At 71.6% G+C, this 48,063-nt stretch carries 42 protein-coding genes and 2 tRNA genes; 13 read left to right on the top strand and 31 right to left on the bottom strand.

The window, feature by feature from the left end; translation table 11 throughout:
• From ACFY15_RS21370 to ACFY15_RS21310, 13 genes are all read right to left on the bottom strand, one after another.
• Positions 1-610: hypothetical protein (locus ACFY15_RS21370; protein ID WP_390825935.1), on the bottom strand; the 610-nt coding region annotated here is incomplete at its 3' end.
• Positions 611-843: 233 nt separating this feature from the next.
• Positions 844-1,623 (bottom strand): TIGR03936 family radical SAM-associated protein, encoded by a 780-nt coding sequence (locus ACFY15_RS21365; RefSeq protein ID WP_390691086.1) that lies wholly within the window; start codon positions 1,621-1,623, stop codon positions 844-846.
• Positions 1,624-1,732: 109 nt separating this feature from the next.
• Positions 1,733-2,674, bottom strand: coding sequence for a hypothetical protein (locus tag ACFY15_RS21360; protein WP_390691084.1), 942 nt, complete (start codon positions 2,672-2,674; stop codon positions 1,733-1,735).
• Positions 2,675-2,790: 116 nt separating this feature from the next.
• Positions 2,791-4,716, bottom strand: a complete 1,926-nt coding sequence (locus ACFY15_RS21355) for a TIGR03960 family B12-binding radical SAM protein (RefSeq protein WP_390691083.1) — start codon at positions 4,714-4,716, stop codon at positions 2,791-2,793.
• Between the two features lie 72 nt (positions 4,717-4,788).
• Entirely contained in the window at positions 4,789-6,354 is a 1,566-nt protein-coding gene (locus ACFY15_RS21350) for a CHAD domain-containing protein (RefSeq protein ID WP_390691082.1), read from the bottom strand.
• A 72-nt stretch (positions 6,355-6,426) separates the two neighbouring features.
• A complete protein-coding gene (gene rodA, locus ACFY15_RS21345; RefSeq protein WP_390691081.1) occupies positions 6,427-7,626 on the bottom strand; it encodes a rod shape-determining protein RodA in 1,200 nt (399 codons plus the stop codon).
• A gap of 6 nt (positions 7,627-7,632) precedes the next feature.
• Positions 7,633-9,807 (bottom strand): penicillin-binding protein 2, encoded by a 2,175-nt coding sequence (mrdA, locus tag ACFY15_RS21340; protein ID WP_390691080.1) that lies wholly within the window; start codon positions 9,805-9,807, stop codon positions 7,633-7,635.
• Positions 9,808-9,820: 13 nt separating this feature from the next.
• Complete coding sequence (gene mreD / locus ACFY15_RS21335; RefSeq protein WP_390691079.1) at positions 9,821-10,516, bottom strand: rod shape-determining protein MreD; 696 nt, start codon at positions 10,514-10,516, stop codon at positions 9,821-9,823.
• 12 nt (positions 10,517-10,528) lie between these two features.
• Entirely contained in the window at positions 10,529-11,476 is a 948-nt protein-coding gene (gene mreC, locus ACFY15_RS21330) for a rod shape-determining protein MreC (protein ID WP_390691078.1), read from the bottom strand.
• A gap of 165 nt (positions 11,477-11,641) precedes the next feature.
• On the bottom strand, positions 11,642-12,661 hold the full coding sequence (locus ACFY15_RS21325) for a rod shape-determining protein (protein ID WP_008738981.1): 1,020 nt from the start codon (positions 12,659-12,661) through the stop codon (positions 11,642-11,644).
• 304 nt (positions 12,662-12,965) lie between these two features.
• On the bottom strand, positions 12,966-13,376 hold the full coding sequence (gene ndk / locus ACFY15_RS21320) for a nucleoside-diphosphate kinase (protein ID WP_361136923.1): 411 nt from the start codon (positions 13,374-13,376) through the stop codon (positions 12,966-12,968).
• 64 nt (positions 13,377-13,440) lie between these two features.
• Entirely contained in the window at positions 13,441-13,791 is a 351-nt protein-coding gene (locus ACFY15_RS21315; protein ID WP_366453020.1) for a DUF4233 domain-containing protein, read from the bottom strand.
• 7 nt (positions 13,792-13,798) lie between these two features.
• Positions 13,799-15,325: a bifunctional folylpolyglutamate synthase/dihydrofolate synthase gene (locus tag ACFY15_RS21310; protein ID WP_390691077.1), complete on the bottom strand. Its 1,527-nt coding sequence runs from the start codon at positions 15,323-15,325 to the stop codon at positions 13,799-13,801.
• 117 nt (positions 15,326-15,442) lie between these two features.
• On the opposite strand from ACFY15_RS21310, the gene ACFY15_RS21305 reads away from it, so the two are divergent.
• Positions 15,443-16,492, top strand: coding sequence for a rod shape-determining protein (locus ACFY15_RS21305; protein WP_390825934.1), 1,050 nt, complete (start codon positions 15,443-15,445; stop codon positions 16,490-16,492).
• A gap of 145 nt (positions 16,493-16,637) precedes the next feature.
• Here the strand turns inward: ACFY15_RS21305 and ACFY15_RS21300 are convergent, their stop codons facing one another.
• On the bottom strand, positions 16,638-17,786 hold the full coding sequence (locus ACFY15_RS21300; protein WP_390691075.1) for a sensor histidine kinase: 1,149 nt from the start codon (positions 17,784-17,786) through the stop codon (positions 16,638-16,640).
• Positions 17,787-17,944: 158 nt separating this feature from the next.
• On the bottom strand, positions 17,945-20,566 hold the full coding sequence (locus ACFY15_RS21295) for a valine--tRNA ligase (protein WP_390691074.1): 2,622 nt from the start codon (positions 20,564-20,566) through the stop codon (positions 17,945-17,947).
• 98 nt (positions 20,567-20,664) lie between these two features.
• On the opposite strand from ACFY15_RS21295, the gene ACFY15_RS21290 reads away from it, so the two are divergent.
• From ACFY15_RS21290 to ACFY15_RS21280, 3 genes are all read left to right on the top strand, one after another.
• On the top strand, positions 20,665-21,294 hold the full coding sequence (locus ACFY15_RS21290) for a hypothetical protein (protein ID WP_390691073.1): 630 nt from the start codon (positions 20,665-20,667) through the stop codon (positions 21,292-21,294).
• A gap of 92 nt (positions 21,295-21,386) precedes the next feature.
• On the top strand, positions 21,387-21,557 hold the full coding sequence (locus ACFY15_RS21285; RefSeq protein WP_390825933.1) for a hypothetical protein: 171 nt from the start codon (positions 21,387-21,389) through the stop codon (positions 21,555-21,557).
• 69 nt (positions 21,558-21,626) lie between these two features.
• A complete protein-coding gene (locus ACFY15_RS21280; RefSeq protein ID WP_390825932.1) occupies positions 21,627-22,322 on the top strand; it encodes a hypothetical protein in 696 nt (231 codons plus the stop codon).
• A 55-nt stretch (positions 22,323-22,377) separates the two neighbouring features.
• Here ACFY15_RS21280 and ACFY15_RS21275 read toward each other — a convergent pair whose 3' ends face one another.
• The 6 genes from ACFY15_RS21275 to ACFY15_RS21250 form a co-directional block, all read right to left on the bottom strand.
• Positions 22,378-22,650 (bottom strand): hypothetical protein, encoded by a 273-nt coding sequence (locus ACFY15_RS21275; protein ID WP_390691071.1) that lies wholly within the window; start codon positions 22,648-22,650, stop codon positions 22,378-22,380.
• Between the two features lie 169 nt (positions 22,651-22,819).
• Positions 22,820-24,106, bottom strand: a complete 1,287-nt coding sequence (clpX, locus tag ACFY15_RS21270) for an ATP-dependent Clp protease ATP-binding subunit ClpX (protein WP_030297265.1) — start codon at positions 24,104-24,106, stop codon at positions 22,820-22,822.
• A gap of 153 nt (positions 24,107-24,259) precedes the next feature.
• Complete coding sequence (locus ACFY15_RS21265) at positions 24,260-24,928, bottom strand: ATP-dependent Clp protease proteolytic subunit (protein WP_390691070.1); 669 nt, start codon at positions 24,926-24,928, stop codon at positions 24,260-24,262.
• A gap of 77 nt (positions 24,929-25,005) precedes the next feature.
• Entirely contained in the window at positions 25,006-25,623 is a 618-nt protein-coding gene (locus ACFY15_RS21260) for an ATP-dependent Clp protease proteolytic subunit (protein WP_390691069.1), read from the bottom strand.
• Positions 25,624-25,899: 276 nt separating this feature from the next.
• The gene (tig, locus tag ACFY15_RS21255; RefSeq protein WP_390691068.1) at positions 25,900-27,294 is read right to left on the bottom strand and encodes a trigger factor; all 1,395 of its coding nucleotides are present in this window, start codon (positions 27,292-27,294) and stop codon (positions 25,900-25,902) included.
• A gap of 165 nt (positions 27,295-27,459) precedes the next feature.
• Positions 27,460-27,536 (bottom strand) — tRNA-Pro (locus ACFY15_RS21250).
• A gap of 178 nt (positions 27,537-27,714) precedes the next feature.
• Between ACFY15_RS21250 and ACFY15_RS21245 the strand changes: the two genes are divergently transcribed.
• Positions 27,715-27,785: transfer RNA gene (locus tag ACFY15_RS21245), tRNA-Gly, on the top strand.
• Positions 27,786-27,889: 104 nt separating this feature from the next.
• Here the strand turns inward: ACFY15_RS21245 and ACFY15_RS21240 are convergent.
• The 4 genes from ACFY15_RS21240 to ACFY15_RS21225 form a co-directional block, all read right to left on the bottom strand.
• Complete coding sequence (locus ACFY15_RS21240; RefSeq protein ID WP_390691067.1) at positions 27,890-28,084, bottom strand: hypothetical protein; 195 nt, start codon at positions 28,082-28,084, stop codon at positions 27,890-27,892.
• A 164-nt stretch (positions 28,085-28,248) separates the two neighbouring features.
• On the bottom strand, positions 28,249-28,710 hold the full coding sequence (locus ACFY15_RS21235; protein ID WP_390691066.1) for an HD domain-containing protein: 462 nt from the start codon (positions 28,708-28,710) through the stop codon (positions 28,249-28,251).
• Positions 28,707-30,095 (bottom strand): pyridoxal phosphate-dependent decarboxylase family protein, encoded by a 1,389-nt coding sequence (locus ACFY15_RS21230; protein WP_390691065.1) that lies wholly within the window; start codon positions 30,093-30,095, stop codon positions 28,707-28,709. The genes ACFY15_RS21235 and ACFY15_RS21230 overlap by 4 nt, the downstream gene beginning before the upstream one ends.
• A gap of 562 nt (positions 30,096-30,657) precedes the next feature.
• A complete protein-coding gene (locus ACFY15_RS21225; RefSeq protein ID WP_390691064.1) occupies positions 30,658-31,803 on the bottom strand; it encodes a PP2C family protein-serine/threonine phosphatase in 1,146 nt (381 codons plus the stop codon).
• Between the two features lie 117 nt (positions 31,804-31,920).
• Between ACFY15_RS21225 and ACFY15_RS21220 the strand changes: the two genes are divergently transcribed.
• On the top strand, positions 31,921-33,153 hold the full coding sequence (locus ACFY15_RS21220) for a GNAT family N-acetyltransferase (RefSeq protein WP_390691063.1): 1,233 nt from the start codon (positions 31,921-31,923) through the stop codon (positions 33,151-33,153).
• Positions 33,154-33,365: 212 nt separating this feature from the next.
• Here the strand turns inward: ACFY15_RS21220 and ACFY15_RS21215 are convergent, their stop codons facing one another.
• Together ACFY15_RS21215 and ACFY15_RS21210 are read right to left on the bottom strand one after the other, a co-directional pair.
• Positions 33,366-34,172 (bottom strand): Fpg/Nei family DNA glycosylase, encoded by an 807-nt coding sequence (locus ACFY15_RS21215; RefSeq protein WP_390691062.1) that lies wholly within the window; start codon positions 34,170-34,172, stop codon positions 33,366-33,368.
• 82 nt (positions 34,173-34,254) lie between these two features.
• Positions 34,255-34,743 (bottom strand): ribose-5-phosphate isomerase, encoded by a 489-nt coding sequence (locus ACFY15_RS21210; RefSeq protein ID WP_390691061.1) that lies wholly within the window; start codon positions 34,741-34,743, stop codon positions 34,255-34,257.
• 219 nt (positions 34,744-34,962) lie between these two features.
• On the opposite strand from ACFY15_RS21210, the gene ACFY15_RS21205 reads away from it, so the two are divergent.
• Positions 34,963-36,423 carry an amino acid permease gene (locus ACFY15_RS21205; RefSeq protein ID WP_390691060.1) on the top strand — a complete coding sequence of 487 codons (1,461 nt, stop codon included), beginning with the start codon at positions 34,963-34,965 and terminating at the stop codon, positions 36,421-36,423.
• A gap of 87 nt (positions 36,424-36,510) precedes the next feature.
• Here ACFY15_RS21205 and ACFY15_RS21200 read toward each other — a convergent pair whose 3' ends face one another.
• Positions 36,511-37,095, bottom strand: a complete 585-nt coding sequence (locus ACFY15_RS21200; protein ID WP_390825931.1) for a biotin transporter BioY — start codon at positions 37,093-37,095, stop codon at positions 36,511-36,513.
• Between the two features lie 284 nt (positions 37,096-37,379).
• Between ACFY15_RS21200 and ACFY15_RS21195 the strand changes: the two genes are divergently transcribed.
• The 3 genes from ACFY15_RS21195 to ACFY15_RS21185 all read left to right on the top strand — a co-directional run bounded on the left by ACFY15_RS21195 (position 37,380) and on the right by ACFY15_RS21185 (position 41,162).
• Positions 37,380-38,777, top strand: coding sequence for an amino acid permease (locus tag ACFY15_RS21195; RefSeq protein WP_390691058.1), 1,398 nt, complete (start codon positions 37,380-37,382; stop codon positions 38,775-38,777).
• 155 nt (positions 38,778-38,932) lie between these two features.
• On the top strand, positions 38,933-40,333 hold the full coding sequence (locus ACFY15_RS21190; RefSeq protein WP_390691057.1) for an amino acid permease: 1,401 nt from the start codon (positions 38,933-38,935) through the stop codon (positions 40,331-40,333).
• Positions 40,334-40,505: 172 nt separating this feature from the next.
• Complete coding sequence (locus ACFY15_RS21185; protein WP_042815220.1) at positions 40,506-41,162, top strand: superoxide dismutase; 657 nt, start codon at positions 40,506-40,508, stop codon at positions 41,160-41,162.
• A gap of 161 nt (positions 41,163-41,323) precedes the next feature.
• Here the strand turns inward: ACFY15_RS21185 and ACFY15_RS21180 are convergent, their stop codons facing one another.
• A complete protein-coding gene (locus ACFY15_RS21180; protein ID WP_390691056.1) occupies positions 41,324-41,971 on the bottom strand; it encodes a DsbA family protein in 648 nt (215 codons plus the stop codon).
• Between the two features lie 125 nt (positions 41,972-42,096).
• On the opposite strand from ACFY15_RS21180, the gene pepN reads away from it, so the two are divergent.
• Both pepN and ACFY15_RS21170 read left to right on the top strand, forming a co-directional pair.
• The gene (gene pepN, locus ACFY15_RS21175) at positions 42,097-44,643 is read left to right on the top strand and encodes an aminopeptidase N (protein ID WP_390691055.1); all 2,547 of its coding nucleotides are present in this window, start codon (positions 42,097-42,099) and stop codon (positions 44,641-44,643) included.
• A gap of 165 nt (positions 44,644-44,808) precedes the next feature.
• Entirely contained in the window at positions 44,809-45,771 is a 963-nt protein-coding gene (locus ACFY15_RS21170; protein WP_390691054.1) for a hypothetical protein, read from the top strand.
• On the opposite strand, the gene ACFY15_RS21165 is transcribed toward ACFY15_RS21170, so the two are convergent.
• Entirely contained in the window at positions 45,747-46,679 is a 933-nt protein-coding gene (locus ACFY15_RS21165) for a pyridoxamine 5'-phosphate oxidase family protein (protein WP_390691053.1), read from the bottom strand. The genes ACFY15_RS21170 and ACFY15_RS21165 overlap by 25 nt on opposite strands.
• Before the next feature lie 23 nt (positions 46,680-46,702).
• Positions 46,703-47,161 (bottom strand): VOC family protein, encoded by a 459-nt coding sequence (locus tag ACFY15_RS21160; RefSeq protein ID WP_390691052.1) that lies wholly within the window; start codon positions 47,159-47,161, stop codon positions 46,703-46,705.
• Positions 47,162-47,283: 122 nt separating this feature from the next.
• Between ACFY15_RS21160 and ACFY15_RS21155 the strand changes: the two genes are divergently transcribed.
• Positions 47,284-47,853, top strand: coding sequence for a CGNR zinc finger domain-containing protein (locus tag ACFY15_RS21155; protein WP_390691051.1), 570 nt, complete (start codon positions 47,284-47,286; stop codon positions 47,851-47,853).
• Positions 47,854-48,063 lie beyond the last annotated feature (210 nt).

The raw sequence follows: 48,063 nt of genomic DNA, 5'->3' as shown, positions 1-48,063 counted from the left end.
CAGCGGCGGCCGGAGCGGCCACGGCACGGGTGGCACGGCGGCGGGCACGCGGAGCCGGAGCGGCCGGAGCCTCCTCCTCGGCCACGGCGGGCGCGGGGGCGGCCTCCACGACGGCCTCGGCCGGCTCGGCGGCAGCGGCGGCCGGAGCGGCCACGGCACGGGTGGCACGGCGGCGGGCACGCGGAGCCGGAGCGGCCGGAGCCTCCTCCTCGGCCACGGCGGGCGCGGCGGCGGCCTCGGCGGCGGGCGCCTCGGGGGCAGCGACGGCACGGGTGGCACGGCGGCGGGCACGCGGGGCGGGAGCGGCCGGAGCCTCCTCCGTCACGGCGGGCGCCGGCTCGGCCACGGCCTCGGCCGGCTCGGCGGCAACGGCGGCCGGAGCGGCCACGGCACGGGTCGCACGGCGACGGGCACGCGGAGCCGGAGCGGCCGGAGCCTCCTCCTCGGCCACGGCGGGCGCGGCGGCGGCCTCGGCGGCGGGCGCCTCGGCGGCGGCACCGCCGGGCGGGCCCGCCGGCCGGGAAGCCGCGCGACGACGCCTGCGCGGGGGCAGGTTGTCGCTGGGGCTGCCGTTGTCGGCGGGGGTGTTCTCGTTCTCGTTCTCGAGCATGCGGGCGGTTCTCCCGTCACGCTCCCGGGCGCCGCGGCTGACATCCGGTCCGGCACGGCTCCGCACGAGATGCGCGGAGCCGGCCTCCGGGGCGCGTTCGCCACACGGGAGCTGTAGTCCATGGCCGCCGGTTCCGTACGTCTTGTCGTACGGCCTGGCGGAAGTCTTCAGGTCTGTGCGCTGCCCGACCCAGGTGGCTCCCGAGTGCCAGGGCGGCGCGACGACGACGATCCCTACGCGGCGGGACCTTCCGGCGCCTTCGCGTCGGCGTTCACGGCGGCCGTGGGTGGGGCGGCCGTGACAGCCTCGCGGTCGGGCGCGAGCGGGTCGGTCACCGTGCCGGACTCCTCGTCGAAGAGCCCCTGCGCCAGCCTGGTCACCGCAGCGGGGACCGGCGGCGCCAGGTCGGCCACAGCGTGAAGACCGGACAGGACGTCGTCGGGTCGCACGGCAGGTGTCAAATGCCGAACAACCAGCCGCAGTATCGCACAGGCATTGTCCAGCGGCCTATCAACCTGGGCAGGAAGCGCCTCCAGGCTGACGACCGCGCCGCGGGTGTCGAAGGTCCGCATCCCGTTCTTGGTGCGGCGCTGCACCTCCACCGTCTCGGCGGCGAGGAACACCTCCACCGCACGCTGGGCCTCGGCGGGTTCCACGCCCTCCAGGCGCAGCTCCCAGACGGAGGCCGTCAGCCGGTCCGCGAGCCCGGAGGTACGGGCCTCGACGGCGTCGACGATGTCCAGGCCGAGCGGCATCGACTCGTCGAGCAGCTTGCGCAGCGTCTCGGGGTCGCGCGGCGCGGCGAGGGCGATCTCCAGGTACTCGGCCTCGCTGCCGGTGCCGGTCGGCGCGGCGTTCGCGTACGAGACCCGGGGGTGCGGGGTGAAGCCGGCCGAGTACGCCATGGGCACCTCGGCGCGGCGCAGGGCGCGCTCGAAGGCGCGCTGGAAGTCTCGGTGGCTGGTGAACCGGAGGCGGCCGCGCTTGGTGTAGCGCAGTCGGATGCGCTGCACCACCGGTGCGGGGGGCGGGCCTTCGGGCTGTCGCTTGCCCAGTGGTTCTTCTCCTTGTGCGGGGCGTCGCGGCTCGCGCGCCGCCCTGAGGTCTGTCGACCCGTCCGGCTCACCTCCGCCGGTGGGGCAGGGAGATCTCGGCAGCGGGTGCCGCGTCGGCGGCTGTCGTACTACCCAGAGTACGCGCCCGTGACCTCGCCGGTTCCCGGGCGGGCCCGCCGAAGAGCGCCCGCCGCACCTCGGCCCGCGCCTCCCGCACCGCGGCGCGGGAGGTGCGCCACACCTGGCGCAGGGCGTGTCCGACCGGGGTGGCCACCTGCCGGTGGACCCAGGCGGCGGGCCGGGCGACGCAGCCGCGCCACAGCCAACGCAGTCCGCGCCCGAGGGCGGCGGTGATCCGTCCGGCGAGGTGCCAGGCGGGCACGAGGACGTGCCGCCCGAGGAAGACGGCCGGCGGGACGACCACGTGGACCAGCACCCAGCCGGCCCCGCGCCCGAGCGGCACGGCGCCGTACCGCCACAGCCCCACCCAGGGCCAGACGAACACCAGCAGGCAGACGCCCCGGACCAGCCACCGCACCCCGTGCCCGAGCGGGGTCAGCACCCGCCGGTACGTCCAGGCCAGCGGCGGCGCGAGGAGGTCCCGCAGCACCCACCCGAGCCCGGTCCCCACCGGGGCGAGCACGTACCGCCCGAACCCGAGCACCAGCCAGGCGGCCCCCAGCCCGAGGGGCCGCAGCACGTACCGGTACAGCGCACCCCCGGCCGGGGCGACGGCGTACCGCCACAGCCCGACCCAGGGCCAGTAGAAGACGGCCGCCCCCAGCGGCCGCAGCACGTACCGCCACAGCCGTACGAACAGCCACCCGAGGCCGTTCCCCAACGGCGCGAGCACGTGCCGGCCCAGCCCCCGCGCACAGGCCGCGACCAGGTCCCACACCACCCGCACGGGCAGCACCACCAGCACGGCCACGACCTTCACGGGAACCCTGACGACCCCCGCCAGACACCCGTCCCCACCCAGCGGGGCCTGCGGCTTCTCGATTTCCATGCCGCTAAGGACACCAGAACCCGGCGGGCCGTTGCGCCGCTCCCCGGCGAATGCGGTGCTCACGCACGTGTGCCCCTCACCGAAACCGGTGAGGGGCACACGGGGCGGACGTCAGATCACTTCACGACCGACAGCGGCAGCAGCTTCTTGCCCGTGGGTCCGATCTGGATACTGGTCTGCATCTGAGGACACACACCGCAGTCGAAGCACGGGGTCCAGCGGCAGTCCTCGACCTCGGTCTCGTCGAGGGCGTCCTGCCAGTCCTCCCACAGCCAGTCCTTGTCCAGGCCGGAGTCCAGGTGGTCCCAGGGGAGGACCTCCTCGTACGTGCGCTCGCGGGTGGTGTACCAGGCCACGTCCACGCCGTACGCCGGCAGGGTCTTCTCCGCCGCCTGCATCCAGCGGTCGTACGAGAAGTGCTCGCGCCAGCCGTCGAAGCGGCCGCCGTCCTCGTAGACGGCGCGGATGACGTCGCCGATGCGGCGGTCGCCGCGCGAGAGCAGGCCCTCGACGATGCCCGGCTTGCCGTCGTGGTAGCGGAAGCCGATGGAGCGGCCGTACTTCTTGTCGCCGCGGATCTTGTCGCGCAGCTTCGCCAGGCGGGCGTCCGTCTCCTCGGCGGAGAGCTGGGGGGCCCACTGGAACGGGGTGTGCGGCTTCGGGACGAAACCGCCGATCGACACCGTGCAGCGGATGTCGTTCTGGCCCGAGACCTCGCGGCCCTTGGCGATGACGTTGATCGCCATGTCGGCGATCTGGAGGACGTCCTCGTCGGTCTCCGTCGGCAGGCCGCACATGAAGTACAGCTTCACCTGGCGCCAGCCGTTGCCGTAGGCGGTGGCGACGGTGCGGATCAGGTCCTCCTCCGACACCATCTTGTTGATGACCTTGCGCATGCGCTCGGAGCCGCCCTCGGGGGCGAAGGTGAGGCCGGAGCGGCGACCGTTGCGGGTCAGCTCGTTGGCCAGGTCCACGTTGAAGGCGTCGACGCGGGTGGAGGGCAGCGAGAGGCCGATCTTGTCGTCCGTGTAGCGGTCCGCGAGGCCCTTGGCGATGTCCGCGATCTCGGTGTGGTCCGCGGAGGAGAGGGAGAGCAGGCCGACCTCTTCGAAGCCGGTGGCCTTCAGGCCCTTCTCGACCATCTCGCCGATGCCGGTGATGCTTCGCTCCCGCACGGGGCGCGTGATCATGCCGGCCTGGCAGAAACGGCAGCCGCGGGTGCAGCCGCGGAAGATCTCGACGGACATCCGCTCGTGGACGGTCTCGGCGAGCGGGACCAGCGGCTGCTTGGGGTAGGGCCACTCGTCGAGGTCCATGACGGTGTGCTTGGAGACCCGCCACGGCACGCCGGAGCGGTTCGGGACGATACGGCCGATACGGCCGTCCTCCAGGTACTCCACGTCGTAGAAGCCCGGGACGTAGATGTTTCCGGTCTTCGCGAGGCGGAGCAGGACCTCCTCGCGGCCGCCCGGACGGCCTTCGGCCTTCCAGGTGCGGATGATCTCGGTCATGTCGAGGACGGCCTGCTCGCCGTCGCCGATGACGGCCGCGTCGATGAACTCCGCGATCGGCTCGGGGTTGAAGGCCGCGTGGCCGCCCGCGAGGACGATGGGGTGGTCGACGGTGCGGTTCCTGGCCTCCAGCGGGATACCCGCGAGGTCGAGGGCCGTGAGCATGTTGGTGTAGCCCAGCTCCGTGGAGAAGGACAGGCCGAACACGTCGAAGGCGGAGACCGGGCGGTGGCTGTCGACCGTGAACTGCGGCACCTTGTGCTCGCGCATCAGGGCTTCCAGGTCCGGCCACACCGAGTAGGTGCGCTCGGCCAGGACGCCCTCGCGCTCGTTCAGTACCTCGTACAGGATCATGACGCCCTGGTTGGGCAGACCCACCTCGTACGCGTCGGGGTACATGAGCGCCCATCGGACGTCACACGCGTCCCAGTCCTTGACGGTGGAGTTCAGTTCACCGCCGACGTACTGGATGGGCTTCTGCACATGCGGGAGCAGAGCTTCGAGCTGTGGGAAGACCGACTCGGACATCACGCGACTTTCGTGAAGCGGGCAGGGGGCGACTCTCAAGCGTACCTTGAGGCCCGGCTCCCCTTCTCCACATGATCACTTCGCGGCCGCCCGCGACCTGCGGGACGCGGCCTTGGCCCAGACGGCCGGGAGACGGTGTTCCAGGCGGGCGGAGCGGGCTTCCTCCCGGCCGTGGAGCAGGCCCCAGGCGAAGGCGGACTCCCCCGCGTCGGCGGCCTGGGAGCCGAGGCCGAGCAGGGCCTCGCGGGCCACGACCCCGTCCTGGTGCTCGCCGAGCAGGGTCTGCACCGACTTGGCGGCCTTGGCCAGGCGCCGGGCGGGCTTGCCGAGGGCGGGGGCGGCCGCCTCGGCGGCGTAGCGGGCACGTTTGGCGGCCTTGCGGGCCTCGTGCAGGGCCCGGTCGCGCCCCTCGCCCGGCTCCAGGTCGAGGGCGGCGGTGACGCGGTCGGCGAGCCGGTCCCAGTCGCGCAGGACGGCCTTGCGCAGGAGCTTGGCGGCGGGGCGGGCGGCGGCGGGGCGCAGGGGCGGGGCGTCGAGGAGGGCGTCGAGGGAGTCGAGGAGGGCGAGGTAGCGGTCGTCGTCGAGGGCGGCGACGGCGCGGCGGCGGGTGCGGGCCCGGCGGGTGGTGTTCCAGGCGCGCAGCCGGTCGCGGACGGGGCCGGGGCGCAGGGCGGGCGGAAGCTCCGCGAGGCGGCTGCGCAGGCGTTCGAGGAGGACTTCGCGGTCGCGGTCGGCACCGAGTTCGGCGGCGAGCCAGCGCAGCTCCTCGCGGAGGGGGTCGGTGGCGGTGCGGTCGAGGACCTTGCGGTAGGTGGCGAAGGCGCTGCGCAGGCGGCGGGTGGCGACGCGCATCTGGTGGACGGAGTCGGGCAGGTCGCGGCGTACAGCGGGGTCCTGTGCGACGAGGGTGTCGCGCTGTTCGCGCAGGTACGCCAGGACGTGCGCGCCGGCCGTCCCGTCGGCGGGTCCGGGGGCGGGGCGGCCGGGCGGCGGGGCGGCTCCGGTGAGGTCGAGGGCGCGGGCGAGTTTCGAGGGGGCGTCGGAGGGGCTCAGGCCGGCCGCGGCGAAGCGTTCCTGGACGGCGTCGAGGAGGGCGGGGGCGCCGTCGTCGGCGAGTTCCACCTCGACTTCGGTCCAGGCGGTGGCGGCCCGGCCGCGTTCGGCGCGGACGGAGTCGGTGCACAGCTGTGCGAGGAGGTGCCCGTCGGCGTCGAGGAGGTCGCGGGTGTGGCGTTCGGAGCGCAGCCGGACCTGGGGTTCGAGGCGGGAGCGCCGGGTCCGGGAGCGGACGAGGGCGACGAGGTCGGGCGGGAGGGTGTCGGAGAGGGGGGCGCGAACCTCGTCGCGGACGCCGGGGGCGACGGGGAGTTTGAGGTGCCAGCCGGCGTCGTCGCCGCCGGTGCGGCGGCGCAGGGTGAGGCCGTCGGCGGCGAGGGCCCGTTCGGGGGTGTCGTAGTAGACGGCGTCGAGCTGGGCGGTGCCCCGGTCGCGGACGGCGGTGATCCCGGCGGTTCCGGTCAGGTCGGGCACCCGGCGCCGGGCGTCGTCCGTCTCGCGGGGCGGCTTCCCGTCGGCGCGCGCCTTTCCCCGGTCCCCCGTGAACTCGAATTTCCGCTCGATCTCGCGCTGGGTGTCCGCCATGCATCGAATCTAGCGCCGAATCGGGGGCGGCGGCGGGCGGCGGGCACCGGCCCCGCCCACCGCCCCCGGGGTTCAGGCCGACATCGGCCGCTGCACCCTTATCGACTGGAGCAGTCCGACGGCCACCCAGACGGCGAACATCGAGGAGCCTCCGTAGGAGACGAAGGGCAGGGGCAGGCCCGCGACCGGCATGATGCCGAGGGTCATCCCGATGTTCTCGAAGGCCTGGAAGGCGAACCAGGCGATGATCCCGGCGCAGACGATCGTGCCGTAGAGCTCGGTGGTCTCGCGGGCGATCACGCAGGCCCGCCAGAGGATGATGCCGAGGAGGACCAGGATCAGTCCGGCTCCGACGAATCCGAGTTCCTCGCCCGCGACCGTGAAGACGAAGTCGGTCTGCTGTTCGGGGACGAACTGGCCGGTGGTCTGTGAGCCCTTGAAGAGCCCGGAGCCGAGGAGACCGCCGGAGCCGATGGCGATGCGCGCCTGGTTGGTGTTGTAGCCGACGCCGGCGGGGTCGAGCTCGGGGTTGGCGAAGGCGGCGAAGCGGTTGATCTGGTACTCGTCGAGGACGCCGAGCTGCCAGATCAGGACGGCTCCGGCGGCGCCGGAGGCGAGCAGGCCGACGACCCAGCGGTTGGAGGCGCCGGAGGCGAGCAGGACGCCGAGCACGATGACGACCATGACCATGACCGAGCCGAGGTCGGGCATCAGCATGACGATGCCCATGGGGGCGGCGGCCAGGCACAGGGCCTTCACCACGGTGCGGTGGTCGGGGTGTTCGAGGTCGCCGGCGTCGACCCGGGTGGCCAGCAGCATGGCCATGCCCAGGATGATGGTGATCTTGACGAACTCGCCGGGCTGGAGCGAGAAGCCGCCGCCGATGACGATCCAGGCATGGGCGCCGTTGATGGTGGAGCCGAGCGGGGTGAGCACGGCCACGACCAGGACCAGGGAGAGCCCGTAGAGGATCGGTACGGCTCCGCGCAGGGTGCGGTGGCCGAGCCAGACCGTGCCGATCATCAGCACGAGGCCGATGCCGGTGTTCATGGCGTGCCGGGTCAGGAAGTAGTACGGGTCCCCCTGGTTGAGCGTGGTGCGGTTGCGGGTGGCCGACCACACCAGGAGGGCGCCGAGGAAGGACAGGGCGAGGGCGGACAGGAGGATCGGCCAGTCGAGCCGGCGCAGTACCGAGTCCCGGGCGGTCAGCCGGGCGACGGGTCCGGGCTGGGGCGCGTACCGGGAGACGGAGAACTTGTTGGCGGTCTGCATCGGGCCTCAGTCCTGCTTGTGCGCGGGCGGGGCCGGCGGGCCGGCGAGGGCGGGCGGTGCGTCCTCGGGGGACGGCGGCACGTAGGGCCGGATCTCGGGGGCGTCGATGGAGCCGTCCGGCTGGATGGCGGGCAGGCCGGCCTCGGGCTTGAGCAGCAGGGCCTTGGAGGTGTCCTGCTTGCCGGCCATGTCGAGGCCGTAGATGGCGTTGTAGATGTTGCGCACGGCGGGGCCGGAGGCGCCGGAGCCGGTACCGCCCTGGGAGATCGTCATGACGATGGTGTAGTCGTCGGTGTAGGTGGCGAACCAGGAGGTCGTCTGCTTGCCGTAGACCTCGGCGGTGCCGGTCTTGGCGTGCATGGGGATCTGCTTCTGCGGCCAGCCGCCGAAGCGCCAGGCGGCGGTGCCGCGGGTGGCGACACCCTCCAGTGCATCGCTTATCTGCTGCCGGGTCTTCTCGTCCATGGGGAGCTTGCCGTGGGCCTGCGGCTTGATCTCCTCGACCTTCTTGCCGTCGGCGCTGACGACCGCCTTGCCGATGGTCGGGTTCCACAGGGTGCCGCCGTTGGAGATGGCCGCGTAGATGGTGGCCATCTGGATGGGGGTGACGAGGGTGTCGCCCTGGCCGATGGAGTAGTTGACGGCGTCACCGGCGCGCATGAGGTTGCCTTCGAGGCAGTTCTCGTAGGAGAGCAGCTCGACGTAGGTGCCGCCCTTCTTGCCGGTCTTGCACCACTGGTCCTTGTTGGCCTCCCAGAACCGCTGCTTCCAAGCGCGGTCGGGGACGCGGCCCTTCTCCTCGCCGGGGAGGTCGACGTGGGTCTCGGCGCCGAGGCCGAACTGGTGGGCGGTCTTGTAGAAGATCTCCGCCGGGTTCTTGACCGGGTGGAGTCCGCCGTCCTTGAGCCACTGCTGGTGGCCGAGGGCGTAGAAGACGGTGTCGCAGGAGACTTCGAGGGCCTGGCCGAGGGTGATGCTGCCGTGGCCCTGGGACTCGAAGTTCTTGAAGACCTGTCCACCGATGGAGTAGGAGCTGGGGCAGGGGTAGCTGCCGTCGAACGGGTATCCGGCGTTGACGGCCGCGGTGGTGGGGATGACCTTGAAGATGGAGCCGGGGGCGGCCTGGCCCTGGATGGCCCGGTTCATCAGGGGGACGTTGGATTCCTTGGCGGTGAGCTTGGCGTAGTCCTTGGCGGAGATCCCGCCGACCCAGACGTTGGGGTCGTAGGTGGGGTTGGAGGCCATGGCGACGACGCGGCCGGTCTTGGATTCGAGGACGACGACGGCTCCGGCGTCGGCCTTGTAGGGGACGCCGGTGTTGCGGTCGACCTGCTTGCGGGCCTCGACCATGGCGGCGTTGAGCTCGTACTCGGCGACGCCCTGGACGCGGGCGTCGATGCTGGTGACGAGGTGGGCGCCGGGGATCGCGGGGTCGTTCTCGGCCTCTCCGATGACGCGGCCGAGGTTGTCGACCTCGTAGCGGGTGACGCCGGACTTGCCGCGCAGCTGCTTGTCGTAGGTGCGTTCCAGGCCGAAGCGGCCGACCTGGTCGGAGCGCAGGAACGGCGAGTTGGTCTTCTTGGCCTTGATGATCTCGTCGTCGGTGACCGGGGAGAGGTAGCCGAGGACCTGGCCGGTGTTGGCTCCGCCGGGGGCCGGGTAGCGGCGTACGGCGGTGGGCTCGGCGGTGATGCCGGGGAAGTCCTCGGGGCGTTCGCGGATCTGGAGGGCCTGCTGGGTGGTGGCCTCCAGGGTGACCGGGATCGGCTGGTAGGGGGACCCGTTCCAGCAGGGCTGGGGGGTCTTGGAGTCGCAGAGCCGGACCTTGTCCATGACGTCCTGCGGCTTCATGTCCAGCACCCCGGCGAGCCGGGTCAGGACGCCTTTGCCCTTGTCCTTTATCTTCATCAGCTCGGTGCGGCTGGCGGAGACGACGAGGCGGGTCTCGTTGTCGGCGAGCGGGATGCCGCGGGCGTCGAGGATGGAGCCGCGCACGGCGGGCTGGACCACCTGCTGGACGTGGTTGTTCTTGGCCTCGTTCGAGTACTCGGCGCCGTTGCGGATCTGGAGGTACCACAGCCGCCCGCCGAGGGTGAGCAGCAGCGAGAAGACGAGCACCTGGAGGATGACGAGCCGGATCTGCACCCGGGGGGTGCGGCCGGTCTCCGGAATGTTGGTCACTACTGCTCCCCCGTCACAGCTTCCTGACGCTCTTCACGCCCTTGAGGCCCTTTATGCGGCCGGCCCGGTTGGCGCGGCCGCGCGCGGTCATCATCCGCAGGCCGCCGCGCTGGCTGCCGATGCGCAGGCCGGTGCCGCCGGCCAGCCAGCCGGAGGCGACGTCCTTGCCCTGCGGCGGGCCACCGTTGGCCTCGACGGCCATCGGGTCGTTCTCGGCGCGGCGGGCCAGGGCCATGATGAACGGCACGGTGAACGGCGCGAGCAGCAGGTCGTAGAGGGTCGCGGTGAACAGCAGCCCGACCAGGCCCACGTGGCGGGCGGCGGTGTCGCCGACGAGGGCGCCGACGCCCGCGTAGAGGAGGGTGGAGACGACCGCGGCGGCGAGCACCGTCAGCATCGGCCCCCAGGCGGAGCGGAAGCGGCCGTTGTCGGGGCGGACGAGGCCCACGAGGTAGCCGATGACGCACAGGACGAGGGCGTACCGTCCGGCGGCGTGGTCGGCGGGCGGGGCGAGGTCGGTGAGCAGGCCGGCGGTGAAGCCGATGAGGGCCCCGCTGACGTGCCCGTAGACCAGGGCGAGGGCGACGACGGTCAGCAGGACGAGGTCGGGGACGGCTCCGGGCAGCTGGAGCCGTCCGAGGACGGTGACCTGGAGGACGAGCGCGACGGAGACGAGCGAGCCCGCGAGCAGGATCCGGTTGATGCGCATGGCGGTCAGCTCCTACTCGTCGGCCGGCTTGCCGGAGACGTTGGCGGAGGGCGACGGGGTGACCGTGACGGTGACCGTCGGGGTGGGCTTGGGCGGCTCGGGCTTGGGGGGCAGGACGGCGTCACGGGGGTCCTCACGCGGGGGCATGACGACGACGCCGACGATGTCGAGGCGGGAGAAGCCGACGAAGGGCCGGACCCAGACGGTGCGGGTCAGGTCGCCGTGCGAGGGGTCGACCTTGACGACCTCGCCGATCGGGACTCCGGGGACGAAGGGCTTGTTGGCGCGGGAGCCGAAGGTGACGAGCCGGTCGCCGGGGTTGATCTTGGCGCGGCCGTTGAGCATCTGGACGGAGAGGGCGCGGTCGCCCTGGCCGGTGGCGAAGCCGAGTTCGCCGGTCTTCTCCAGCCGGGTGCCGACGGTGAAGCCGGGGTCGTTGGCGAGGACCACGGTGGAGGTGTCGGGGCCGACGGTGGCGATGCGCCCGACGAGTCCGTCCCCGTTGAGGACGGTCATGTCCCGTTCGATGCCGTCCTTGCTGCCCGCGTCGATGGTGACGGTCCAGGAGAAGCCCTGGGCCGCTCCTATCCCGATGACCTCCGCGCCCTTGATGCCGTACTGGCCGGCTCCGGCCCGCTTGAGCATCTCGTCCAGCTCGTGGATACGGCTGCGGGTCCGCTCGTCGCTGCCGAGCCTGGTCTTCAGCGCGGTGTTCTCGCGCTCCAGCGTCGCGATGCGGTTGTGGCGCCGGTCGGAGTCGCGGACGGCCCCTATGGCGTTGGCGACCGGGTCCACGGCGGTCGCGACGCCCATCTCGACGGGGCCGAAGACGGCGGCGGCGGCCCGCCGGGCGCCGTCGACCGGCGAAGCCTCTCCCGCTCTGATGTCCACCGTGATCAACGCGAACGCGATGGCGATCAGCAGCACCAGGAGCAGCCGGCTCTCTCGTGTGTCCCTCACGTGCGGCGGCCGTGCCTTCCTCGTAGAAACTCGTACGGCGGAACCGTTCCGGCGGAGCCGGGGCTGCACCGGACTGTGCCTGTATATCAACGATCCGCCGCACGGGCGCGGCAGCACCCGTACGGCGGATCCTTGTGTTCCACATGCCCCGTTCAGGGGATTTGATCACCGCCGGGGCTGGGCGTCCAGCACCTGCTGGAGGGCTTCGAACTCCTCGACGCACTTGCCGGAGCCGAGGGCCACGGAGTCGAGGGGGTCCTCGGCGATGTGGATCGGCATGCCCGTCTCGCGGCGCAGCCGCTCGTCGAGCCCGCGCAGCAGGGCTCCGCCGCCGGTGAGCACGATGCCGCGGTCCATGATGTCGCCGGAGAGCTCCGGCGGGCACTTGTCGAGGGTGGTCTTGACGGCGTCGACGATGGCGTTGACGGGCTCCTCGATGGCCTTGCGCACCTCGGCAGCGGAGATGACCACGGTCTTGGGCAGGCCCGAGACCAGGTCGCGGCCGCGGATCTCGGTGTGCTCGTCCTTGTCGAGGTCGTAGGCCGACCCGATGGTGATCTTGATCTGCTCGGCGGTGCGCTCACCGAGGAGGAGCGAGTACTCCTTCTTGATGTGCTGGATGATCGCGTTGTCCAGCTCGTCGCCGGCGACCCGGATGGACTGGGCGGTGACGATTCCGCCGAGGGAGATGACGGCGACCTCGGTGGTGCCGCCGCCGATGTCCACGACCATGTTGCCGGTGGCCTCGTGGACGGGCAGGCCCGAGCCGATGGCGGCGGCCATGGGCTCCTCGATGATGTGCACCTGGCGGGCGCCGGCCTGCGTGGACGCCTCGATGACGGCGCGGCGCTCCACTCCGGTGATACCGGAGGGCACGCAGACCACCACGCGCGGGCGCGCCAGGTAGCGACGCTTGTGGATCTTGAGGATGAAGTACCGGAGCATCCGCTCGGTGATCTCGAAATCGGCGATCACGCCGTCCTTGAGGGGGCGTACGGCGACGATGTTGCCGGGCGTGCGCCCGATCATCTTCTTCGCCTCGGAGCCGACCGCCAGGATGCCACCGGTGTTCGTGTTGATGGCGACCACGGACGGCTCGTTCAGGACGATTCCCCGGCCCCTCACGTACACCAGCGTGTTGGCGGTCCCGAGGTCGATCGCCATGTCACGGCCGATGAACGACATGTTGTTCCCCTTGTTCCCCATGAGGAGCGTCTGGCCTTCCAGTTGATAGCGGATGCTGTCAGGTCGGCGAGGTGGGTGTGGGTGGAGGCCCCATCGTAGTCCCGCAGGTACGGACATCGCGCGACGGGACTCCGGCGATCCCGCCGGAACGGACACCCGCCCCCTTAGTGGTGACGTCGTGTCCTGTCCATGCGTTCCCGGACGCCGCCTTTCATACCGAAGGGCGACCGAAATTACTTCGGTCGCCCCAGGTCATGAGCGCTATTCGGCTGATGTCGCGTCAGAAAGGAGTGTTCGCGGCCGCTCAGAGGGCGGGGAAGAACAGCTTCAGCTCGCGCTCCGCGGACTCCTCGGAATCCGAGGCGTGGATCAGGTTCTCCCGGGTGATGGACCCGAAGTCGCCCCGGATGGAGCCGGGCGCGGCGGCGATCGGGTCGGTGGGTCCGGCCAGCTGGCGGACACCCTCGATCACGCGTTCCCCTTCCACCACGAGGACGACGACCGGGCCGCTCGCCATGAAGCCCATGAGGGGCTCGTAGAAGGGCTTGCCCTTGTGCTCGCCGTAGTGGGTCTCCAGGGTCTCCTGGTCCAGCGTGCGCAGCTCCAGCGCCGGAATGGTCCAGCCGGCCTTCCGCTCGATCCGGCCGATGATCTCGCCGATCAGGCCACGGCGGACGGCGTCAGGCTTGAGGATGACGAGCGTGCGCTGGGTCATGTTCCAACTCCTTGCGGCATACGGGTGCGGTAGGGCGAATCTACAGGGCCGCCACGGGGACCCGTCACGCAGCGTCAGCCTCCGCCTGGCGGGCGGCCCAGCTCGCCTTGATCGCGTCGATGCGCCGGCCGTAGTGCACCGAGCACCACCACAGGCCCGCGAAGACCGCGCCCAGGAAGAACATCATCGGGACCACGAAACCGCTCGCGATCAGCCCGATCTGCAGCGCCCAGCCGAGCTCCACCGCGCCGCGGCGCGAGAGCATCCCGCACAGCAGCACCGACAGCAGCATCGTCACGCCGCAGACCGTCCACACCTCGGCCTGGGTCAGGTCCGGGTTCTTCATGGCCACCAGGCCCGCGAAGCCGACGACGAAGAATTCACCGATCAGCGTGCTCGCGCAGAGCGTGCGCATCGATCCCTCAGCCCCTCTTGAACAGCAGGCGCGCCTCGCCCACCGTGATCACGGAACCGGTCACGAGGACACCGGCCCCTCCGTATTCGGCCTCTTCCTCCGCCAGGGTGACGGCCGCCTCCAGGGCGTCGTCCAGCCGCGGCTCCACCTGCACCCGGTCGGGGCCGAAGACCTCGACCGCGATCGCGGCCAGCTCGTCCGCGCCCATGGCCCGGTGGCTGGTGTTCTCGGTGACGACGACCTCCGCGAAGATCGGCTCGAAGGCCTCGAAGACGCCCTTGACGTCCTTGCCCTCGCTCGCGGCCACCACGCCGATCAGCCGGCTGAAGCCGAACGCCTCGGTGACGGCGTCCGCGGTCACCTGCGCCCCGGCCGGGTTGTGCGCGGCGTCCAGGATCACCGTCGGGCTGCGGCGCACGACCTCCATGCGGCCCGGCGAGGTCACCGAGGCGAAGGCCTGGCGCACCGTGTCCACGTCCAGCTCGCGCGCCTGCCGACCGCCGACGCCGAAGAAGGCCTCGACGGCGGCCAGCGCGACCGCCGCGTTGTGCGCCATGTGGGCGCCGTACAGCGGCAGGAAGATGTTGTCGTACTCGCCGCCCATCCCGCGCAGGGTCAGCACCTGGCCGCCGACGGCCACCTCACGGGAGACCACGCCGAACTCCATGCCCTCGCGGGCCACGGTCGCGTCGACCTCGACGGCCCGCTTCAGCAGCACCTGCGCCGCGTCCACCGGCTGCTGCGCCAGGATGACGGTGGCGCCCTGCTTGACGATGCCGCCCTTCTCCCCCGCGATCTCGCCGGGCGTGGAGCCCAGCCGGTCCGTGTGGTCCAGGCTGATCGGGGTGATCACGGCGACGGACGCGTCGATCACGTTGGTGGCGTCCCAGGTGCCGCCCATGCCGACCTCGATCACGGCCGCGTCGACGGGCGCGTCCGCGAAGGCCGCGTAGGCCATGCCCGTGAGGACCTCGAAGAAGGACAGCCGGAAGTCCTCGGCGGCGTCGACCATCTCCACGTACGGCTTGATGTCGTGGTAGGTCTCGATGAAGCGCTCGGCGGTGATCGGGGCGCCGTCCAGGCTGATCCGCTCGGTGACGGACTGGACGTGCGGGCTGGTGTAGCGGCCGGTGCGCAGCTCGAAGGCGTTCAGCAGGGCCTCGATCATGCGGGCCGTGCTGGTCTTGCCGTTGGTGCCGGTGACGTGGATGGTCGGGTAGGCGCGCTGGGGCTGGCCCAGGACGTCCATCAGCGCCTCGATGCGGCTGACGGACGGGTCCAGCTTGGTCTCGCCCCAGCGGGTGGAGAGCTCCTGCTCCACCTCCTGCAGCGCCTTGGCCACCTCGGGGTCCTCGGGGCGGGAGGGCACCGGGTCGCCCGTGGGCGGGCCGGCCTGGGCGCGCAGGGTGCGGCTCCCGGCCTCGATCACCGCCAGGTCGGGGTCTCGGTCGGCTTCTTCCGCCACTATCTGGTCGAACTCGTCGAACGTGCCGTCGCGGTCGCGGTCCTGGCCCTCGGGCTGCTGCTCACTCACAGGCCCAGTCTACGGACGCGGGCCCCGAGGACTTTCGGCCCGGCCGTTTCGGGACCTTCGACGGCGAAAGCGACCGGATCGTTATGGAAGCCTTGCGGACGGGAGATTGGGGAACAAATGCCGCAGGCCAGTACCGACAGGACCGCCTCCAGCCGCGACATAGGCATCGACCTGGGGACCGCGAACACCCTCGTCTACGCCCGCGGACACGGGATCGTCCTCAATGAGCCGTCCGTGGTCGCGGTCAAGGCGGGCACGACCACCGCCCTCGCCGTCGGCGCGGAGGCCAAGGAGACCATCGGCCGCACCCCGGGCTCCATCACCGCGATCCGCCCCCTGAAGGACGGGGTGATCTGCGACTACGAGGCCGCGGAGGAGATGATCCGGCACTTCGTCCGCAAGGCGGTCCCCGGCCGGCGGCCGCGCACCCGGATGGTGATCTGCGTCCCGTCCGGGGTCACCCCGGTCGAGCGGCGGGCCATCGTCCACGCCTCCACCCGGGCGGGCGCCAGGTCCGTCCACCTGATCGAGGAGCCGATGGCGGCCGCGATCGGCGCCGGGCTGCCGGTGGCCGAGCCGCGCGGCTCGATGGTCGTGGACATCGGCGGCGGCACTTCGGAGGTGGCGGTCATCTCCCTCGGCGGAATCGTCACCTCGCGGTCCCTGCGGATCGGCGGGGACCGGTTCGACGCCGCGATCACGGACCATGTGCGCAAGGAGCACTCCCTGCTCATCGGGGAACGCACCGCCGAGGACGTCAAGGTGGCCATCGGCTCGGCCTGGCCCGTGCCCGAGCGGCCGGAGCTGGAGACCCGGACGGCCACCGTGCGCGGCCGGGAGCGGGTCGGCGGGATGCCCAAGACGCTGGAGCTGACCGCGGCCGACGTGCGGGCCGCCCTGGACGAGCCGGTCGAGGCCGTCATCGCGGCCGTCCGCGCCACCCTGGAGGAGTGCCCTCCCGAGCTCTCGGGGGACGTCATGGAGCACGGCATCGTCCTCACCGGCGGCGGCGCGCTGCTGCCCGGCCTGGACCTGCGCATGGCCTCCGCCACGGGCATCCCGGTCTTCGTCGCCGACGCCCCCCTGGACTGCGTGGCCCTCGGCTCGGGGCGCTGCGTGGAGGACCTGGACACCCTGGGCTCCCTGCTGTCCCCGGCGAAGGCCTGACGCGGCGCCGACAGGCCGGCGCGGGCCCGGCGAAGGCCTGACGCGGCGCCGACAGGCCGGGGTGGGCCCGGCGAAGGCCTGACGCGGCGCCGGCGGGCCGGCGCGGGGCCGACGAGGGCCCGGGCGGCGCGGACCCCGCCAGGGGTCAGCCGCGCGGCAGGGTGGCGACGACCTCGTACGCGTCCTCGCCGCGCCGCGCCGTCAGGGTCCCGCCCAGGCTGCGGACGCGCTCGGCCATGCTCGCCGTCCCCGAGCCAGCCGAGACCGGCGCCCGGCCCGGGGTGCGGGCCGGCAGGCCGTTGCTGACTGCGATCCTCAGGTGCGGGCCGTCCGTGCGGATCGTCACGTCGATGGTCTCGCCCTGCGCGTGCTTGGCCGCGTTCGTCAGGCACTCCTGCACCACCCGGTAGACCGCCGCCTGCCGCAGCGGCGACAGCGCGTGCGCCTGCGGGTCCAGGGCCAGCCGGACCGGGGAGCCGGCCCGCCCGCTCTCCTCCGCCAGCGCCTCCAGCCCCTCCACACCGGGGGTCGCGGCCCGTTCCCCGCGCTGCACGATGATGTCGTTCAGCACGAGGTGGGCCCGCCGGGCCGTGTCGGACAGCTCCTCGAAGTCCTTCGCGTACGGGGTCTCGCGCGCCCGCATCGACAGCACCTCGGAACGCACCGTCAGCAGGGTCAGCTCGCGCCCGACGAAGTCGTGGACGTCGCGGGCGACCGAGGTCCGCTCCTGCTGGACGGCGTGCAGCACCGCCGCCTCGGCGTGCCGGGCCTCCAGTTCGCGCACCAGGTCGTGCCGGTAGGCGGCGATCCCGACGGCGGAGGCGAGGACCCCGATGGGCACGACCAGGCTGAGGAAGGCGCTGAGGGTCGCGGCCCTGGGTTCGGGCCAGCCCGGCAGGCAGAACACGGCGAGCGCGAAGGACACGTAGCCGGCGGTGGCCAGGACCGCGGCCCGCCGGCCCCGGTGGCGGCCGACGGAGTACAGGGCGAACTGGATCAGGGTCAGCTCGTGCAGCCAGCCGATGAACAGCAGGGCGGTGGCGTACGCCGCCCAGGGCGTCCGGCGCCGCACCAGCAGGGTCGCGCAGCCTGCCGTGAGCACCAGGCCGGCCTGCCAGCCGGTCAGCGAGTTGTCCGCGGCGGCCAGGCCCGGCAGGTCCAGCGCCATCAGGCCCAGGCAGCTCAGTGCCACGAGGGCGTCCTGCGCCCGGGGCGAGGCACCCCAGCCCTCGACGAGCCGGCGCCCGCAGGCCACGGCCCGGTTCAACGCCGGGACGGAGGGCTTCAGGTGCATGCCCCCCATCATGCTTGGTCCGTACCTGAATCCGGCTCGGCCATCTGGACATATCACGTGACAAACGGCACTCCGGATGGTGCCGGACGTCCCCTCCGGGCACGGGAAAGGCCCCCACCGGGCGGGTGGGGGCCTGTCACCGGGTGCTCCGCGGACCGCTAGGCGGCGGGCAGGGCGTCCAGCTGCGCCTGGATCCTGGCGATGTCCGCCTCGGCCTTGGCCAGCCGGCCCTTGATCTTGTCCACGACGTTGTCGGGGGCCTTGGCCAGGAAGGCCTCGTTCCCGAGCTTCGCCTCGGCCTGCTGCTTCTCCTTCTCGGCGGCGCCGAGGTCCTTGGAGAGGCGCCCCCGCTCGGCGGCCACGTCGATGGTGCCGGACAGGTCGAGGGCGACCGTGGCGCCGGCGACCGGCAGGGTGGCGGTGGCGCTGAAGCCCTCGCCCTCCGGCTGGAGGCGCAACAGCTGACGGATGGCCCCCTCGTGCGCGGCGAGCGGCGTACCGGCCAGGTCCAGGCGGGCCGGGACCTTCTGGCCGGGCTGCAGACCCTGGTCGGCACGGAAGCGGCGGACCTCGGTGACGACGGCCTGGAGGTTCTCGATCTCCGCCTCGGCGGCCTCGTCGCGGAAGCCACTGTCCTTCGGCCAGTCGGCGACCACGAGGGACTCGCCGCCCGTGAGGGTGGTCCACAGCGTCTCGGTGACGAACGGGACGACCGGGTGCAGCAGGCGCAGCATGGTGTCCAGGACCTCGCCGAGGACCCGGCCGGAGACCTGTGCGCCCTCGCCGCCCGCGAAGAAGGTCGTCTTCGAGAGCTCGACGTACCAGTCGAAGACCTCGTCCCACGCGAAGTGGTACAGGGCCTCGCTCAGCTTCGAGAACTGGAAGTCCTCGTAGTACGCGTCGACCTGCGCGACGGTCTTGTTCAGACGCGACAGGATCCAGCGGTCGGTCGCCGACATCTTCTCGACCGACGGCAGCTCGCCCTCGATCGTCGCGCCGTTCATCAGCGCGAAGCGGGTGGCGTTCCAGATCTTGTTGGCGAAGTTGCGAGAGGCCTGGACCCAGTCCTCGCCGATCGGGACGTCGGTGCCGGGGTTGGCGCCCTTGGCCAGGGTGAAACGGACGGCGTCGGAGCCGTACTTGTCCATCCAGTCCAGCGGGTCGACGACGTTGCCGAAGGACTTCGACATCTTCTTGCCGCGCTCGTCGCGGACCAGGCCGGTCAGGGCGATGGTCTTGAACGGGACCTCGCCGTCCATCGCGTACAGACCGAACATCATCATCCGGGCGACCCAGAAGAAGATGATGTCGTGGCCGGTGAGCAGGACGTCGGTGGAGTAGAACTTCGCCAGGTCCGGGGTCTTCTCCGGCCAGCCGAGGGTGGAGAAGGGCCACAGGCCGGAGGAGAACCAGGTGTCGAGGACGTCGGTGTCCTGGGTCCAGCCCTCGCCCGTCGGCGTCTCGTCGTCGGGGCCGACGCAGACGACCTCGCCGTCCGGGCCGTACCAGACCGGGATGCGGTGGCCCCACCACAGCTGGCGGGAGATGCACCAGTCGTTGAGGTTGTCGACCCAGTCGAAGTAGCGCCGCTCCATCTCCTGGGGGTGGATCTTGACCCGGCCGTCGCGGACCGCGTCACCGGCGTTCTTGGCGAGGGTCTCGACCTTGACCCACCACTGGAGGGACAGGCGGGGCTCGATCGTCGTGCTGCAGCGCGAGCAGTGCCCGACGGAGTGCAGGTACGGACGCTTCTCGGCGACGATCCGGCCCTGCTGGCGCAGGGCGCCGACGACGGCGGACCGGGCCTCGAACCGGTCCAGGCCGAGGAAGGGGCCGTGGACGGTGATGACACCGTGCTCGTCCATGATCGTCATGTTGGGCAGGCCGTGGCGCTGCCCGATGGCGAAGTCGTTCGGGTCGTGGGCGGGCGTCACCTTGACGCAGCCGGTGCCGAACTCGGGGTCGACGTGCGTGTCCGCGACGACCGGGATCGAGCGGTCGGTGAGCGGCAGCTTGATGAGCTTGCCGACCAGGTGCTTGTAGCGCTCGTCGTCCGGGTGGACGGCGATGGCCGTGTCACCGAGCATCGTCTCGGCGCGGGTGGTGGCGACGACGAGGGTGTCCTCGCCCTCGCCGTACTTGATGGAGACCAGCTCGCCGGCGTCCTCCTGGTACTCCACCTCGATGTCGGAGATGGCCGTGAGGCAGCGCGGGCACCAGTTGATGATGCGCTCGGCGCGGTAGATCAGCTCGTCGTCGTAGAGCTTCTTGAAGATGGTCTGGACGGCCTTGGACAGGCCCTCGTCCATGGTGAAGCGCTCGCGCGACCAGTCGACGCCGTCGCCGAGGCGGCGCATCTGGCCGAGGATCTTGCCGCCGTACTCTTCCTTCCACTGCCAGACCCGGTCGACGAACTCCTCGCGGCCCAGGTCGTGGCGGGACTTGCCCTCCTCGGCGAGCTGCTGCTCGACCTTGTTCTGGGTGGCGATGCCGGCGTGGTCCATGCCGGGCAGCCACAGCGACTCGTAGCCCTGCATGCGCTTGCGGCGGGTGAGGGCGTCCATGAGCGTGTGCTGGAAGGCGTGGCCCAGGTGGAGCGAGCCGGTGACGTTCGGCGGCGGGATGACGATGGTGTACGCGGGCTTCTCGCTCGCGGCGTCCGCGGTGAAGTAGCCACGCTCTACCCAGCGCTCGTAGAGCTTCCCCTCTACCTCGGCCGGCGCGTACTGGGTCGGCAGTTCGGAGTTGGGGGCACTGGGTGTCTGCGTGTTCTCGGTCACGGGGCACAGGATACGGCGGGCCCCGCCCGCGTCACGAATCCATTCCACCGGGGGCGCTGCCGTTGACCCCGGCCGGTACGGGGACGTCTCATGCGCCCATGAACGAGATCGACCCGCCCGCAGCCCTCCCCTACCAGCCCGTATCGGCGGCACGGCGCAGGCGCAGGCGCTTCATCAGTACGGCCGGGACCGTACTGGTGCTCGCGGCGGGGGCGTTCCTCGGCAGGTGGGCCGTGAACGCGGCCCTCGCCGGGCCCGGGGACGCCGGCCGGTACCGGCTGGCCCCGCCCGCGTCCTTCCAGGGGCTGGCCCTCCAGGAGACCGGGCCGCGGGTGGACGCGATCAAGCGGGGCCAGGGCGCCCCGAAGGAGGGCACCGCCCCGGTGGCCGTGGTCTACGCCGACCAGGCGGGGACCGCGCAGCTGGTGGTCAGCGGGGCCGCGGGCGCCTTCACGGACGACGACCCCGGCCACGTCCTCGTCCGCGGCCTCCACGAGATGGGCGCCGACGGGACCGCCCCGCAGGACGCGGGCACGCCGGCGGGCGGGGCGATACAGTGCGGGACCCTGGCTTCCGGGGCGGGGCCGGTGGCGCTGTGCATGTGGGCCGACCACAGCTCGCTGGTGACGGTCAGCGTCCCGGTCGAGAACGCGCCGGTGGCGATCGGGGCCCTGGCCGCGCAGACCCGCGCCCTGCGGGCGGCGATGGAAGTCCCGGCGCGGTCGTGATTCGGTAACGGCCCGGACCCCGATGCCCCGGCCGAACAGGCCTTCCGCCAGGATGTGTGAAACGGATAAGGAACCTCACAGGGGGACTCGGGATGAGTTACAACCAGCCAGGGCCGTACGGCCAGCAGCCGCAGCAGCCGGGTCCCTACGGGCAGCAGCCCCCGCCGCCGCCGAACCCCTACGGCCAGCCCGCCCCGCAGCCGGGCTACGGCTACCCCCAGCAGACCCCGCCCCCGCCGCCGCCCCCGCCGGCCTTCCCCTAGCAGGGCGGCTACCCGCAGCAGCCCCCACAGCCCGCGTACGGCTACCAGCAGCCCCCGCAGCAGGGCTACATGCCCCCGCCGACGCCCCCGAAGAAGTCCAAGGCGGGCCCGGTCATCGCGGTGGTCGCGGCCGTCGCCGTCATCGGCGGCGCCGGCTGGTGGTTCCTGGGCGGCGGCGCGGGCGGCGTCTCAGACGCCACGAAGGGCTACAAGCTGGTCGCGCCGGAGTCGGTCGGTGAGTTCCAGAAGGACCCGAAGTACCAGCCGAAGGCCTTCACCGACAAGGACAAGCAGGAGGCCGAGGCCGCCGGCATCAAGAACGCCTCCTCGGTGGGCATGGACTACGTGTCCGGCGACCAGAAGAACCCGCTCACCCTCAAGGTCATCAGCTTCAACGGCCTCTACGGCGACATCGCCGACCCGGAGAAGACCGTTGACGGGTACTTCGCCATGGCCAAGCTGAAGCTCTCCAAGGACGGCAAGACGGACGTTCAGCTGATCGGCAGCCCGAAGGAGATGACCCCCGCCGGGTTCAAGGGCGCCGTCATGAAGTGCCAGGAGGTCAAGGCCACCTCGAAGGACCCCTCTGCCAAGGGCCCCAAGGAGGCGACGGTCCCGGTCTGCATCTGGGCCGACTACAGCACCCTGGCCACGGTCACCTCCACCGACGTGGCCGCCCTCCTCACCGGCAAGCCGGGCTACACCCTGGAGCAGGACGCGGACTTCGCCGCGAAGCTCTACAACACCGCCCGCGTCAGGGCCTGATCAACTCGGCGGCCGGCCAGCGCGCATGTCACCGCGCCGGCCGGCCGCAGCTGCATCAGTTTTGCGCCGCGGAACACGCATTACCTGCATCGCCGATCCTGACCCCGATGTTGATCAGGCCGAAGTAACACGCAGGGTAGGCCCCGGGATTGAAGTCGGCGCCCAGCTTGCACGCAGCCTCCACCTTCGGGCCGATGTTGTAGCCCGCTTCATGCAGGGAATACTGACAATCACCCTGATCGGCCGAGGCGGGCGAAGCCGCCACCATCGGCAGTGCGGCAGCGACGAATACCGCCGCCAGAACTCCTCCTGCGCGCTTCTTCTTCATGCCTTGCTCCCCCTCCATAGATGACGATGTCGCGATGCAGTCGATCAAGGAAGCGGACCCCACGCCAGATCAAATAGAATCTTTGTCCGATTAACGGTGAAGGTAGTCCTAAATGCGAAGAGGGGCGCTCCCGATCGGAGCGCCCCTTCTGCGTGCAACAAGCCTGCGGCTACGCTGATTTCTCCTGCGGGCCCTGGTCCTTCGGGACGATGCGGGGGACGAGGGTCGGGTTGACGTTCGAGCGGACCACGTCCGCCGTGATGACCACGCGGGCCACGTCCTTGCGGGACGGGACCTCGTACATCACCGACATCAGGACCTCTTCCATGATGGCGCGCAGACCGCGCGCGCCCGTCTGGCGGAGGATGGCCTGGTCCGCGATGGCCTCCAGGGCCTCGCGCTCGAAGTCCAGTTCCACGCCGTCGAGTTCGAACAGCCGCTGGTACTGCTTCACCAGCGCGTTGCGCGGCTCGACCAGGATCTGGAGGAGCGCCTCGCGGTCCAGGTTGTGGACCGAGGTGATGACGGGCAGACGGCCGATGAACTCGGGGATCATCCCGAACTTCACCAGGTCCTCCGGCATGACCTCCTGGAACTGGTCGCTCGCCTCGATCTCCCGCTTCGAACGGATCGTCGCCCCGAAGCCGATGCCCTTGGCGCCCGCGCGCGACTCGATGATCTTCTCCAGGCCGGCGAAGGCGCCGCCCACGATGAAGAGCACGTTCGTCGTGTCGATCTGGATGAACTCCTGGTGCGGGTGCTTGCGGCCGCCCTGCGGCGGGACCGACGCCGTCGTGCCCTCCAGGATCTTGAGGAGGGCCTGCTGCACGCCCTCGCCCGAGACGTCGCGCGTGATCGAAGGGTTCTCGCTCTTGCGGGCGACCTTGTCGATCTCGTCGATGTAGATGATCCCGGTCTCGGCCTTCTTGACGTCGTAGTCGGCCGCCTGGATCAGCTTGAGGAGGATGTTCTCCACGTCCTCGCCGACGTACCCGGCCTCCGTCAGCGCCGTCGCGTCGGCGATGGCGAACGGGACGTTCAGCATGCGGGCCAGCGTCTGGGCGAGCAGGGTCTTGCCCGAGCCCGTGGGGCCCAGCAGCAGGATGTTGGACTTCGCGAGCTCGATCGCGTCGTCACGGCCCTGCGCGCCGCCGTTCTCGCCGGCCTGGACGCGCTTGTAGTGGTTGTAGACCGCCACCGAGAGCGCCTTCTTCGCCGGCTCCTGGCCGACGACGTAGCTCTCCAGGAACTCGTAGATCTCACGGGGCTTGGGGAGTTCCTCCCACCGGACCTCGGAGGTCTCCGCGAGTTCCTCTTCGATGATCTCGTTGCAGAGGTCGATGCACTCGTCGCAGATGTACACACCGGGTCCTGCGATGAGCTTCTTCACCTGCTTCTGGCTCTTCCCGCAGAACGAGCACTTGAGCAGGTCGCCGCCGTCACCGATGCGTGCCACGAGGTGCTTCCCCTTCGCCTGGGAGACGCTTGGTTCAGCGCTCCTGGTGCCTCATATCCGACGGTACCTTGCCGGGGGCCCCGTACGGGGCCCCCTTGACGCGGTTCACATCGCAGAATCCTGCGGTGCGGCCACGCCAACTGACAGCAAGGATCAGGCCGCGTTCATCTTGCGGGTCGAGACGATCTGGTCGATCAGCCCGTAGGCCAGCGCCTCCTCGGCCGTGAGGATCTTGTCGCGCTCGATGTCGTCGCGGATCTTCTCGATCGGCGTGGTCGAGTGCTTGGCCAGCATGGTCTCCAGCTGGTCGCGCATGCGCAGGATCTCGTTGGCCGCGATCTCCAGGTCGGAGAGCTGCTCACGGCCGGTGCCGCCGGACGGCTGGTGGATCAGCACGCGGGCGTTCGGGAGGGCCATGCGCTTGCCCGGGGTGCCGGCGGCGAGCAGGACCGCGGCGGCGGAGGCCGCCTGGCCCATGCAGACCGTCTGGATGTCGGGCTTCACGAACTGCATCGTGTCGTAGATGGCCGTCAGCGCCGTGAAGGAGCCGCCGGGGCTGTTGATGTAGATCGAGATGTCGCGGTCCGGGTCCATCGACTCCAGGCACAGCAGCTGGGCCATGACGTCGTTGGCGGAGGCGTCGTCGATCTGCACGCCGAGGAAGATCACGCGCTCCTCGAAGAGCTTCGCGTACGGGTCGTACTCGCGCACGCCCTGCGAGGTGCGCTCGACGAAGCGCGGGACGACGTAGCGGTTGTCCACCTGCGGGCCGGAGTAGAGGCCGCTCGCGGAGAAGTTGTTCTGCATCTGGGTGTTCACCATCCTGGTGGCGTTCAGCGGGCTGGGGTTGCCTGGAGCGGCCTGCGGGCGTACGGGGCCGTACGCCGGGCCCGGGACGGTCAGGCCCCGGTGCCGCCGCCGCCCGGAGCGAGGGACGCGGCCGCGATGATGTCGTCGATGAGGCCGTACTCCTTGGCCTCCTCGGCGGTGAACCAGCGGTCGCGGTCGCCGTCGCGGATGATCGCCTCGACGGTCTGGCCCGAGTGGTGGGCGGTGATCTCGGCCATGCGCTGCTTGGTGCGCAGCAGGTACTGGGCCTGGATCTTGATGTCCGACGCGGTGCCGCCGATGCCGGCGGAGCCCTGGTGCATCAGGATGTCGGTGTTCGGGAGCGCGAAGCGCTTGCCCGCGGTGCCGCCGGTCAGCAGGAACTGGCCCATGGACGCGGCCATGCCCATGCCGATGGTGACGACGTCGTTCGGGATGAACTGCATGGTGTCGTAGATCGCCATGCCGGCCGTCACCGAGCCGCCGGGGCTGTTGATGTACAGGTAGATGTCCTTCTCCGGGTCCGCCGCCAGGAGGAGGAGCTGCGCGGTGATCTTGTTGGCGATCTCGTCGTCGACCTGCTGGCCGAGGAAGATGATGCGCTCGCCGAGCAGCCGGTTGTAGACATGGTCGCCGAGGCCGCCACCGATGGACGGCTCACCCGCGGCGTAAGGCTTCAGATTCGTCACGTATCCACCTGCTCGTCTCCGACGGCCACATGCCGTCTCAGCGTCTCGTTCTGGGGCGCGGACCGGCCGGTGGTGCGATGCGCCGCCGGCCAGGGGTAGTCCCGTGCCCTCGTATTCATGGACCCTAACGCGCAGGTCGGACAACGCCATCCCGCTTCCCGAACTGTTCGCTCGGAGCGCAAGCTCCCGGGGGCCTTCCGGGGGCGCGCGGAAGGGCCCGTACACGCCTGTGTACGGGCCCTTCACGGCACTGCTCAGCGGGCTTCGCCCGGGGTGTTACTCGGCCTCGTCGGCCTTCGCCTCGTCGTCACCCTCGACGGCGGCCTCGACGACCTCGGCGGCCGTCTCGACCTCGTCCTCGTCGTCGGACAGGTCGATGACCTCACCGTTGGTGTCGACGACCTTGGCGGCCTCGACGACGACCGCGAGGGCCTTGCCGCGGGCGACCTCGCCGACCAGCATCGGGACCTGGCCGCCCTCGACGACGGCCTGGGCGAACTGGTCGGGGGACATGCCGGAGGACTGCGCGCGGCGCATGAGGTGCTCGGTGAGCTCCTCCTGGTTGACGCCCAGCTTCTCCTTGTTGACCAGGGCGTCCAGCAGGAACTGGGTCTTGATGCCCTTGACGGCCTGCTCGCGGGTCTCGGCGTCGAACTCCTCGACCGTCTTGCCCTGGATCTCGAGGAACTTCTCGAGGTTCAGGCCCATCTGGCCGAGCTGGTGGTGCTCGAGGTTGTGCTTGCGGGTGTTGACCTCGTCCTCGAGGAGCTTCTCCGGGACGGGGATCTCGGCGAGCTCGAGGAACTTCTCCAGCACGCGCTCCTGGGCCTGGGTGGCCTGGTCGTACTGCTTCATGTTCTCGAGGCGCTTGCGGCTGTCGGCCTTGAGCTCGTCGAGCGTGTCGAACTCGCTCGCCATCTGGGCGAACTCGTCGTCCAGCTCCGGCAGCTCACGGGCGGAGACCTTGGAGACCTTGACGGTGACCTCGGCGTCCTTGCCCTCGGCGGAGCCGCCCTTCAGCTGCGAGGTGAAGGTGGCCTCGCCGCCGGCCTCGAGGCCCTTGACGGCCTCGTCGATGCCGTCGAGGAGCTCGCCCGAGCCGATGGTGTAGGAGACGTCGGTGGCGACACCGTCCTCGAGGACCTCCCCGTCGACCTTGGCCTCGAGGTCGATGGTGACGACGTCACCCTCGGCGGCGGCGCGCTCGACGTCCTTGGTGGACGCGAAGCGGCTGCGCAGCTGCTCGACCGACTTCTCGACGTCCTCGTCCGAGACCTCGATGGCGTCGACCTCGACCTCGATGCCGGAGTAGTCCGGGATCTCGATCTCGGGGCGGACGTCGACCTCGGCGGTGAAGGCCAGCAGCTCGCCGTCCTTCAGCTCGGTGATGTCGACCTCGGGCTGGCCCAGCGGGTTCAGGTCGGCCTCGTTGACCGCCTCGGTGTAGAACTTCGGGAGGGCGTCGTTGACGGCCTCCTCCAGCACCGCACCGCGGCCGAAGCGCTGGTCGATGACGCGGGCCGGGATCTTGCCCTTGCGGAAGCCCTTCACCGTGACCTGCTGGTTGATCTTCTTGTACGCCGCGTCGAGGCTGTCCTTGAGCTCCTCGAAGGGCACCTCGACAGTGAGCCGAACCCGAGTCGGGTTCAGGGTCTCCACGGCGCTCTTCACGGTTCGGTCTCCTTGTGGCTGACTGCTGGGGGTTCTGCCGGAACGCTGCTGTTCAGCGGCCTCGGCGGATTCGGCCCGGTACATCAGACACACGGGCACGCAGCTTGCATAGTAACCGCAAGCGGCAATCAGCCCACAACGCGATCTTCGTGGTGGCACTGCTGGTGGTCGGGGTGGCCGGATTCGAACCGACGACCTTCCGCTCCCAAAGCGGACGCGCTACCAAGCTGCGCCACACCCCGTCGGTGCGACACGTAGGGTACACGCCCGAAAACCCTCCGACGCCCCCTGTTTTCCCGCCGGGCGCACGCGAGCGCGTCGCGGGCGGGGACACGGCACTCGGAAGCGGTGTGCACTCCCCCGGTGCGACCCGCTAGGATGCTGTCCGTTGCCGCGGTCCTCGGACCTGCGGCGCGCGCTGCGGGTGTAGCTCAATGGTAGAGCCCTAGTCTTCCAAACTAGCTACGCGGGTTCGATTCCCGTCACCCGCTCTGTACGGCTCAGGGCCGGGTCGAGGACGTCTCCTCGGCCCGGCCCTGACGCGTTGTGCGGCGCCGTCCCGGATGCGCGGAGCCGGGACGGCGGGCCCCGGACCTCAGAGTTTGATGCCTGCGATGGTGTCGGCGAGGGAGCTCAGGAAGCGGTTGACGTCCGGGGCGATGGAGCTGGACGCCAGGAAGAAGCCGAAGAGGACGGCGACGATCGCCGGGCCCGCCTTCATGTGCTTGCCGCGGATCAGGATCACCAGGATGACCGCCAACAGAACCACCACTGACAGCGAAATGGCCACTTCTGATCACACCTTCGGTCGTCCCCTGGTCGGCCCGGGGGTCACGCCCGTGCACACCCCCACATGGACCATCCTCCCACCAACCGGGCCCTCCTATCCGCCCCGTGACGAATCGACAACATGTATTTCCCGCCAATCGGACATGAACCGGGCACGTTTCGGGGTCATGGGGCGGTGATGCCGAGGAGGGAGCGGACGCGGGCGTACTTCGCGGTCAGCCGGTCGCGGGTGGGGGCGTCCAGCACGGAGAGGCGTACGGGATCCGCGTTGTGCGCGAGGTCGGCCTCCTTGACGAGGACGGCCCCGGGCGTGGCGAGGATGCGGGCGGTGTACTCCTCGAGCGGTTCTCCAGGGCGCTTGGTGAGCGCCAGGACCATGTCCTTGACCTCCTGGGGCAGGGCGGCCGCCGCCAGCTGCCCGTCGCTGAGCGCGTCGTCCTCGACGGAGTCGTGCAGCCAGGCGGCGGCCTGCTGGTCCGGGCTGCCGCCGCGCAGGCGGACGCCCTCGGCCACGGCCGCGAGGTGTTCGGCGTAGGGCCGGCCGGCCTTGTCGGTCTGCCCCTCGTGCGCCGAGCGGGCCAGGGCCTCGACCTCGGCGAGGCTGAGGAAGCGGTTCCGGTCCGTCATGCGATCTCCTTCGCTGCCCTGCGCAGGGCCTCGGTGGCCCGGCGCACGTCGGCCGGCGTCGTACGCCAGTTGGAGAACGCGGCGCGCAGGGCGGGGGTTCCCCCGAGGACGGTGGGGGTCACGAAGACCTCGGCTGAGACGGCCGCGCGCAGGGCGGCCAGCCGTTCGGGGGTGGGGTCCTGGGCGAGGGTGAAGCAGACGACGTTGAGGCGGACGGGGGCGAGCAGGCGCAGGGCCGGGTCGCGGCCGAGGATCTCGCCGAGCTCGCGGGCGCAGGCGGTGTCCCGTTCGACGATCTCGCGGTGGCCCTCGCGGCCGTAGGCGCGCAGGGTGAACCAGGCGGCCAGGGCCCGCAGCCGGTGGGAGTTCTCCGGGGTGAGGTGGACCAGGTCGGGGTCGGGCCCGAGGGGGCCGAGGTAGGCGGCGGAGTTGGCGAAGACCCGGGTCTGGAGGTCGCGGCGGCGGGTGAACTGGACGGCGCTGTCGTAGGGGACGTTGAGCCACTTGTGCAGGTCGACGCAGACGGAGTCGGAGGCGTCGAGGCCCTCGGTGAGGTGGGCGTGCTCCGGGGAGAGGGCCGCGAAGGCGCCGAAGGCGGCGTCGGTGTGCAGCCAGAAGTCGTGGCGGTCCTTGAGCGCGGCGACGGTCCGGAGGTCGTCGAAGTCGACGGTGTTGACGGTGCCGGCGTTGGCGACGACGACGGCCGGGCCGGGGGTGTCGGCGAGGGCGCGGTCCAGGGCGGCGGGGTCGACGGCCTCGCGGCCGGGCAGGGTGGGCACCGGGACGAGCGCGGCGCGGCCGAGGCCGAGGACGGAGAGGGCCTTGGCGACGGAGGAGTGCGGGGCGCCGGACAGGACGCGGACGGGGCCGAGGGCGCTCACGCCGTCCTGGGCCGGGGAGACGCCGAGGCGCTCGCCGAGCCACTCCCGGGCGATGGCGAGGCCGACGGTGTTGGACAGGGTGGCGCCGCTGACGAAGGTGCCCGTGTGGGCGCCGGAGAGCCCGAAGAGCTCGCGCAGCCAGGCGACGGTCTCGCGTTCCAGGTGCTGGCCGGCGCCGTCCATGGCGGAGTTGGAGTTCTGGTCGTGGACCGCGGTCAGCCAGTCCCCCGCGAGGGCGGCGGGGGTGGCTCCGCCGGTGACGAAGCCGAGGTAGCGGGGGCCGGCGGAGGCGGAGAGCAGCGGCTCCCAGCGGGCCCGGAAGTCGGCGAGCGCGGCCTCGGCGCCGGAGCCGTGCGCGGGGAGGGGACGGGGGTGCGGCGGCCCGTCCTGCACCGGCACGACGGGCCGCCCGTCCAGTGCTTCGAGGGCCTCGACGGCGGCGTGCCGGGTGGCGTCGAGGAGGGCGGGGAGACGGGCGAGATCGGCGGCGAGCGTGGCGTCCATGCGCGGACGGTAACCCCGGCGGGGGCGGGGGAAACGTGCCAATCGCCACGCAGTGGCCCGGACCACGGCGGCCCTGCCGGCCCGCTCCCGCGGGGGGTGCGGCGGGCCGGGGCGCGGGGCACCGCCCCCGCGGGGGCGGCCGGTCCGCGCCGGGGCCCGGGCCGACGCCGCGGCGGCGCCGGTCCGACCGAAGCCGGGGCGCCGGTGGAGGGGCCCGGTCCGACCGGAGCCAGGGCACGATCCGACTGCGCGGCGGGGCCGGCGGCCGCCGCCTGCCGGCATCCCTGCCGGGCCGGGGCGGCGGACGGCTTGCCACTGCGCGGAGCGGTCCCCTCCCCGCCCTTCCCCGTTCCCCGGGCGCCGCCCGGACCCGTTCCGGGCGCTCCGCGCCCGGTGCGCTCAAACGCCGCGCGGGCTGGGATTGCCGCGCAGCGGCGATATCAGCGCCGCGAAGCCGGTGCGGCGCCCCGGCGCCGAGCCGCGCGAGCCGCGCGGCGAGAGGCGGGGCGCCCCGGCGCAGGGGCGGCGGGCGGCGGGCGGGGGGGGGAGGCGTGGGGCGCGGTCAGAAGGGGGCGCGGCGGAGCAGGAGGAGGGCTCGGTCGTCGTTGACGTCCTTGGCCACCTTTTCGATCAGGTGCCACGCCGCACCCTCCCAGCCCGCCGCGACGTACCGGTCGGCCTCCCCCGTCAGCCGGTCGATGCCCTCGCTGATCTCGCGGTCCGATGTCTCGACCAGGCCGTCGGTGAAGAGCATCAGGACGTCGCCGGGGCGGAGGCTGCCGCGGGCCGGTTCGAACTCGGCGCCGTCGTAGACGCCCAGGAGCGGGCCCTCGCCGGACTTCTCCTGCCAGCGGCCGGTGCCGGCGGACAGCTGGAGCGCGGGCAGGTGGCCGGCCGAGAGGAGCTCGTAGTCGCCGGTCTCCAGGTCCAGGACGAGGTGGATGGAGGTGGCGAAGCCCTCGTCCCAGTCCTGGCGGAGCAGGTAGCCGTTGGCGGCGGGCAGGAAGTCCTGGGGCGGAAGGGCGCCGAGGAGGCCGCCGAAGGCGCCCGAGAGGAGGAGGGCCCGGGAGCCGGCCTCCATGCCCTTGCCGGAGACGTCGGTGAGGACGACCTCCAGGGTGCGCCCGCCGTTGGTGCGGGCGGCGACGACGAAGTCCCCGGAGAAGGACTGGCCGCCGGCGGGCCGCAGGGCCATCTCGCGGTGCCAGCCCGGTGGCAGGGCGGGCAGCTTGCTCTGCACCCGGATGCGTTCGCGCAGGTCGAAGAGCATGGTGCCGCCGCGCCGCCAGGGCACCCCGACGCGGCTGCGGAACTGGGCGATGATCAGCCCGAAGAAGCCGCAGGCGGCGACGACGAGGACGGTTCCGGGGGTGACCCGGGCCGGTCCCTCGGTGTACGGGCCGAGGACGAGGGCCTCGACGATCAGGGCGGCCGCGGAGGCGGCGTAGAGCCCGAGCAGGCTGGCGGGCCGCAGCAGCAGGCCGCCGGCCACGATGGGCAGGACGAGCACCGACGGGGAGAACCAGACGGGCAGCATCAGGGTGCCGCAGGCGAAGGCGGGCACCGTCAGCAGGAGCCCGGCGAAGGCCAGCCAGTCGGAGGCGTCCCCGCGGAAGTAGTCGACGGCGGATTTGCGCAGGGCGGTGCGAGCCCGGTGCGACAGCATGCGCGTCCGGGCCCCGAGCGTCTCGACACGTGCTCCGGCCATTGCATCGGGACCCTATCCATCACGGCTGTGTGCGCGCAGGGGTACCCCCGTTCCGCCGGTCCCCGCACGCCCGAAAACTGTTCGACCGGACCGTATTGCCCTGGTAGGGATGGACCCATGGCTCTTGATACGCGCGTATTGCAGGCTGCTGAGTGGGATGTCTGGTACGACCATCTGGAACTGGCGTTCGGCGGCGTGCCGGAATCGCCGGAGGAGCGGTCGCTCTACCGGTCCCTGACGGAGTTCGACCGTTCGCTGGGCGTCTGGGACGGGGAGACCTGCGTCGGTTCGGCCGGGGCGTTCGGTTTCCGGCTGTCGGTGCCGGGCGGGGCGGTGGTACCGGCGGCGGGCGTGACCATGGTCGGCGTGGCGCCGACCCATCGCAGGCGCGGCGTGCTGACCTCGATGATGCGGCGCCAGCTGGACGACGTCCGGGCGGGCGGCGAGCCGGTCGCCGTGCTGACGGCCTCGGAGCCGGAGATCTACGGGCGCTTCGGCTACGGCACGGCCGCCCACGCCCTGTCGTTCGACATCGACACCACCCGGGTACGGCTGGACGTGCCGCCGGGGACGGACGGGGTGCGGCTGCGGCTCGTGGACCCGGTGAAGGCGCTGGCGGACTGCGAGCGGGTGTACGCCGCCCTGGTCCCGGGCCGGCCGGGGATGCCGGCCCGGCAGCCGGGGTGGGAGCGGCAGGGGCTGCTGGACCCGGAGTCGCTGCGGCAGGGGGCGTCGCCGCTGAAGTGCGTGGTGGCGGAGGACGCGGAGGGCCGGGTCGTCGGCTACGCGCGCTATCGGGTGCGGCCGGACTGGGAGCCGACCGGGTCGGACGGCAAGGTGCTGGTCGGCGAGGTGAACGCGGTGGTTCCGGCGGCGTACGCGGCGCTGTGGCGGTACCTGTTCGAGATCGACCTGACCTGGCACGTACAGGTGCACGGGCGGCCGGTGGACGATCCGCTGCTGCATCTGGTCAACGACGTCCGCCGGATCCGGGCGCGGCAGCGGGACGCGCTGCACCTGCGTCTGGTGGACCTGCCGGGGGCGCTGGAGGCGCGGGGGTACGGGGCCGCGGTGGACGTCGTGATGGAGGTGGAGGACGCGTTCTGCCCCTGGAACGCGGGGCGGTGGCGGCTGACGGCCGACGGGTCCGGGGCGCGGTGCGTGCGCAGCGACGACGCGGCGGAGCTGGCGCTGTCCGTGCGGGACCTGGGCTCGGCGTACCTGGGCGGGGTGACGCTGGCCTCTCTCGCGGCGGCCGGCCGGGTGCGGGAGCTCCGGCCGGGGGCGGTGCGGGAGGCTTCGCGGGCCTTCGCGGGGGATGTCGCCCCGTGGCTCCCGCACGGCTTCTGACCCGGGTCCGCAAACAGGGGGCCGCCCGGCTCGGCGGCCCCCTGCCGCGCGGCTGAGTGCTCTGGCCGGAAAGGTTCACCGCCTCACGACGCCCGGCACGGCACCTCGCCGCGTTGTCGGGCCACGCGTACGTCCGGTACGAGTCGTGGCCCTCCGCCTTGCGATGCACCGCACCGGACGCCGCGAACCGGCAAACCTCTCCGGTCAGAGCACTAGCGCTGCTGGCAGGCGGGGCACCAGAAGAGGTTGCGGGCGGCGAGGTCGGCCGTGCGGATCTCCGTGCCGCAGATGTGGCACGGGAGCGTCGCCCGGCGGTAGACGTACACCTCGCCGCCGTGGTCGTCGACGCGGGGCGGGCGGCCCATGGCCTCCGGGAGGTGTTCGTCCCGGACGGTGTCGATGCGGTTCCTGCGGACGCCCTCGCGCATCAGCTCGGCCAGGTCGGTCCACATCGCGTCCCACTCGGTGCGCGTGAGGTCCCTGCCCTGGCGGTAGGGGTCGATGCCGTGCCGGAAGAGGACCTCGGCGCGGTAGACGTTGCCGACGCCCGCGATGATCTTCTGGTCCATCAGCAGGGCGGCGATGGTCGTGCGGCTGCGGGAGATGCGGGACCAGGCGCGGGCGGGGTCGTCGGCCGGGCGCAGGGGGTCCGGGCCCAGGCGGTCGTGTATCGCCTTCTTCTCGGCCCCGGTGACCAGGGCGCAGGCGGTGGGTCCGCGCAGGTCCGCGTGGTGGTCGTCGTTCAGCAGGCGCAGCCGCACCGTGTCGGTGGCCGGCGGGGCCGGGGCGGGGCCGAAGCCGAGCTTGCCGAAGAGGCCGAGGTGGATGTGGATCCAGGCGTCGCCGAGTTCCAGGAAGAGGTGCTTGCCGTGCGCCTCGGCGCTCTCCAGCACGCGTCCGTCGAGGAGGGCGGCGCTGTCGGCGAAGCGTCCCTGGGGGCTGCTGACCCGGACCGGGCGGGCGGCGAAGCGCTCGGTGTGGTCCTGGGCGAGGCGGTGGATCGTATGGCCCTCGGGCACGCCTTGCTCCTACGTCGCTTCGTCTCGGGGTCCGGCGGACCGCGTGCCGCCGGACGACGGGCGTCCGGCGGCACGGGGGGCCTTACTGGTCCTGCGGGTGGTGGGCCGGGATCGGGGGGAGCTCGCCGGTCTGCTCGTAGGCCGAGAGCATGTCGATGCGGCGGGTGTGGCGCTCCTCGTCGGAGTACGGGGTGGCCAGGAAGGCCTCGATGAAGCTGGTGGCCTCGTCCTGGCTGTGCATGCGGCCGCCGACGGAGATGACGTTGGCGTTGTTGTGCTCGCGGCCGAGCTTCGCGGTCTCCACGCTCCAGGCGAGGATGGCGCGGACGCCCTTGACCTTGTTGGCGGCGATCTGCTCGCCGTTGCCGGAGCCGCCGATCACGATGCCGAGGCTGTCGGCGTCCGCGGCGGTCTTCTCCGCGGCACGCAGGCAGAACGGCGGGTAGTCGTCCACGGCGTCGTAGATGTGGGGCCCGCAGTCGACGGGCTCGTGGCCGTTGTTCTTGAGCCAGTCCACGAGGTGGTTCTTGAGCTCAAAGCCGGCATGGTCGGATCCGAGATACACGCGCATGGGTCGAGTGTGGCATGCGCGACCTCGAGAGAGGTCGGAGGGGTGTCGCATAAATCACTTCTAAACCTCAAGTAAACCCAAAGAACGCAGACGGGAGGGGTCGGGACCTTGATCCCGGGATGGGGGCCTTGGGTAACCATCGGAAGAAGGTCTTCCGTACTGGCCGGAAATCGGGTTTGAATGCCGGAACTCTCCACCCGAGAACCTAAGGATTCGTCCATGAGCACGACGACGACCCTGCAGAAGGCAGGCGGCCCGACCGGCGAACCCGGCTCCGCACAGCCCTCCGACGGTCTCAAGGCCGGTCTCAAGAACCGCCACCTCTCCATGATCGCCATCGGCGGCGTCATCGGCGCCGGCCTGTTCGTCGGCTCCGGCGGCGGTATCGCCAAGGCCGGCCCCGCCATCCTGATCTCGTACCTCCTCGTCGGCGCCATGGTCGTCTTCGTGATGCGGATGCTCGGCGAGATGGCCGCCGCCAGCCCGAACTCGGGCTCCTTCTCCGCCTACGCCGACCGGGCGCTGGGCCGCTGGGCCGGCTTCTCCATCGGCTGGCTGTACTGGTTCTTCTGGGTCGTCGTGCTCGCCGTCGAGGCGACCGCCGGCGCGAAGATCCTCGAGGGCTGGGTCCCGGCCGTCCCGCAGTGGGCCTGGGCCCTGATCGTGATGGTCGTCCTGACGGCCACCAACCTCGGCTCCGTCGCCTCCTACGGCGAGTTCGAGTTCTGGTTCGCGGGCATCAAGGTCGTCGCCATCGGCGCCTTCGTAGTCATCGGCATGCTCGCCGTCTTCGGCGTGCTGCCGGGCTCGGACAACCCGGGCGCGGGCTTCGCCCACCTCACCGACGCCGGCGGGTTCATGCCGAACGGCTGGGGCTCGGTCCTCACCGGTGTGCTGATGGTCGTCTTCTCCTTCATGGGCAGCGAGATCGTCACCCTGGCGGCCGGCGAGTCCGAGGACCCGCGCCGCGCGGTCACCAAGGCCACCAACTCGGTGATCTGGCGCATCGGCGTCTTCTACCTGGGCTCGATCTTCATCGTCCTGACGCTGCTGCCGTGGAACGACGAGTCGATCGTCAAGAAGGGCTCCTACGTCGCCGCCCTGGACTCGATCGGCATCGCGCACGCCGGCCAGATCATGAACGTGATCGTCCTGACGGCCGTCCTGTCCTGCCTGAACTCGGGCCTCTACACCGCTTCCCGCATGGCGTTCTCGCTGGGCGAGCGCGGTGACGCGCCCAAGGCCTTCGCCAAGACCAGCAAGAACGGCGTCCCCACGGTCGCCATCCTGGGCTCGGTGGTCTTCGGCTTCATCGCCGTCTACTTCAACTACACCTCCCCGGACACGGTGTTCAACTTCCTGCTGAACTCCTCCGGTGCCATCGCCCTCTTCGTGTGGCTGGTCATCTGCCTGACCCAGCTGCGGATGCGCGGGATCCTGATGCGTGAGGCCCCGGAGAAGGTCACCGTCAAGATGTGGCTCTTCCCGTACCTCACCTGGGCGACCGCCGCGATGATCACCTTCGTCCTCGGCTACATGGTCTACGACAAGGACAACCGCGAGACGGTGCTGTACTCCCTGCTCGTCGCGGCCGTCGTGATCGTGATCGGCGTGGCGCGCAACATGCGCCGCAAGAACGCGGTCGAGGCCGCGGCCGACGCCGCGGTCGACGCCGCCTGACCCGCCCCGCACACGTCAGCAGCCCCGGACCGCCCGCTCGCGGTCCGGGGCTGCTGCGCAGGCTCCGTCAGGGGAATCCCCTCGGGGTCAGCCGCGACGGCCGGCCAGCTTCCAGGCGGCCGGCAGCGCGCCCATGGCCAGCGCGGCCTTGAGGGCGTCGCCGATCAGGAACGGGGTCATGCCCGCCGCGACGGCCGCGGAGAGGGACATCCCGGTGGCGGCCATCAGGTACGGCACGCCCACCGCGTAGATCACGGCCGAGCCGAGCACCATCGTGCCCGCCGTGAACAGCACCGAGCGGTCGGCGCCGCGCCGCGCGAGGGCGCCGACGACGGTGGCGGCCAGCAGCATGCCGAGGACGTAGCCGAAGGAAGCCCCGCCCGCGCCGGAGGTGCCGCCCGCGAACCACGGCAGGCCGGCCGCGCCCAGGGCGGCGTACAGGCCGAGCGAGAGGAAACCGCGGCGGGCGCCGAAGGCGGTGCCCACGAGCAGGGCGGCGAAGGTCTGGCCGGTGACCGGCACGGGCGAGCCGGGAACGGGTACGGAGATCTGGGCGGCGAGACCGGTGAGCGCGGCTCCGCCGACGACGAGGGCGACGTCGCGGACGCGGCTCGCGGGCAGCAGGTCGGCGAGGACGGCGCCGGGCCGGAAGGAGACGGAAGCAGTGCTCATGAGGGGGCTCCGCGGGGTGGTGATCGACAGGACACCGTGACGCTAGTGCGCCCCGCTGCGCCGCCCCACCTCCGGCCGGGACAAAGGCATACTGTCCGGTTTGGTGGGGACCACACAAAGCCCATGTCTTACACCCGACTTGAAGTGATCCCCGTCACGGGGAACATCCGGCGACACATCCTTTTTGCTCCCAGGGGTGCCCTCCAGCAAGACTGTAGGGTCCCGCCAATCCCTTGCGCAGCCCCCAGCGCCGCTTGGCCGACCGAGAGTACGAGCACCTCCTCATGCGCGACCATCTGCCCGAACCGTCCGTCACCGAGGGCGGCCTGCCCCCGGAACCCCTGAGCCACAGCCTCAAGCAGCGCCACCTGACCATGCTCGGCCTCGGCGGCGTGATCGGCGCCGGGCTCTTCGTCGGCTCCGGCGCCGGCATCGCCATCGCCGGCCCCGCGATCATCTGCTCGTACCTGCTCGCGGGCGCGCTCGCGATGCTGGTCATGCGGGCGCTCGGCGAGATGTCGGCGGCGATGCCCGCCTCCGGCTCCTTCTCGGTCTACGCGGAGAGGGCCCTGGGGCGCTGGGCGGGCTTCTCGGCGGGCTGGCTGTACTGGTTCCTGCTGGTCGTGGTGCTCGCCGTGGAGGCGACCGGCGCAGCGAAGATCGCCCACGGCTGGCTGCCGTCGGTCGACCAGTGGGTGTGGGTGCTGCTGTTCATGGTGGTCTTCACCCTCGCCAACCTGGCCGCCGTCCGGAACTTCGGCGAGTTCGAGTTCTGGTTCGCCGCGCTGAAGGTCGGCGCGATCGTGCTGTTCCTGGTCCTGGGCACCCTGGCGGTCTTCGGCCTGCTGCCCGACACGGACCCGGTGGGCCTGGCCAACCTGACCGGTCAGGGCGGGTTCTTCCCCAAGGGCATCGGCGGGGTGGTCGCCGGCATGCTCGCGGTCGTCTTCGCCTTCGGCGGCCTGGAGGTCGTCACCATCGCGGCCGCCGAGTCGGACGACCCCGCCCGGTCGGTGTCCCGCGCGGTGCGCAGCGCGGTGTGGCGCATCCTCTTCTTCTACGTCGGCTCGATGCTGGTCATCGTGACCCTGCTGCCGTGGGACTCGATCCAGCCGGGCCAGAGCCCGTACGTGGCCGTCCTCGACTCGATCGGGATCCCGGGGGCCGGACAGATCATGAACATCGTGGTGTTCGTGGCGCTGCTGTCGGCGCTGAACGCCAACCTGTACGGGTCCTCGCGCATGGTGTTCTCGCTGGCCGAGCGGGGCGACGCGCCGAAGGCGCTGCTGAAGGTCTCGGGCGGCGGGGTACCGCGGCGGGCGGTGCTCGCCTCGGTGGTCTTCGGGTTCGCCTCGGTGGTGCTGAACCTGCTGTGGCCGGACACGGTCTTCCTCTACATGCTCAACGCGGTCGGCGCGGTGCTGCTGTTCGTGTGGGCGCTGATCGCGGTCTCGGAGCTGCGGCTGCGGCCGCGGCTGGAGCGGGAGATGCCGGAGCGGCTGACGCTGCCGATGTGGGCGTTCCCGTACCTGACGTGGGCGGCGCTGGCGGGGATGGCGGCGGTGCTGGTGCTGATGCTGCTCGACGACTCGGCGCGGCCGCAGTTGCTGTGGTCCTCCGGTGCGGCGGCGGTCGTGCTGCTGGTGGCCTGGTACCGGGAAGTGCGGGCGCGCCGGGGCTGAGGCCCCGTCACCGCCGCACGGAGGCCGGACGGCCCGGGACCTGCGTCCCGGGCCGTTTGCGTTCTGTGCGGGGGCGCGGTCACGGCGCGTGAGCCGAGTGTCCGGATGGCGAACAGCGAACGTCCGATAAGCGGACGGTCGGCAGACTGGGGCCCATGAGTCAGAGCACCGTCACGCCTCCCGAACTGCGGCCGTCCGCGCCCGGATCCCCCCTCGGCAACGGCCTCAAGCAGCGCCACCTCTCGATGATCGCCCTCGGCGGGGTCATCGGCGCCGGTCTCTTCGTCGGCTCGGGCGCCGGTATCGCGGCCGCGGGCCCCTCGATCGTGCTCGCGTACGCCGTGTCGGGCCTGCTGGTGATGTTCGTGATGCGGATGCTCGGCGAGATGTCGGCGGCCGATCCGGCGTCGGGCTCCTTCTCGGTGCACGCCGAGCGGGCGATCGGCCCCTGGGCCGGGTTCACGGCGGGCTGGATGTTCTGGACCCTGCTGTGCGTGGGCGTGGCCATCGAGGCCATCGGCGCGGCGCACATCATGGCGGGCTGGTTCCCGGGCACCCCGTCGTGGCTGTGGGTGCTGGTCTTCATGGCGCTGTTCTGCGGCAGCAACCTGGGCGCGGTGCGCAACTTCGGCGAGTTCGAGTTCTGGTTCGCCGCCCTGAAGATCGGCGCCATCGCCCTCTTCCTGGGCCTGGGCGTGCTCGCCGTCCTCGGCCTGCTGCCCGGGACCGCCGCCCCGGGCGCCGCCAACCTGGCGCACGCGGGCGGGTTCCTGCCCAACGGGGTCGACGGCCTGCTCGTCGGCGTGCTGGCCTCGGTCGTCGCGTACGGCGGACTGGAGACGGTGACCATCGCGGCCGCCGAGTCCGACGACCCCGTGCGGGGCGTGGCCAAGGCCGTGAAGACCACCATGTGGCGGATCGCGATCGTCTACGTCGGCTCGATGCTGGTCATCGTCACCCTGCTGCCCTGGAACGACCCGGCCGTCACCGAGCGGGGCCCGTACGCCGCGGCCCTGGACCACCTGGGCATCCCGGCGGCCGGCCAGATCATGAACGCGGTCATCCTGATCGCCCTGCTGTCCGCGATGAACGCCAACATCTACGGCTCCTCCCGCATGGCCCACTCGCTGGTCTCCCGGGGCCAGGGCCCCAAGGGGCTGGGCAAGGTCTCGGGCGGGGTGCCGCGCCGGGCGGTGCTCGCCTCCTGCGGGTTCGGCTTCGTCACGGTGCTGCTGTCGTACTGGTACCCGGACACCCTGTTCGCCTGGCTGCTGAACATGGTCGGCGGGGTCATCCTCGTCGTCTGGGGCTTCATCGCGGTCTCCCAGTTCGTGCTGCGCCGGCGGCTGGAGCGGGAGGCGCCCGGGAAGCTGACCGTGCGGATGTGGGGCTTCCCGTACCTGACGTGGCTGGCGCTGGCCGGGGTGGCCGGGGTGCTGGTGCTGATGGCCGCGGGCGAGGACACCCGGACGCAGGTGCTCTTCACGGGCGGACTGACGGTGGCCCTGGCGGCGACCGGGTACGTGATGCAGCGCCGGGCGGCGCGCCGGGGCTGACGGCCCGACAGCCCCCCGGCCCCCTCGGAGGCGGATCTCGTGTGCGACACGGGATCCGCCTCTCTTCGCACCCGGGCGACCCTTGCGTGTGACCTGGAACAGATACTGCTAGCGTGCAGTTGCGCATTAATTGCAATAAGCGATTGGCGCGCTGAGGGGACCGGACACACGCATGGCCATCTACACGCTTCCTGAACTTCCTTACGACTACGCGGCGCTCGAACCGGTGATCAACCCGCAGATCATCGAGCTGCACCACGACAAGCACCACGCGGCATACGTCACGGGCGCCAACACCACGCTGGAGCAGCTGGAGGAGGCGCGCGACAAGGAGAACTGGGGCGCGCTCAACGGGCTGGAGAAGAACCTCGCGTTCCATCTCTCCGGCCACATCCTGCACAGCATCTACTGGCACAACATGGCCAGCCCGAAGACCGGCGAGGGCGGCGGCGTGCCGACCGCGGCCGACGGCCTGGGCGACCTCGCCGACGCGATCACCGAGTCCTTCGGCTCCTTCGAGAAGTTCAAGAAGCAGCTGACCTTCGCCTCCTCCGCGACGCAGGGCTCGGGCTGGGGCGTCCTGGCGTACGAGCCCGTCAGCGGCCGCCTGGTCGTCGAGCAGGTCTACGACCACCAGGGCAACGTCGGCGTGGCCAGCACGCCCATCCTGGTCTTCGACGCCTGGGAGCACGCCTTCTACCTGCAGTACAAGAACCAGAAGGTGGACTTCATCGAGGCCATGTGGAACGTCGTCAACTGGCAGGACGTGTCCCGCCGCTACGCCGACGCCAAGGCGAACACCCCGCTGCTGATCCCCGCCAAGGGTTGACCGGCACCCGTAGACCGCCCGCCTCGTGATCGTCTTCTCAGCCTTCGCGTACGGGCGTTTCCAGCGGAAGACCCCCGTGGGTGGGGGCACCTCCCAGCGGTAGCTGGGGGAGTGACTCACGGGGGTCTTCTGTGGTCCGGGAAGGGATCCCGACGCGCGGACTACTCGAAGCTGGGGCCCTTGGTACGGGTGCGCTTGATCTCGTAGAAGCCCGGGGTGGAGGCGACCAGCAGGGTGCCGTCCCACAGGCGGGCGGCGGCCTCGCCGCGCGGGGCCGGGGTGACGACGGGGCCGAAGAAGGCCACCTCCTCGCCGTCGGCGCCGGGTACGGAGATCACCGGGGTGCCGACCTCCTGGCCGACGCGCTCGATGCCGTCGTTGTGGGAGTCGCGCAGCACCTGGTCGTACTCGTCGGAGTCGGCGTAGGCGAGCAGCTCGGCCGGCAGGCCGACGGCCTCCAGGGCGTCGGCGATGACCTCCCGGGTCGCGCCGCGGTCCTCGTTGTGGATCCTGGTGCCGAGCGCCGTGTACAGCTTGCCGGTGACCTCGTCGCCGAACTTCTGCTGGGCGGCGACCACCACGCGCACCGGGGCCCAGCCCTTGGGCCCGAGGAGCTCACGGTAGCGCTCGGGGAGCTCGTCCAGCTTGTCCTCGTTGAGCACGGCCAGGCTCATCACGTGCCAGCGGACCTCCACGTCGCGGACCTTCTCGACCTCGAGCATCCATCGGGAGGTCATCCACGCCCAGGGGCAGAGCGGGTCGAACCAGAAGTCCACCGGGTTCTTCTCGCGCACCTGGGTGTCGGTCATGTCTCTCCTCACGTCGCACGGGGCGTCTGCCGTCATGCTCCTTCTGGCCAACCGGGCCGGATCCGCACGCATTCCCCCGTGGGAGGATTCGGCCGAAGAAGCGATCACGCACGAAGGAGTGCCACGTGCCCGGTGAGAATCTGTCCCGCGACGAAGCCCGCGCGCGGGCCGAGCTGCTGTCCGTCGACGGGTACGAGGTGGTCCTCGACCTGACCTCCGCGGTGGACGATGCCGAACCGGCCGAGGGTCCCCGGACCTTCCGCTCGGTGACGACCGTGCGCTTCCGGTCGGCGGTGCCGGGCGCCTCCTCGTTCGCGGACCTGATCGCGCCCTCGGTGAACTCGGTCACCCTGAACGGGCACGCCCTGGACCCGGCCTCCGTGTTCGACGGATCGCGGATCGCCCTGGACGGGCTGGCCGCCGAGAACGTCCTGGTCGTCGACGCGAACTGCGCCTACAGCCGGACCGGCGAGGGCATGCACCGCTTCGTCGACCCGGAGGACGGCGAGGTCTACCTCTACACCCAGTACGAGCCGGCGGACGCCCGGCGGGTGTACGCGAACTTCGAGCAGCCCGACCTGAAGGCCCCCTACCGCTTCGAGGTGACGGCCCCCGAGGGCTGGACCGTGTGGAGCAACGGGGCGGAGGAGTCCCGCGAGGGCGGGGTGTGGCGCTTCGCCGAGACCGCCCCCATCTCCACGTACATCACCTGCGTGGTGGCGGGCCCGTACCACTACGTCACGGACACCTACACCCGCGGGGACCTGACGATCCCGCTGGGCGCGATGTGCCGCAAGGGGCTGGCCAAGCACTTCGACGCGGACGACGTCTTCCTCGTCACCAAGCAGGGCTTCGACCTCTTCCACGAGATCTTCGACTACCCGTACCCCTTCGGGAAGTACGACCAGGCCTTCGTGCCCGAGTACAACCTCGGCGCCATGGAGAACCCGGGCATGGTGACCTTCCGCGAGGAGTACATCTTCCGCGGGAAGGTCACGCAGGCCTCCTACGAGCGGCGCGCGAACGTCATCCTGCACGAGATGGCGCACATGTGGTTCGGCGACCTGGTCACCATGAAGTGGTGGGACGACCTGTGGCTGAAGGAGTCCTTCGCCGACTTCATGGGCTCCTTCGGGCTGGTCGAGGCCACCCGCTTCGACCAGGCCTGGGTCACCTTCGCCAACAACCGCAAGGCGTGGGCCTACCGGGCCGACCAGCTGCCGTCCACCCACCCGATCACGGCCGACATCCGTGACCTGGAGGACGCCAAGCTGAACTTCGACGGGATCACCTACGCCAAGGGCGCGGCCGTGCTCAAGCAGCTCGTCGCCTACGTGGGCCGGGAGGCCTTCCTGGAGGGCGCGCGGCGCTACTTCAAGGCGCACGCGTACGGGAACACCACCCTGGACGACCTGCTGTCGGTGCTCGGCGAGGTCTCCGGGCGGGACATGGCCGAGTGGTCGCGGGCCTGGCTCCAGACGGCGGGCGTCAACGCGCTGACGCCGGTGGTGACCACGGACGCGGGCGGGCGGCTGACCGAGCTGGCCGTGGTCCAGGAGGGCGACGAACTGCGCCCCCACCGGGTCGCGGTCGGCCTGTACCGGCTGGAGGCCGACGGGGCGCTGGTGCGCTACGCGCGGGCCGAGGCCGACGTGGCGGGCGTCCGGACGGTGGTCGCGGAGCTGACCGGGCTGGAGCGGCCCGACCTGGTCCTGGTCAACGACGAGGACCTCACCTACTGCAAGATCCGCTTCGACGAGGGCTCGCTGGCCACCCTCCGCGGCCACCTGGGCGACCTCACGGACCCGCTGGCCCGCGCCCTGTGCTGGTCGGCGCTGTGGAACCTGACGCGGGACGCGCTGATGCCCGCCCGGGACTTCCTGTCGCTCGTGCTGGCCCACGCCGGCCGCGAGAGCGACGTCGGCGTGCTCCAGCAGCTGCACGCGCAGGCACTGGCCGCGGTCTCCCTCTACGCGGCGCCCGACTGGCGCGAGCAGGGCGGCCGGGAGCTGGCGGCGGGCGCGCTGCACGAGCTGCGGCTGGCCGAACCGGGTTCCGAGCACCAGCTGACCTGGGCCCGGTTCTTCGCGGCGAGCGCCGCCAGCGAGGGCGACTTCCAGCTGCTGCTGGGGCTGCTGGAGGGATCGGCGCGGATCGACGGACTGGAGGTGGACCAGGAGCTGCGCTGGGACTTCCTGCTCCCGCTGACCGCGCACGGCGTGGTCGACCAGGCCGTACTGGCGGCCGAGCTGGTCCGTGACGACACCGCCTCGGGCAAGCGGCACCAGGTGCGCTGCCTGGCCGCGCGGCCGTCGGCGGCGGTCAAGGACCAGGCGTGGGCGGTGGTGGTCGAGTCGGACGCGCTGTCGAACGCGCTGGTCGAGGCGACCATCAACGGTATGCAGCAGCCCTCGCAGCGGGAGCTGCTCGCCCCGTACACCGGGCGGTACTTCGAGGTGATCGAGCGGATCTGGGCCGAGCGCTCGATCCAGATCGGCATCGACGTGGTGAAGGGCCTGTACCCGGTGCTCCAGGACTCGCAGGCCACTCTGGACGCGACGGACGCCTGGCTGGAGGCCCGTCCGGACGCGGCCCCCGCGCTGCGCCGGCTGGTGCTGGAGTCCCGCGACGACCTGGCCCGCGCCCTGCGCGCCCAGTCGCGCGACGCGTAGCCCTGCGGGTGCCGCTGCGCGGGGCTTGCTCCGCGCAGCGGCACCCGCGCAGCGGCAGCGCCATCGGCAGTCGAACGTCCGTACTTTAGCCCCGTCTTGTCCGGATTTGTCGACGAGTGTGTAACAGGGGTTAGCAAGGCCATGGCCTGAGGGAATCACCGCGTCATGAACCAGAACGCGCCCCTCCCCCTCGCCCACCTCACCGCCAGCCGCCCCCGTGTGCTGACCCTCGCGCAGCTGCGCGAGCACGGAGTCAGGGCCTCCGAGGCCGCCGGCCGGCCGTGGCAGCAGGTGCTGCCCGGGGTGTTCCTGCTGCACACCGGGCCCGCGACGAGCGAGGAGCGCCTCCACGCCGCCCTCCTGTACGCGGGCCGGCGCGGCAACGGCGAGGCCATGATCACCGGGCTGGCCGCACTCGCGCTCTACCGCTTCGCCTCCACCCCCGCCCTGCTCTCCCTCGCGTACATCGACGTCCTCGTCCCGAACACCCGCCGACTGCGCTCGACCGGCGACGTGCGCATCGTGCGCGCCCACACCCCGCCCCGCCCGCTGGAGGTCACCGGGGTGCCCGTGGCACCGGTGGCACGGGCCGTCGCCGACGCCGTCGCCCAGCTCGAAGACGCCGACGCGGTGCGCCGCGTCCTCGGCGAGGCCGTCCGGGGCGGCCACTGCGAACCGGCTGCCGTCGTAAGGGAGCTGACGGTGGCCCGGCTGCTGAACCGGCCGCACGTGGTCGAGGCCGTCGAGGGCCTGCTCGCCGAGGGCCGGACCATCGCGGAGGAGCGGCTGTACCAGCTCGTACGGGGCCACGAGCTCCCCGAGCCGGTCTGGAACGTGGACCTGCGGCTGCCCGGCGGCCCGCACCTGGGCGGGGTGGACGCGTACTGGCCCGAGCAGGCCGTGGCCGTCGAGATCGACACCCGGGCCCCGCGCCAGGGCGAGGACGAGGACTGGGCCGAGACCGTCCGCAAGCGGGACGCCCTGGAACGGCTCGGGGTGACCGTCCTCCACCTGACCCCGCGCAAGCTGCGGGACTGGCCCGAGCAGCAGGCCGCGGTCGTCCGGACCGCCCTGGCCGCGGCCTGCGACCGCGAGGCCGCCGCCTACCTCGTCGTCCTGCCCCGGTGAGGCCGGTCGGCCGCCCCACCGGGAACCGCCGGGACGGCCGGGTTCGCCGGGGAGTACTCCGGAGCGCTCCACAGCAGCCGCCCCGGATGCAGGCTCTCCACCACCGACTCCACCCGGAACCGGACGCTACGGCTCCCGTCGGCCCCGAACTCGGTCCGGGCCCGCCCGCTCAGCTGGAGCAGCCCGCCGCCCTCCCAGTCGGGGAAGAGCAGTCCGGCCCGGTCGTCGACGGCCAGGTTGCCCAGGGTCAGGAACATCGCGTTGCCCGGATAGTCCGGCCAGCGCAGCCCGGTGGGCGAGAGCACCTCCACGAAGCCCGGCATCCCGCCCCGGTGGCTCGCGTCGGCTCCGCCCGCGCCGGCGGTGGTGGCCACGAAGAAGGTGTCGGCGGCGCGCACGGCCCGCTCCTGGTCCGGGGTGAGCGCCGAGGAGCGCCGTACGACCCCGGGCCCCTCGGCCGCCAGGGTCAGCGGCTGCCGCTTCTGCAGGTATTTCGGGCAGTTGGAGAAGACCTCCTCGGCGGCCACCGCGAAGCCCCCGGGGGTCACGGCGAGGGTTCCGTTGAGCCGCATCCGGCGCCGGGTGCGCGGGTCGAGGGCGATCGTGCCGACCCGGGTGCCGTCGGCGGCCAGCGCGCCGGCGAGGGGGTCCCCGTCCGGCAGGCCGCCGCGGACCGCGATCCGGTCCGGTCCGGTGGCCCGTGCGAACCCGGGCGCGCCGGTGAGCAGCGAGGCCCACATCCGCCCCGCGCCGTCGGCGGCGCCGACGACGAGGTGGGGCTGGAGGGCGAGGAAGGCGGCCGCCACGTCCCGGATGCCCGGGCCGATGGAGCGGCCGACGTGCTCGGCGAGCTCGCGGACGCCGATCCGTTCCTGGACGGCCAGCGAGCCCTGGTGGTACCGGTCCATGACGGCTCCCCTTCTGTGAGGGCCTAGAAGAATCCGCAGGTCGGAGCACCTGCGGTCGGGGCGGGAGCACCCTCGGCACCGGTCGGCACGGAGATCTCCAGCCGGGTGCCGTCCGGGTCGTGGAAGAAGATCCCGCCGGAGGCGGCACCCTCGCGGTGGGCGACGACGCCCTCGTAGGCGAAGTCGACGCCCAGGCCGCGCAGCCGGTCCTCGTACGCCCGGACCTCCTCGATGGCGCCGGCGGAGAAGGCCAGGTGGTGCAGTCCGGCCGCCCGCGGGGCGTACCGGTCGTCCGCCTGCTGCCAGAGGGTGAGGACGAGCTCCCCGTCGTGGCCCAGGAAGGCGAAGCGGCGGCCGTCCTCCTTGCCCTCGCCGAGGAGCCCGAAGCCCAGGGCGTCGCGGTAGAAGGCGAGCGAGCGGTCCAGATCGGTGACGTTGAGGCCCACGTGGCCCGTGCGGAGCGTGCTGACAGCGGTCGTCATGAGAGTTCCCCTTCCCGGGGCGTTCCGGATTTTCTAACCTTCTATATTGAGATTAGAGGTTAGAGATCCGGGCGTCAACCGGTCACGTACCCTTGAGGGGTTAGCGGCGCGAGGAGGCGGACATGACGGCAGTACCGACGACGGACCCCCGTCCGCTCACCGGAGAGCCGGTCTCCCTCGACCTGCTGAACACGCGCTGGATGCGGGAGGGCGAACTCGCCGACCTCTTCGCCGGGGCCTTCGGGCTGAGCCGGCTGGAGGGACTGGCCCTGTGGCTGGAGAGCGCGGGCCTGGCCGGGCGCTTCCGCGCCGACAAGTCGACCCTGGTCCACCTGCTCACCGCGCGCGAGGCGCTGGCCCGCGCCGTCGCGGACCCGGCCGACGCCTCCGCCCGCGAGCTGGTCGACGCCGTACTGGAGCACGGCCGCATCCGGGCCACCCTGACCGCCGAAGGCCCCGGCGAGCGCGCCGAGTTCGACGACCCCTCGTGGGGACCGGCCTGGACCGCGGCCCGGGACTACCTCGGCCTGCTGGGCTCGGCGCCGGACCGGATCCGCAAGTGCGCCTCGGAGACGTGCGTGCTGCACTTCCACGACACCTCGCGCAACGGCACCCGGCGCTGGTGCTCGATGGCCGCCTGCGGAAACCGCGCCAAGGCCTCGCGCCACTACGCGCGCACGCGCGAGCGCTGAACGCCCGGAATCTGTCACACCCGGGGCACGAACCGGCCGCGGCACGCCGCTGTCCCACGGCCTGTAAGTCGATAAATCCACTACCCGACCGACGCGAGTCGCCCGGCCTTGCCCCGACATGTTCCCGATGGCGGAAACTCCACCCTGGCGAGTGTCCGCCATGTCAGGTCTCGGTCAATGACAACCCTCCCCAAACAGCTGTCACTTGCG

It is taken from the genome of Streptomyces sp. NPDC001373, assembly GCF_042895815.1.
Classification (GTDB): Bacteria; Actinomycetota; Actinomycetes; order Streptomycetales; family Streptomycetaceae; genus Streptomyces.
This window is presented reverse-complemented; position numbering and strand designations above follow the sequence as displayed.

What these genes read in the sequence shown, in the direction of transcription:
- ACFY15_RS21155 (WP_390691051.1), top strand. Translation starts at nt 47,284, where the DNA reads ATGACGGCAGTACCGACGACGGACCCCCGTCCGCTCACCGGAGAGCCG.
- ACFY15_RS21325 (WP_008738981.1), bottom strand. Translation starts at nt 12,661, where the DNA reads ATGTCGTTCATCGGCCGTGACATGGCGATCGACCTCGGGACCGCCAAC.
- ACFY15_RS21275 (WP_390691071.1), bottom strand. Translation starts at nt 22,650, where the DNA reads ATGAAGAAGAAGCGCGCAGGAGGAGTTCTGGCGGCGGTATTCGTCGCT.
- ACFY15_RS21305 (WP_390825934.1), top strand. Translation starts at nt 15,443, where the DNA reads ATGCCGCAGGCCAGTACCGACAGGACCGCCTCCAGCCGCGACATAGGC.
- ACFY15_RS21290 (WP_390691073.1), top strand. Translation starts at nt 20,665, where the DNA reads ATGAACGAGATCGACCCGCCCGCAGCCCTCCCCTACCAGCCCGTATCG.
- ACFY15_RS21300 (WP_390691075.1), bottom strand. Translation starts at nt 17,786, where the DNA reads ATGCACCTGAAGCCCTCCGTCCCGGCGTTGAACCGGGCCGTGGCCTGC.
- ACFY15_RS21225 (WP_390691064.1), bottom strand. Translation starts at nt 31,803, where the DNA reads ATGGCCGGAGCACGTGTCGAGACGCTCGGGGCCCGGACGCGCATGCTG.
- ACFY15_RS21205 (WP_390691060.1), top strand. Translation starts at nt 34,963, where the DNA reads ATGAGCACGACGACGACCCTGCAGAAGGCAGGCGGCCCGACCGGCGAA.
- ACFY15_RS21220 (WP_390691063.1), top strand. Translation starts at nt 31,921, where the DNA reads ATGGCTCTTGATACGCGCGTATTGCAGGCTGCTGAGTGGGATGTCTGG.
- ACFY15_RS21200 (WP_390825931.1), bottom strand. Translation starts at nt 37,095, where the DNA reads ATGAGCACTGCTTCCGTCTCCTTCCGGCCCGGCGCCGTCCTCGCCGAC.
- ACFY15_RS21350 (WP_390691082.1), bottom strand. Translation starts at nt 6,354, where the DNA reads ATGGCGGACACCCAGCGCGAGATCGAGCGGAAATTCGAGTTCACGGGG.
- ACFY15_RS21160 (WP_390691052.1), bottom strand. Translation starts at nt 47,161, where the DNA reads ATGACGACCGCTGTCAGCACGCTCCGCACGGGCCACGTGGGCCTCAAC.
- rodA (WP_390691081.1), bottom strand. Translation starts at nt 7,626, where the DNA reads ATGCAGACCGCCAACAAGTTCTCCGTCTCCCGGTACGCGCCCCAGCCC.
- ACFY15_RS21165 (WP_390691053.1), bottom strand. Translation starts at nt 46,679, where the DNA reads ATGGACCGGTACCACCAGGGCTCGCTGGCCGTCCAGGAACGGATCGGC.
- ACFY15_RS21190 (WP_390691057.1), top strand. Translation starts at nt 38,933, where the DNA reads ATGAGTCAGAGCACCGTCACGCCTCCCGAACTGCGGCCGTCCGCGCCC.
- ACFY15_RS21195 (WP_390691058.1), top strand. Translation starts at nt 37,380, where the DNA reads ATGCGCGACCATCTGCCCGAACCGTCCGTCACCGAGGGCGGCCTGCCC.
- ACFY15_RS21315 (WP_366453020.1), bottom strand. Translation starts at nt 13,791, where the DNA reads ATGCGCACGCTCTGCGCGAGCACGCTGATCGGTGAATTCTTCGTCGTC.
- ACFY15_RS21235 (WP_390691066.1), bottom strand. Translation starts at nt 28,710, where the DNA reads ATGACGGACCGGAACCGCTTCCTCAGCCTCGCCGAGGTCGAGGCCCTG.
- ACFY15_RS21285 (WP_390825933.1), top strand. Translation starts at nt 21,387, where the DNA reads ATGAGTTACAACCAGCCAGGGCCGTACGGCCAGCAGCCGCAGCAGCCG.
- ACFY15_RS21210 (WP_390691061.1), bottom strand. Translation starts at nt 34,743, where the DNA reads ATGCGCGTGTATCTCGGATCCGACCATGCCGGCTTTGAGCTCAAGAAC.
- ACFY15_RS21360 (WP_390691084.1), bottom strand. Translation starts at nt 2,674, where the DNA reads ATGGAAATCGAGAAGCCGCAGGCCCCGCTGGGTGGGGACGGGTGTCTG.
- ACFY15_RS21230 (WP_390691065.1), bottom strand. Translation starts at nt 30,095, where the DNA reads ATGGACGCCACGCTCGCCGCCGATCTCGCCCGTCTCCCCGCCCTCCTC.
- ACFY15_RS21280 (WP_390825932.1), top strand. Translation starts at nt 21,627, where the DNA reads ATGCCCCCGCCGACGCCCCCGAAGAAGTCCAAGGCGGGCCCGGTCATC.
- ndk (WP_361136923.1), bottom strand. Translation starts at nt 13,376, where the DNA reads ATGACCCAGCGCACGCTCGTCATCCTCAAGCCTGACGCCGTCCGCCGT.
- ACFY15_RS21180 (WP_390691056.1), bottom strand. Translation starts at nt 41,971, where the DNA reads ATGACCGACACCCAGGTGCGCGAGAAGAACCCGGTGGACTTCTGGTTC.
- mreD (WP_390691079.1), bottom strand. Translation starts at nt 10,516, where the DNA reads ATGCGCATCAACCGGATCCTGCTCGCGGGCTCGCTCGTCTCCGTCGCG.
- ACFY15_RS21170 (WP_390691054.1), top strand. Translation starts at nt 44,809, where the DNA reads ATGAACCAGAACGCGCCCCTCCCCCTCGCCCACCTCACCGCCAGCCGC.
- ACFY15_RS21265 (WP_390691070.1), bottom strand. Translation starts at nt 24,928, where the DNA reads ATGGTGAACACCCAGATGCAGAACAACTTCTCCGCGAGCGGCCTCTAC.
- ACFY15_RS21185 (WP_042815220.1), top strand. Translation starts at nt 40,506, where the DNA reads ATGGCCATCTACACGCTTCCTGAACTTCCTTACGACTACGCGGCGCTC.